Origin of the sequence: Chromobacterium indicum, assembly GCF_039708975.1 — a bacterium.
Taxonomy (GTDB): domain Bacteria; phylum Pseudomonadota; class Gammaproteobacteria; order Burkholderiales; family Chromobacteriaceae; genus Chromobacterium; species Chromobacterium piscinae.
Genome location: NZ_JAYFSJ010000006.1, coordinates 113,644 through 161,497, shown reverse-complemented (window position 1 = coordinate 161,497; position 47,854 = coordinate 113,644). Strand labels below are relative to the sequence as shown.

General features: G+C 64.6%; 38 protein-coding genes and 3 tRNA genes (2 of these 41 running past the window's edge). 26 read left to right on the top strand and 15 right to left on the bottom strand.

Annotation, left to right across the window (positions count from 1 at the left end; translation table 11 throughout):
• Together VA599_RS10145 and VA599_RS10140 are read left to right on the top strand one after the other, a co-directional pair.
• A tRNA-Ser gene (locus VA599_RS10145) sits at nt 1-79 on the top strand; it begins 112 nt to the left of the window's first position.
• Nucleotides 80-131: 52 nt separating this feature from the next.
• Nucleotides 132-222, top strand: a tRNA-Ser gene (locus VA599_RS10140).
• Nucleotides 223-364: 142 nt separating this feature from the next.
• On the opposite strand, the gene VA599_RS10135 is transcribed toward VA599_RS10140, so the two are convergent.
• Together VA599_RS10135 and VA599_RS10130 are read right to left on the bottom strand one after the other, a co-directional pair.
• The gene (locus tag VA599_RS10135) at nt 365-817 is read right to left on the bottom strand and encodes a MarR family winged helix-turn-helix transcriptional regulator (RefSeq protein WP_346788462.1); all 453 of its coding nucleotides are present in this window, start codon (nt 815-817) and stop codon (nt 365-367) included.
• A 23-nt stretch (nt 818-840) separates the two neighbouring features.
• Nucleotides 841-1,269: a hypothetical protein gene (locus VA599_RS10130; RefSeq protein ID WP_152526962.1), complete on the bottom strand. Its 429-nt coding sequence runs from the start codon at nt 1,267-1,269 to the stop codon at nt 841-843.
• 122 nt (nt 1,270-1,391) lie between these two features.
• On the opposite strand from VA599_RS10130, the gene VA599_RS10125 reads away from it, so the two are divergent.
• The 4 genes from VA599_RS10125 (at nt 1,392) to VA599_RS10110 (ending at nt 11,718) form a co-directional block, all read left to right on the top strand.
• The gene (locus VA599_RS10125) at nt 1,392-2,903 is read left to right on the top strand and encodes a tyrosinase family protein (RefSeq protein ID WP_021478172.1); all 1,512 of its coding nucleotides are present in this window, start codon (nt 1,392-1,394) and stop codon (nt 2,901-2,903) included.
• A gap of 68 nt (nt 2,904-2,971) precedes the next feature.
• Nucleotides 2,972-3,448 carry a hypothetical protein gene (locus VA599_RS10120; protein ID WP_346788461.1) on the top strand — a complete coding sequence of 159 codons (477 nt, stop codon included), beginning with the start codon at nt 2,972-2,974 and terminating at the stop codon, nt 3,446-3,448.
• A gap of 484 nt (nt 3,449-3,932) precedes the next feature.
• The gene (locus VA599_RS10115) at nt 3,933-6,383 is read left to right on the top strand and encodes a GGDEF/EAL-containing response regulator (protein ID WP_346788460.1); all 2,451 of its coding nucleotides are present in this window, start codon (nt 3,933-3,935) and stop codon (nt 6,381-6,383) included.
• Nucleotides 6,384-6,510: 127 nt separating this feature from the next.
• A complete protein-coding gene (locus VA599_RS10110) occupies nt 6,511-11,718 on the top strand; it encodes a PAS domain S-box protein (protein WP_346788459.1) in 5,208 nt (1,735 codons plus the stop codon).
• Here the strand turns inward: VA599_RS10110 and VA599_RS10105 are convergent.
• Nucleotides 11,662-14,022, bottom strand: coding sequence for an FdhF/YdeP family oxidoreductase (locus VA599_RS10105; protein ID WP_346788458.1), 2,361 nt, complete (start codon nt 14,020-14,022; stop codon nt 11,662-11,664). The genes VA599_RS10110 and VA599_RS10105 overlap by 57 nt on opposite strands.
• A 143-nt stretch (nt 14,023-14,165) precedes the next feature.
• Complete coding sequence (locus VA599_RS10100) at nt 14,166-14,447, bottom strand: helix-turn-helix domain-containing protein (RefSeq protein WP_021478177.1); 282 nt, start codon at nt 14,445-14,447, stop codon at nt 14,166-14,168.
• A 114-nt stretch (nt 14,448-14,561) separates the two neighbouring features.
• Here VA599_RS10100 and fdhD point away from each other — a divergent pair, with 114 nt between their 5' ends.
• The gene (gene fdhD / locus VA599_RS10095; protein ID WP_346788457.1) at nt 14,562-15,374 is read left to right on the top strand and encodes a formate dehydrogenase accessory sulfurtransferase FdhD; all 813 of its coding nucleotides are present in this window, start codon (nt 14,562-14,564) and stop codon (nt 15,372-15,374) included.
• 6 nt (nt 15,375-15,380) lie between these two features.
• Here fdhD and mobA read toward each other — a convergent pair whose 3' ends face one another.
• The 6 genes from mobA to VA599_RS10065 all read right to left on the bottom strand — a co-directional run bounded on the left by mobA (nt 15,381) and on the right by VA599_RS10065 (nt 23,919).
• Nucleotides 15,381-15,977, bottom strand: a complete 597-nt coding sequence (gene mobA, locus VA599_RS10090; protein ID WP_346788456.1) for a molybdenum cofactor guanylyltransferase MobA — start codon at nt 15,975-15,977, stop codon at nt 15,381-15,383.
• 72 nt (nt 15,978-16,049) lie between these two features.
• On the bottom strand, nt 16,050-19,106 hold the full coding sequence (locus VA599_RS10085; RefSeq protein ID WP_021478180.1) for an efflux RND transporter permease subunit: 3,057 nt from the start codon (nt 19,104-19,106) through the stop codon (nt 16,050-16,052).
• Between the two features lie 9 nt (nt 19,107-19,115).
• Nucleotides 19,116-20,222 (bottom strand): efflux RND transporter periplasmic adaptor subunit, encoded by a 1,107-nt coding sequence (locus tag VA599_RS10080; RefSeq protein ID WP_021478181.1) that lies wholly within the window; start codon nt 20,220-20,222, stop codon nt 19,116-19,118.
• 81 nt (nt 20,223-20,303) lie between these two features.
• Nucleotides 20,304-21,821 (bottom strand): efflux transporter outer membrane subunit, encoded by a 1,518-nt coding sequence (locus tag VA599_RS10075; RefSeq protein ID WP_346788455.1) that lies wholly within the window; start codon nt 21,819-21,821, stop codon nt 20,304-20,306.
• Nucleotides 21,822-22,035: 214 nt separating this feature from the next.
• A complete protein-coding gene (locus tag VA599_RS10070) occupies nt 22,036-22,809 on the bottom strand; it encodes a glycine betaine ABC transporter substrate-binding protein (RefSeq protein ID WP_346788454.1) in 774 nt (257 codons plus the stop codon).
• A gap of 96 nt (nt 22,810-22,905) precedes the next feature.
• Nucleotides 22,906-23,919: a zinc-binding alcohol dehydrogenase family protein gene (locus tag VA599_RS10065; protein WP_346788453.1), complete on the bottom strand. Its 1,014-nt coding sequence runs from the start codon at nt 23,917-23,919 to the stop codon at nt 22,906-22,908.
• Nucleotides 23,920-24,041: 122 nt separating this feature from the next.
• Here VA599_RS10065 and VA599_RS10060 point away from each other — a divergent pair, with 122 nt between their 5' ends.
• The 7 genes from VA599_RS10060 to panD all read left to right on the top strand — a co-directional run bounded on the left by VA599_RS10060 (nt 24,042) and on the right by panD (nt 29,728).
• Nucleotides 24,042-24,971, top strand: a complete 930-nt coding sequence (locus VA599_RS10060) for a LysR family transcriptional regulator (protein ID WP_346788452.1) — start codon at nt 24,042-24,044, stop codon at nt 24,969-24,971.
• A gap of 117 nt (nt 24,972-25,088) precedes the next feature.
• Nucleotides 25,089-26,441, top strand: coding sequence for a polynucleotide adenylyltransferase PcnB (gene pcnB, locus VA599_RS10055; RefSeq protein WP_031296717.1), 1,353 nt, complete (start codon nt 25,089-25,091; stop codon nt 26,439-26,441).
• Nucleotides 26,438-26,950 (top strand): 2-amino-4-hydroxy-6-hydroxymethyldihydropteridine diphosphokinase, encoded by a 513-nt coding sequence (folK, locus tag VA599_RS10050; protein WP_346788451.1) that lies wholly within the window; start codon nt 26,438-26,440, stop codon nt 26,948-26,950. The genes pcnB and folK overlap by 4 nt, the downstream gene beginning before the upstream one ends.
• The gene (locus VA599_RS10045; RefSeq protein ID WP_021478188.1) at nt 26,947-27,582 is read left to right on the top strand and encodes a deoxynucleoside kinase; all 636 of its coding nucleotides are present in this window, start codon (nt 26,947-26,949) and stop codon (nt 27,580-27,582) included. Before folK ends, VA599_RS10045 begins: the two co-directional genes overlap by 4 nt.
• 60 nt (nt 27,583-27,642) lie before the next feature.
• Nucleotides 27,643-28,431 carry a 3-methyl-2-oxobutanoate hydroxymethyltransferase gene (panB, locus tag VA599_RS10040; protein ID WP_021478189.1) on the top strand — a complete coding sequence of 263 codons (789 nt, stop codon included), beginning with the start codon at nt 27,643-27,645 and terminating at the stop codon, nt 28,429-28,431.
• Between the two features lie 19 nt (nt 28,432-28,450).
• A complete protein-coding gene (panC, locus tag VA599_RS10035; RefSeq protein ID WP_021478190.1) occupies nt 28,451-29,284 on the top strand; it encodes a pantoate--beta-alanine ligase in 834 nt (277 codons plus the stop codon).
• Nucleotides 29,285-29,347: 63 nt separating this feature from the next.
• Nucleotides 29,348-29,728: an aspartate 1-decarboxylase gene (gene panD, locus VA599_RS10030; protein ID WP_021478191.1), complete on the top strand. Its 381-nt coding sequence runs from the start codon at nt 29,348-29,350 to the stop codon at nt 29,726-29,728.
• A gap of 66 nt (nt 29,729-29,794) precedes the next feature.
• On the opposite strand, the gene VA599_RS10025 is transcribed toward panD, so the two are convergent.
• Nucleotides 29,795-30,592: a substrate-binding periplasmic protein gene (locus tag VA599_RS10025; RefSeq protein WP_021478192.1), complete on the bottom strand. Its 798-nt coding sequence runs from the start codon at nt 30,590-30,592 to the stop codon at nt 29,795-29,797.
• Nucleotides 30,593-30,758: 166 nt separating this feature from the next.
• On the opposite strand from VA599_RS10025, the gene VA599_RS10020 reads away from it, so the two are divergent.
• A complete protein-coding gene (locus tag VA599_RS10020) occupies nt 30,759-31,166 on the top strand; it encodes a GFA family protein (protein WP_021478193.1) in 408 nt (135 codons plus the stop codon).
• Here the strand turns inward: VA599_RS10020 and rraA are convergent.
• Both rraA and aceA read right to left on the bottom strand, forming a co-directional pair.
• Nucleotides 31,163-31,642 carry a ribonuclease E activity regulator RraA gene (gene rraA, locus VA599_RS10015; protein ID WP_021478194.1) on the bottom strand — a complete coding sequence of 160 codons (480 nt, stop codon included), beginning with the start codon at nt 31,640-31,642 and terminating at the stop codon, nt 31,163-31,165. The genes VA599_RS10020 and rraA overlap by 4 nt on opposite strands.
• A 94-nt stretch (nt 31,643-31,736) precedes the next feature.
• Nucleotides 31,737-33,035 carry an isocitrate lyase gene (gene aceA / locus VA599_RS10010; protein WP_021478195.1) on the bottom strand — a complete coding sequence of 433 codons (1,299 nt, stop codon included), beginning with the start codon at nt 33,033-33,035 and terminating at the stop codon, nt 31,737-31,739.
• Nucleotides 33,036-33,476: 441 nt separating this feature from the next.
• Between aceA and grpE the strand changes: the two genes are divergently transcribed.
• From grpE to dnaJ, 4 genes are all read left to right on the top strand, one after another.
• On the top strand, nt 33,477-34,022 hold the full coding sequence (gene grpE / locus VA599_RS10005; RefSeq protein WP_021478196.1) for a nucleotide exchange factor GrpE: 546 nt from the start codon (nt 33,477-33,479) through the stop codon (nt 34,020-34,022).
• 114 nt (nt 34,023-34,136) lie between these two features.
• Nucleotides 34,137-36,065 carry a molecular chaperone DnaK gene (dnaK, locus tag VA599_RS10000; protein ID WP_021478197.1) on the top strand — a complete coding sequence of 643 codons (1,929 nt, stop codon included), beginning with the start codon at nt 34,137-34,139 and terminating at the stop codon, nt 36,063-36,065.
• Between the two features lie 118 nt (nt 36,066-36,183).
• Nucleotides 36,184-37,293 carry a fatty acid desaturase family protein gene (locus VA599_RS09995; RefSeq protein ID WP_104946659.1) on the top strand — a complete coding sequence of 370 codons (1,110 nt, stop codon included), beginning with the start codon at nt 36,184-36,186 and terminating at the stop codon, nt 37,291-37,293.
• 13 nt (nt 37,294-37,306) lie between these two features.
• Nucleotides 37,307-38,431: a molecular chaperone DnaJ gene (gene dnaJ / locus VA599_RS09990; RefSeq protein WP_346788450.1), complete on the top strand. Its 1,125-nt coding sequence runs from the start codon at nt 37,307-37,309 to the stop codon at nt 38,429-38,431.
• A 119-nt stretch (nt 38,432-38,550) separates the two neighbouring features.
• Here the strand turns inward: dnaJ and VA599_RS09985 are convergent, their stop codons facing one another.
• Nucleotides 38,551-39,669 (bottom strand): porin, encoded by a 1,119-nt coding sequence (locus VA599_RS09985; RefSeq protein WP_346788449.1) that lies wholly within the window; start codon nt 39,667-39,669, stop codon nt 38,551-38,553.
• Nucleotides 39,670-40,476: 807 nt separating this feature from the next.
• On the opposite strand from VA599_RS09985, the gene hemB reads away from it, so the two are divergent.
• From hemB to tdh, 5 genes are all read left to right on the top strand, one after another.
• Nucleotides 40,477-41,481, top strand: coding sequence for a porphobilinogen synthase (hemB, locus tag VA599_RS09980; RefSeq protein ID WP_346788448.1), 1,005 nt, complete (start codon nt 40,477-40,479; stop codon nt 41,479-41,481).
• A 72-nt stretch (nt 41,482-41,553) separates the two neighbouring features.
• Nucleotides 41,554-41,754, top strand: a complete 201-nt coding sequence (locus VA599_RS09975; RefSeq protein WP_021478202.1) for a hypothetical protein — start codon at nt 41,554-41,556, stop codon at nt 41,752-41,754.
• A 25-nt stretch (nt 41,755-41,779) separates the two neighbouring features.
• Nucleotides 41,780-41,872, top strand: a tRNA-Tyr gene (locus VA599_RS09970).
• A 15-nt stretch (nt 41,873-41,887) separates the two neighbouring features.
• The gene (locus VA599_RS09965) at nt 41,888-43,087 is read left to right on the top strand and encodes a glycine C-acetyltransferase (protein ID WP_104946663.1); all 1,200 of its coding nucleotides are present in this window, start codon (nt 41,888-41,890) and stop codon (nt 43,085-43,087) included.
• A 56-nt stretch (nt 43,088-43,143) separates the two neighbouring features.
• Nucleotides 43,144-44,169, top strand: coding sequence for an L-threonine 3-dehydrogenase (gene tdh, locus VA599_RS09960; RefSeq protein WP_021478204.1), 1,026 nt, complete (start codon nt 43,144-43,146; stop codon nt 44,167-44,169).
• 63 nt (nt 44,170-44,232) lie between these two features.
• Here tdh and VA599_RS09955 read toward each other — a convergent pair whose 3' ends face one another.
• Nucleotides 44,233-45,747: a methyl-accepting chemotaxis protein gene (locus VA599_RS09955; RefSeq protein WP_346788447.1), complete on the bottom strand. Its 1,515-nt coding sequence runs from the start codon at nt 45,745-45,747 to the stop codon at nt 44,233-44,235.
• Nucleotides 45,748-45,918: 171 nt separating this feature from the next.
• Here VA599_RS09955 and hemG point away from each other — a divergent pair, with 171 nt between their 5' ends.
• Nucleotides 45,919-47,229: a protoporphyrinogen oxidase gene (hemG, locus tag VA599_RS09950; RefSeq protein WP_346788446.1), complete on the top strand. Its 1,311-nt coding sequence runs from the start codon at nt 45,919-45,921 to the stop codon at nt 47,227-47,229.
• 56 nt (nt 47,230-47,285) lie between these two features.
• Nucleotides 47,286-47,854, top strand: the 5' portion of a protein-coding gene (glyQ, locus tag VA599_RS09945; RefSeq protein ID WP_046157480.1) for a glycine--tRNA ligase subunit alpha. The gene runs 322 nt beyond the window's last position; the window shows 569 of its 891 coding nt (coding positions 1-569); its start codon is at nt 47,286-47,288; the stop codon falls past the right edge of the window.

Sequence of the window (47,854 nt, the reverse complement as noted above, 5' to 3'; positions counted from 1 at the left end):
GAGTGGTTTAAGTCGCACGCCTGGAAAGCGTGTTTAGGTTAATAGCCTAACGGGGGTTCGAATCCCCCCCTCTCCGCCAGAATTCATTACGGAATCGCCTGGCGGTTTCGACAATTTAGCAAGACACCTCCGGAGAGGTGGATGAGTGGTTTAAGTCGCACGCCTGGAAAGCGTGTTTAGGTTAATAGCCTAACGGGGGTTCGAATCCCCCCCTCTCCGCCAAATTGAAAAGCCCCGACTCGTCGGGGCTTTTCGCTTTTCCGCCGAAAGAAAACCGGCTGGCTTTCTTCATGTGGCGGTGGCGTCCAAGGCCGGCATGATGAAAACGGCGATCATGCCGCGGCGCGGCTTTCGGCTGCTGCGCTCACTTGGCCAGCAACTCGCTCAAATTGCCATGCACCTTTTGCAGCAGGGCCTGCAATTGCTTGGCTTCGCCGGCATCCAGGCCTTGCTGGGCCAGACGCTGCAGCTCGTCTCCCAAAGCCATCGCCGATTTGAGCGCGTCGTAGGCCGGCGGCAGCAGCTCGATGCGGTTGACGCGGCGGTCGTTGAGGCAGGGCACCCGCTTCAGCCAGCCGGCGGCCTGCATCCGGTCGCACAAGGTGGCCACGCCCATCGGCGTCAGATCCAGCCGGTCCGCCAGCTCCACCTGCGACAGGCCGCCGTCGCCCTCATGCGCAGCCAGCGCGCCGAGCAGCCGGCATTGCGCCAGCGACAGTCCCAGTTGCTGCCGCGCGCGCAGATCGAAAAGGCGGCCGTATAAGCGGCCGGTATCGCTGACGAGAAAGCCGAAGCGTTCGGTGAGTCGCAGTTTCATAACGCCATAAATAATAAACCAGATTATTGCTTATACATGAATCCGCCTGCCGATGCCAAGCCTTGACGCCGGATTATCGCCAGCTGAAAACTCAAATTCGCCATCCCGCCATCGGAAAATGAATCGGCGTTATCCGCGCGTTCAAACTGCGATTGAAACCACGCATCAAATGAATCGCGGCGTCTCAGCCAATTGGTGCGCGGAATCTGTCCACACGCCTTATTCCAGCCATTTTCCGCTCGAAACGGCGGAAGCAGGCAGTCTCCTTTGTTTGCGCTATCCAGCATATTGCGGCGCGGAATGACTCGCAAGCGGAGGCGGTTTGCCTGTTTTATGTCGGGCTTTCGGGCAAGGCTTGGTTTTGTTTTAAGTGTTGCTCCGGATTGCGAGCCGAGCAGCGGACATCTAATCAGGATAATGCCAGCAAGGAATAAAACGGCCCGGTTATCCATCGCGGCTCATATTTTTCCTGGCGTCCCTTGCAATCTCATCCAATTTCCCGCCGGGGCCAAGCGGCATCGAGCCGAACGCGCGAGAACGGATCCGTGACCATGATCCGCATCTGGGAGGAAACATGTCCGATTTGAATCGTCGCCAATTGCTGAAGGGCGGAGCCATCGTCTTCGGCAGCCTCGCCTTGTCCGAACCCTCGCTGGCGCGCTTGCTGCGCCTGAGCCGGGGCACCCGCTACAACGTCGCCAGCCCGCAGGGCAAGGCGATGCTGCAGATCTACGCGGGCGCGGTCAAGAAAATGATGGACCCCGCGTTGTATCCGGAGGGCAATCCGCTGAACTGGATATTTCAGTGGTATACCCATTTCGTGCGGGGGGACCGGACCAAGCTGCAGGAGCTGAACCGGGTGTATCCGTCGCCGTCGGCGAACCGGACGCTGGCGGAAAAGATGTGGAATACCTGTCAGGCCCATAGTTCGGGGCAGCGCGAGGATTTCTTCCTGCCTTGGCACCGGATGTTCATCACTTATTTCGAAGACATCATCCGCCAGGTGTCTGGCAGGCATGATTTCACGCTGCCATATTGGGACTACACCGATCCCAATCAGCAAGTGCTGCCGATTGAATTCCGCCGGCCCGGCGATCCGGTCTGGGGCTCGTTGTATCGCGCGACCCGCTGGCCTGGCACCAATGCGGGCAAGAATGTCACCGATGGGCGCAGCGCGCTGACTTTGGACTGCATGAAGTCCAATCTGTATTCCGGCTCGGCCGGCGACGCGGGCTTCTGCGCGAACACGGACATGAATCCGCATGGCGCGCTGCATGTCGATGTCGGCAACAGCCAGGGCATGGCTCAGGTGCCGTGGGCGGCGAACGATCCTATTTTCTGGATTCACCATTGCAATATCGACCGGATCTGGGCCAGCTGGAATCTTGCCGGCGGCAAGAATCCGTCCGACTCGCCTTTCCTCAACCAGCAGTTCGTTTTTGCGTCGCCGACTGGCGCTGCAGTGGTCGCGACGGTCAAAAATTACCTGTCGCTTCCCAAAGACGCTTATTCCAGCTATGTCTCGCGGCCGCCGGGCAGCCTGCCGTTCCCGATCAAGCTGGCATTGCCCAAGGCCGCGCTGGCCATGCGCCTGGAAAGCTTCGCGAGCGAAGCCGCGAATTTGGTGAGGCTGGGAAATGGGCCGGTCACCGTCAGCCTGGGCGACGCGAAGTCGACGTCCGCGTCGGCGCCGCGGGTCGAGATGCTGTCGAGCCGGCTGGGCGCGCTCGGCAAGCAGTCCAGCCTGTTTCTGCGCTTTGAAGGCCTGTCAGCCCACGGGGCCGTCAACGGCGTTTACAGCGTTTATGTCCACACCGGCGACGCGCCGGCGGCGGATGCGCGGGGGCCGGGCTTCGTGGGCCAGATCAATTTCTTCAGCGCGGCCGGAACCCATCAGCATGATGGCGAGAGTACCGGCAATATCCCGGACAAGAAGGCGTTCAGCTTCCTGTTGAGGGCGGAGACGCGCGCCTGGCTGCAGAAGAACGGCGGAGGCGAACCTCAGGTCACGCTGGTGCCCACGATTCCCGACGGCAATGACGAGGCGATGCCGACGATAGACAAGATAGCGCTGGTGGCGTCGTGACGAGGCGCGGCGCGGCCTGGATTTTGGGCAGGCCGCGCCGCCGCCGTGCGATGGGGAGGGCACCGCATATGGGGTCTGGAAAGCATTTCGCTTGCGCCGCGCTGGCGTTGGCCTTGTCCGGCCCGTCGCAGGCCGACGCGGCGGGCATGCGGCTGTTGGGGAGGTACGATGGCAACGGCCGCGGGGTGGAGATCGGAGCCGATGCCGTCCACATTGCGATCCCGCTGGATGCGCGGGCTTGCCATGGGCCGGGGAGGCGCGTCACCTTGTATCTCAGGGGGTTGAGGGCGGATGAGGGGCCGCATCCCGGCTATCGCGTGTTGTTGGTCCGGCGCGGCGCTCGAGCGTCTGGCGAGCCGGTCGGCGAGTTCAATTTTTACGGCATCGGGCCCGGCGTGCGGCGGGATGCCAGTTTCGATCTGGCACCGGAGCTCCTGGCAAGCCGCCGGGAGCCATGCATCGTTCGTCTGTTGCTGCAAGCGGCGGGACCGGTGGCGAATGCTGGACGGGCCGCCATGGACAGCATGGAGATATGGCGCGAGTGAGCTGGCCGGCCAGCGCTGCGCGCTGGTCTCGACTCTGTCTGAGCGAGTTTATTCAAAGTTCTGTTGCGAGCTGCGCGGCCCTAAACAGGAGGCCTGATGCAAGGCCGAAGGCGCAGGCTCCGGCCATCCCGCGCTCTGCTCCAGCCGCGCGGCAGATGGCTTGTTGGCCGGGCTGCCTTTCAGAGCCGTTTTCCGCGCCCGGCATCCGGCGGAGAGCCGTGGCTATCGCAAAAAGGCTTTGAACCGGTTCCAAGCGCGCTCTTCCGTAATAGTACGTATCAGGATGGCGGCTCGGCGCGAGCCAAGGCTTTGCGTGTGCTTTCCGGAGGAAATGCTAGACGTGGATTGGACTTTCTCCTAACCCTAGCCTCATAGCATAACTACAATGAATTTCATAAGGCGGGAAATCTGACTAGCAAGCTGGTATGCGGGATGCGGGGGCGCCAACGTCCGCATGCAGCTGCCGCTGTCACAAGGAAACGAGATGTTCAACGACTTGCGACGCGAGCAGGCGAGCATCCTGATCGTCGACGATGTGGCAAGCAATATTCACGTGATCAGGGAGGCGGTACAGGGCCTGGGCGAGGTGCGCTTTGCCACCAGCGGCAAGGCGGCTTTGGAAATCGCCCAAAAGAATGTACCGGATGTGATCCTGCTCGACATCGAAATGCCGGGCATGGACGGCTACGAGGTGTGCCGGGCAATCAAAGAGTCATCCCGGCTGCGGGATATTCCGGTGATTTTCGTCACCTCCCACGACCAGCGCGAGCATGAGCTGCAGGCGCTGAGCCTGGGCGGCGTCGATTTCCTGCACAAGCCGCTGAACGTGCCGGTGGCGCGCGCGCGCATCCAGACCCACCTGGCGCTGCAGATGCGGACCCGGCAGCTGGCGCGGGTCAAGAAAGACCTGGCCGATGTGCTGCAGCATCTGCCGGCTTTCGTCGCGCACTGGAACAACAATCTGTGCTGCCAGTTCTGCAACGATATCGCGGGGCACTGGTTTGGCGTCGCCGCCGCCACCATGCGCGGCATGCATGTGCGCAAGGTGCTGGGCGAGGCCAATTACGCCGCCATCGAGGAGCATTTGAAGGACGTAATGCGCGGCAACTGCCCATCGTTCGACCTGAGCTTCGTCCGGCGCGAGGGCGGCCTGTTGTTCGGCCAGGTGTCGCTGGTGTTCCGCCCGGATGAGGAAGGGCTGCCCGGCTTCCTGATGCTGATCACCGACGTCACCGAGCGCAAGCGGGCGGAGCTGGCGCTGCGCGACGAGAAAGAGCGCATCCGCATCACGCTGAACTCCATCGGCGACGCGGTCATCGCCACCGACGCCAACGGCAACATCACTTTCCTCAACCCCATCGCCGAGGACATGACGGGCTGGCAGGCCAAGGAGGCGCTGGGCGAGCCGGTGGAGAAGATCATGCCGCTCAGGGAGAGCTCCCAGGGGCATGCGATGTTCAATCCGGTCCGGCTGGTGCTGTCCGAGCAGCGCTCGGTCGGCATGGCGATGAACTGCGCGCTGATGCGCCGGGACGGCCAACTGCTGGAGCTGGAGGATTCCGCCTCTCCCATTCTGGACCACGCGGGCAAGCTGACCGGGGCCATCATCGTATTCCACGATGTCAGCGAGGCCCGGGCGATGGCGGTGAAGATGACTCACCTGGCCCACCATGACGCGCTGACCAATCTGCCCAACCGGATGTTGCTGCAGGATCGCACTCAGCAGGCGCTGCAGCGAGCGGCCCATATCGGAGACAGATTAGGCCTGTATATTCTGGATCTGGATCATTTTAAGGTGATCAACGATTCGATGGGGCATACGGTCGGCGATCTGCTGCTGCAACAGGTCGCGCTCCGGCTGCAGGCCGTGCTGCGTCCCTGCGACACGGTCAGCCGCCAGGGAGGCGACGAGTTCATTGTCCTGATGCCGGGCTTGGGGGGCATCGAGCAGGCGGGCGCGATGGCGGACAAGATGCTGAAAGCCATCGCCGAGCCTTATCTGCTGGACGGCAGCCGCTACGATCTTTCCGGCAGCATAGGCGTCGGTCTGTACCCGGATGACAGCAAGGACCAAGAGGAGCTGTATCGCCACGCCGACGCCGCGATGTACCGCGCGAAGCAGGAGGGGCGCAACCGCTACCGTTTTTTCTCCGCCGAGATAGAAGAGGCGCTGCTGACGCGGCAGGCGCTGGAGCGGCATATCCGGATGGGCGCCGAGCAAGGCGGCTTCCTGGTCTACTACCAGCCCAAGGTGGACGCGCGCGACGGCAGCGTGGTCGGCCTGGAGGCGTTGCTGCGTTGGCGCAACGACAAGAACGAGATCGTATCCCCGGCCCATTTCATTCCGCTGGCGGAGGAGACGGGCCTGATCGTGCCGCTGGGGCTGTTCGTGCTGCGGCAAGCCTGTCTGGACGGCAAGCGCTGGCTGGATGCGGGGCGACGCTTGCGGATAGCGGTCAACGTGTCGGCGGTGCAAGTCACCGAGTCTGACTTCTGCGATACGGTGAGGCGGGCGCTGAAGGAAACCGGCATGCCGGCCGAGCTGTTGGAGCTGGAAATCACCGAAGGCGTGCTGGCGCAGGACGTCGAGCGGACGATGAGCGTGCTGGCCGAGCTGAAAAGCCTGGGCGTCTCCATCGCCATCGACGATTTCGGCACCGGCTATTCCAGCCTGTCTTATCTGAAGCTGTTTCCGCTGGATGTGCTGAAGATAGACCAGAGCTTCATCCGCGACATGCTTGTCGATCGCCATAGCGCGGCCATCGTCGCCGCCATCATCAGCATGGCGCAGGGCATGAGGCTGCGCCTGGTGGCGGAGGGCGTGGAGCGGGAGGAGCAAGCCAGCGAGCTTCTCAAGCTAGGCTGCCACATCATGCAGGGTTTTCTCTACGGCAGGCCGGAGCCGGTCGCCGAAATCGACAGGTGTTTCGCCTGACGGCCGGCATCATCCATGCTTTTCGGCGCGCGGATGGCGCCTGGCCTGAACAATCATGATTTGACGACGAACTTGGGGGCATGCCTTGAACGGACATTGCGACTCGTCTGTCTGGATGAAAAAACCATTGTTGTCGACTCCGGCCGCCGCATTGCTGGTGTTGTTGCTGGGCGCCGCGTTGAGCTTGCTGCTGGGGTGGAAGGTCGCGCTCGACAACCGCGGGCGGGTGGAGTCCGAACTGCGGCGCGAGGCCCGGCAACTGGGCGCGGAAGTGGCGGCCCGCATTCAGCGCTACCAGTATGGATTGAGCGGCGCGCGCGGCGCCATCGCCAGCAATGGCGAGCATGGCATCAGCCGCGAGCGCTTCCGCACTTATGCCCAGAGTCTGGGCTCCTCCATCGAATACCCCGGTCTGCTGGGTTTCGGTTATATCCGCCGGGTGCCGCAGCGGCAGGTGGCCAATTTCGAGCAGCGGGAGCGCGAGGACGGCGTACCGGATTTCACCGTTCATCAATTGCGGCCGCATGAGGGCGAGCGCGCGGTTATCGTTTATTTCGAGCCGGATCGAGGAGATCGCTCCGCCATCGGTCTGGACATCGCTTCCGAGCCCGGCAGGCGTGAGGCGGCCGAATCTTCTATGCGGGGCGGGCAGGCCCGGCTGAGCGGGCCCATTGCCTTGATGCCTCATCCGGAGGATAAAGCGCAGGCTTTCCTGCTGTTGTTGCCGGTGTATGGCGGCGGAGTGATGCCCGCCACCGAGGAGGGGAGGCTGCGGGCGGGTTTCGGCTGGGTGTTCTCGCCGATACGCGCCCGCGACGCGATGGCGGGGGTAATGGACGATCTGCCTGGCGTCGGCGTGGAGCTGGCCGATGTGACCGGCGGCGGGGCGACGGTTTTTTTCCGCGGCGGTTCAGAAGAAACCCGGGTGATCGCGGCCGCGTCGGCGCGCCAACAGCTGTTTGGCCGCGACTGGCAACTGACGCTGAGAGCGGGGCCGGCCTTCGTCGACAGTCTGCGGCTGCCCAGCGCCACCCAGGCCGCGCTGGATGGGTTGGGCGCGAGCGTTTTGGCCAGTCTGCTGGCGTTGGTGCTGGGGCGCAATCGACAGCGCCGCCTCCAACTGCTGGCGACGCAAAATCGGCTGGCTGCCATCGTCGAGGGCTCGGTGGACGCCATCATCAGCAAGACGCTGCTGGGGGTGGTCACCAGTTGGAACCACAGCGCCGAGCGCCTGTTCGGTTACCGGGCCGACGAGGCGATAGGCCGGCCGCTGGCCGAGCTGATCGTGCCGGAGGAGCGGAAAGGAGAGGAAACAGACATCCTGAGGCGGATTGCGAACGGCGAGCGGATCGAGCACTTCGAAACGGTGCGCCAGCGCAAGGACGGCGTTTTGCTGAATGTGTCGGTATCGGTGTCGCCGGTGCAGAACGAAGCCGGGCAAATCGTCGGCGCGTCCAAAGTGCTGAGGGATCTCAGCGAGCAGAAGCGGATCAAGACCGAGCTGCAGACCCTGAGCGACAATCTGGAGCGGCAGGTGGCCGACCGCACGGCGGAGCTGGACAAGGCCTGGCGCACCTTGCAGACGGTGCTGGACGCGGTGCCGTTCATCATCGGCTACTGGGACCGCAACCAGATCAACCGCGTGGCCAACCAGGCCTACCAAACCTGGTTCGGCATCGATCACGGCGACTTGCCCGGGCGGTCGATGAAGTCTTTGCTGGGCGATGAGCTGTATCAGGCCAACCTTGTCCATGTGGAGGCCGCGCTGCGGGGCGAGTCGCAGGTTTTCGAGCGGCGGATTCCCGGGCCGGACGGCATTGTGCGCCACTCGCTGATCCACTATCTGCCCGATTTCGTGGATGGCGAGGTAAGGGGCTTCTACGCCACGGTGCAGGACATTTCCGAACAGGTGGAGAGCCGCAGCCGAATGACTTCGGCGCTGCGCGAGCGCGACCAGCTGCTGAACACCATCAACCAGCAGCTGCTGTATTCGGCGACCGACACCAATGGACGCATCCTGGAGGCCAACGACCTGTTTTGCATGGCCCACGGCTATGGCCGCGAGGAGTTGCTGGGGCAGGATCACAGCAAGCTGAACGCCAGCGTGCATCCGGTGCTGTTCTGGCAGTCGCTGTGGCACACCATAGGCTCGGGCCGGGCATGGCGAGGCGAGATCTGCAACCGGACCCGGGACGGCAGGCTGCGCTGGTTCGACACGGTGATCGTGCCCCATGCCGGGGATAGCGGCCGCATCGAGCGCTACATCGCGCTGCGCATCGACATCACCGCGCGGCGGCTGGCCGACGCCGAGCTCGCCCGAGTGCACCGGCTGCTGACCAATGTGTTGCGAGCGGCCTCTGAAGTGGCCATCATCGCCGCCGACGTGCACGGCATGGTTTCGCTGTTCAACAGCGGCGCGCAGCGCATGCTTGGCTATTCGGAAGACGAGATGGTGGGGCAGGCGATGCTGACCCGTTTCCATCTGGAGGAAGAGCTGAGCGGACACGGCGAGGAGCTGAGCGCGCGATATGAGCGCCGGGTGGAAGGGCTCCGCGCCCTGGTGCATGAGCCTGAGGCCGTGGGCGCGGAAACGCGGGAATGGACCTATGTCCGCAAGGATGGCACTCACCTGCAGGTATCGCTGATGGTGACGGCGATGCGCGACAGCGACGAACTGGTGGTGGGCTACCTGGCCATCGCCACCGACATCACCGCCCAGCAGCGGCAGCAACGGGAACTGGTGGCCGCCCGCGATCAGATGCAGCTGGCATCGGAGACGGCGCAACTGGGCATCTGGAGCTGGTCTCCCTCGGACAACCAACTCAGCTGGAACGCACGGATGTTCGAAATCTACAGCCAGCCCCCGGAACTGGCCCAGCAGGGGCTGGAATATCGGCATTGGCGCGAGCGGGTGCATCCGGAGGATGTGGACGAGGTGGAGGCGGGATTGCGAGCGTTGCTGGCGGGCGGCGAGACGATGGAGCGGGTGTTCCGGGTGGTGCATCCGGATGGAGAGGTCCGCCACGTGCAAGTGGGCGCCCGTCTGGAGCGCCACGGCGACGGCGTGAGGATCACCGGCATCAATCGCGATATCAGCGAGAGCCGCGCTTACGAGCAGAAGCTGCTGGAGGCCAAAAGCCTGGCCGAGCAGGCCAGCGTGGCCAAGAGCCAGTTCCTCGCCAATATGAGCCACGAGATCCGCACGCCGATGAACGCGGTGCTGGGCTTGCTGCAATTGATGCAGCATACCAGGCTGGACGAGCGCCAGCTCGACTACGTGGGCAAGATCCAGGCGGCGGCCAGGTCATTGCTGGGCCTGCTCAATGACATCCTGGACTTCTCCAAGATGGACGCCGGCAAGCTGCAGTTGGATCTGCACCCGTTCGAGCTGGAGGGATTGATGCGCGAGCTGGCGGTGGTGTTGTCGGGCAATACTAGCGACAAGGACGTCGAGGTGTTGTTTCGCATGGAGCCGACGCTGCCTTCCGTGCTGGTGGGGGACCGGCTGCGGTTGCAGCAGATCCTGATCAATCTGGCCGGCAACGCGCTGAAGTTCACCAATCAGGGGCAAGTGGTGATCACGGTGCGCGAGTCGTCGCGCGGCGTAGACGAGGTCAGCCTGTACATCGAGGTCAGCGATACCGGCATCGGCATCGCGCCGGAGCAACTGGCGCGCATCTTCGAGGGCTTCACCCAGGCCGAGGCGTCCACCACCCGGCGTTTTGGCGGCACAGGCCTGGGGCTGGTGATCAGCAGGCGGCTGGTGGAGCTGATGGGCGGCCAATTGCAGGTGGAAAGCCAGTTTGGCTGCGGCAGCCGCTTCTGGTTCGAGCTGACCTTGGGCGTTGTCGCGGACGAACCGTTGGCCCAGATTCCGGCCGAGCCGCTGGGGCCGCTGGCGGTCCTGGTGGTGGACGACAACCCGCTGGCCGGCGAAATTCTGATGGACACTATCGCCACGGTCGGCTGGAAGGCCGAATACGCCGACGGCGGCGAGGAGGCGCTGGAAAAAGTGCATCGGGCGGATATGGAGGAGCGGCTTTACGACGTGGTGCTGATGGACTGGCGCATGCCAGGCCTGGACGGCATAGGCGTCGCCGAAATGATGCGGCAGCAGCTGTCGCGCGACAAGCCGCCGGTGATCATCATGGTGACGGCTTTCGGGCGCGAGGTGCTGGCCGAGGCGGCGGAAAGCCCCGACCCGCCGTTCAGCGACTTCCTGACCAAGCCGATCACGCCGCAACAGCTGGTGGACGCGGTGATCCGTTCGGTAACCGGAGCGAAGAGGGCGATCGAGCAACCGGTTTCGACCCGACGGCTGGGCGGCATGCGCATCCTGTTGGTGGAGGACAACGAGCTCAATCGTCAGGTGGCGTCCTTGTTGCTGCAGGAGGAGGGCGCGCGGATCAGCCTGGCGGAGGGGGGGCTGTCGGGGGTGGCCCAGGCGGTGGGGGCGGATCCGCTGTTCGATATCGTGATCATGGATGTGCAGATGCCGGACATCGACGGGCTGGAGGCCACGCGGCGAATCCGCGCCGATCCGCGTTGCCGGAGCCTGCCCATTCTGGCGATGACCGCCAACGCCTCCCAGGCCGATCGCGCAGCCTGCCTGGAGGCAGGGATGAACGATCATGTCGGCAAGCCGATAGACATCGACGAATTGGTGTCCAAACTGCTGGAGCTGGGCGGCCGGGAGGCCGGAGCGGATGGCGGGCCGCCGCCTGCGCGGGAAGCCGAGGCGCGAGATGAGGCAGAAGCCGGCGCGTTGGTCGAGTCGCTGCCTTCGCGCCTGCGCCGTTTCGGCAACAAGCTGAGGGTCTATCGGGCCGCATTGTCCACCTTCCGCCCCGAGTGCGACGCGCTGCTGACCGGCATTGCCGAAAACGGACGCCTGGGCGCGCAGCCGGAGCTGGCCTCGGGGCTGCACACACTGAAAGGCTTGTCGGTCACCTTGGGCGCGCAGGCGCTGAGCCAGCAGGCCGCCGAGCTGGAGAAGCGCGCGCGCGCGGGAGAGGCGATAGGCGGGGAGGATCTGGAGCGCTTGCGCGGGCTGCTGGATGACAGCGTGGCGCAGCTGTTCGACAGTCTGCCGGCCGAAGAGGCCCGCAAAGCGTCGAGGCCGTTGCCGACGGCGGACTGGCGGGAGCAATTGCGGGACATTCTGGCCTTGCTGGAGGACAACAATCTGGCGGCGATAGATATGGTGGATAAGCTGCTGGACCGGCCGCAGGGCGGCCAGGAGGACGCGGTCCACGAAGTGGCGGCCTATGTGCAGAGCCTACAGTTCGAGCAGGCGATCGTCATTGTCAGGGAGCTGCTGGCGGAGGCGGGCTGATCCGGCCGCCGCGCGTCTCAGCAGCACCGGCACTGATTTGGAGGTTGGCGTGTTGGACACATCGGCCACGCTGTCCAGCGGGATCAGCGGATTGGTTTCCGGGAAGTAGGCGCCCAGACAGCCGGACGGGATGTCGTACTCCACCAGCCGGAAGCCGTCGGCGCGGCGTTCGATGCCGTCGTGCCAGACGGTGAAGATGTCCACCCGCTCGCCGTCGGCGAAGCCCAGCCTGACCATGTCCTCCCGGTTGATCAGCAATATCCGGCGCTGGCCGTAGACGCCGCGGTAGCGGTCGTCCAGCGCGTAGATGGTGGTGTTGTATTGATCGTGCGAGCGGGCGGTCATCAACACCATTAATCGGTCGCCGTGCAGCGCGCGGGCGCGGGCGATGGGCGTGTCCTTCTCCAGCGCGTTGACAATGAACTGCGCTTTTCCGCTGGGCGTCAGCCAGCGCCGCTCGCGCGAGGCCGGCGTCAAATGGAAGCCGCCGGGTTTGGCGACGCGGGCGTTGAAGTCGTGGAAGGCGTCGAACACCTTGGCGATCTCGTCGCGTATCGAGGCGTAGTCGCCGACATGGCCCAGCCAGTCCACCTTGCCGGCGCCCAGCGTCGCGTCGGCGATGCCGGCGACGATGTCGGTTTCAGAGCGCAGCTGCGTCGAGGCCGGCGGGTTGATGCCGTAGGACAGGTGCACCATGCACATCGAGTCTTCCACCGTCACGCCCTGTGGGCCGGTTTTCTGACGGTCGATCTCAGTGCGGCCCAGCGTCGGCAGGATCAGCGCGTCGCGGCCGTGGACCAGGTGGCTGCGGTTCAGTTTGGTGGAGATCTGCACCGTCAGATCGCAGTTGCGCAGCGCCTCGAAGGTGCGCGGCGTATCCGGCGTGGCCATGGCGAAATTGCCGCCCAGGCCGAAGAACACCTTGACCCGGCCGTCCAGCATCGCCTTGATGGTGTCCACCGCGTCCAGGCCGTGCTCGCGCGGCGGCTCGAAGCCGTAGACATCGCGCAGGCGGTCGAGGAAGGCCTGGGCCGGCTTGTCCTCGATGCCCATGGTGCGGTCGCCCTGCACGTTGGAGTGGCCGCGCACCGGGCACAGGCCGGCGCCGAGGCGGCCGATGTTGCCGCGCATCATCATCAGATTGGACAGCATCTGGATCGCCGCGACAGAGTCGCGGTGCTGGGTCAGGCCCATGCCCCAGGTGGCGATCACCGCCTTGCCCTGCGCGTATGTCTGGGCCAGCGCGTCGATGTCCTGGAACGGCACGCCGGCGGCGGCGGCCAGGTCCGGCCAGCTTTCGGCGCGCAGGTCGGCGGCGAAGGCGTCGAAGCCGGCGCAATGCTCGGCCAGGAAGGCCGCGTCCAGCACCCGCCCGCCGCCGGCGGCGACGGCAGCGTCGTCCAGCTCCAGCACCCGTTTGGCCACGCCCTTGATCAGCGCGAAATCGCCGCCCAGCGTCGGGCGGATGAACAGCGAGCTGATGCGGGCGCCGCCGTTGACCAAGTCCAGCGGATGCTGCGGGCTGGCGAAGCGGTCCAGCCCTTTTTCTTTCAGCGGGTTGATCGACACGATGGTCGCGCCGCGTTTGGCGGCGGCGCGCAGCTCGTTCAGCATCCGTGGGTGGTTGGTGGCCGGGTTCTGGCCGAACACCATGATGGTGTCGGCGTGCTCGAAGTCGTCCAGCACCACCGTGGCCTTGCCCACGCCCACAGTCTGCGGCAGCGCGCGGCTGGACGATTCGTGGCAAAGGTTGGAGCAGTCGGGGAAATTATTGGTGCCATACATGCGCACGAACAGCTGGAACAGGAAAGCGGTTTCGTTGCTAGTGCGGCCGGAGACGTAGAACGAAGCCTGGTCCGGATGAGGCAGGGCTTTCAGATGGCCGGCGACCCGCGCGTAGGCGTCATCCCAGCTTATCGGCAGGTAGCGGTCGCTGGCGGCGTCGTAGGCCAGCGGTTCGGTCAGGCGGCCGTGCTGTTCCAGCTCGTAATCGCTCTGTTCCAAGAGTTCGGCGACGGTGTGCCGCGCGAAGAAATCGGCGCCGATGCGCTTGGAGGTCGCCTCGGCGGCCACCGCCTTGACGCCGTTTTCGCAGAATTCGAAGGTGGAGGTATGCTCGCGGTCCGGCCAGGCGCAGCCCGGGCAGTCGAAGCCGTCGGGCTGGTTCTGGTGGAACAGCGTCTTGTAACGGCTGCCCGGCACTTTTTCCTTGATCAGCGTAACCGTGGTGCTCTTGAGGGAGTCCAGCCCGCCGGCTGCTTGCGCGTACGGCTGGATGCGTTCGCTGGTCTTGGAATGGCTCATGTCGGGGCGGCTCCTGCTGGAAAGGTGTGGTTCCGGTTTTGCTTTGGATCAAGAGATGCAAGGATAAAGGATGGCGACCGCTTGCGGTAGATTCCTTGCGGATGGCGTTTGCTGGCGCGCGGGGCGGCTCCGGCAGGATAATGTCAATTCTGGTCCGATGCGTCGAACCATTCCCGACAGCAGGCCAGGCCTTCTTCGCTGAGCCAGGCGCGGCCGCGGCCGTTGTCCTGGATTTCCATGCGGGCCAGTTCCAGTTCGGCCAATTGATGCAGGCAGCGCAGCAGCGTGCTCATTCCCAGGCCGGATTGCTTGGCGAGCCGGGCCAGGGACCAGGGCTGGCCGCCGCTTGACGCGGCTCGCCATAGCTGCGCGAGCAGGGCGGCGATATTGGGGTCTAGCTGGGCTATGGGCGGCAGGTCTGTCATGGCGGTCGAGCGGTGTCGGGCGCGCCAGTGTAACCGATGGCGGCGCGGCGAATGGATGGAATGATGGATTTTGACGGCGGCCTTCTTTCCGAAGGACGCGAAACGAGGCGACGGATGCGCAAGCAAGACAATGGCGGGATGGAAGAGGGGATGACATCGCTGGCGGTGGTGCGCCACAGCGATGGAGAGATCCGGCCAGATCAGGACCTGGTGGCGGAGGAAATGCCGGTGGCGCTGGTGTTCAACGGCATTTCGCACGCGGTGATGATGGCCACGCCGCTGGATCTTGAGCGGCTGGCGGTGGGCTTCGCGCTGAGCGAGGGCATTGTCGGGCGGCGGGCGGAGATTTTCGATGTCGAAGCCGATTTCGTCGCCGGCGGCGCCGAGGTCAGGCTGGAGATCGCCCAGCCGGCTTTCCTGGCCTTGAAGGGCCGGCGCCGCTCGCTGGAAGGCCGCAGCGGCTGCGGCGTGTGCGGCATCGAGAGCCTGGCCTTGCTGGATCTGGCGCCCGGTCCGATGGCTACGCCGGTCCGTCCCGTGATCGCGGAGGCTGCAGCGATCGCGCGCGCGGCGGCGGAGCTGCCCGCCCATCAGCGCCTGATGCGGGCGACGGGCTGCGCGCACGCGGCGGCCTGGTGCGGACGCGACGGCGAGGTGAGGGCAGTGTTCGAGGACGTGGGGCGGCACAACGCGCTGGACAAGCTGATAGGCTGGCTGGCGCTGGAGGGGATGGATCCGGGCGACGGCTTCGCGTTCATGTCCAGCCGCGCCAGTTACGAGCTGGCGCGCAAATGCGCCAGGGCCGGGATTCCGCTGCTGGCCACCATTTCCGCGCCCACCTCGCTGGCGGTGGACATCGCGCGCAGAGCCGGCGTCGCGCTGGCCAGCTTCTGTAGGCAGAACGGCTTCGTCGAGTACACGGCCTGACGCGGCTCAGCCTTGCGAGGCGGCCGCCAAGTCGTCCGGGGTATTCAGATTGCGGAAGGCTTGCGGCGCGTCGTCGAAGTCCACCATCGCCGCGCCCGCGCGCGCCTGCCATTCCCTGACCTTGCGTCCGCCGCCGCGCAGATAGTCGCGCAGCGAGGGCAGCAAGTCCGCGGAGACCACCATGCATACAGGGTGCGGATGGCCGCCGCAGCGGGCCACGCTGAGCGGGGCTTCGCCGCGCAGCAAGGGCGCCAGCAGCCGCGCTGCCAGGTTGTCCGGCAGGAAGGGCAGGTCGCAGGGGGCGGTCACCAGCCAGCCGCCGCCGCAGGCGGAGAGGCCTGCCTCCAGTCCCGCCAGCGGTCCGCCGCCGGCGAATTCCGCCGCGTCCGCCACCACCCGCCCCAGCTCGGCGTAGCGCTCAAGATTGCGGTTGGCGCTGATCAGCAAGGCGTCGGCCTGCGGCCGCAGCCGCGCCGCCACCCGCTCGGCCAGCGGCACGCCGTCGAGCTCCACCCAGCCCTTGTCCACGCCGCCCATGCGGCGGCCCTCGCCGCCGGCAAGCAAGAGAGCGGTGACGAATTCGGCGGAGCGATGGCTTGGCATGCGATTTTCCCGTGACTGGAATGAAAACAGGCGGCCGAGGCCGCCTGTCGGATCATAGCGCAGGAGCGAGGGTCAGTGCTGGGCGGCTTCTTCCAGCGCTGGCTGAGCCTTCTCTTCGCGGCGCGAGGCGATGAACATATACATCGCCGGCACCACGAACAGCGTGAACAGCGTGCCGATGGACAGGCCGGTGAAGATCACCAGGCCCATCGCGTAGCGGCCGGCCGCGCCGGCGCCGGAAGCGATCACCAGCGGGATCACGCCGAACACCATCGCCGCGGTGGTCATCAGGATGGGGCGCAGCCGGATGGACGCCGCCTCCTCGATCGCCTCGCGCTTGGACAGGCCGGTCTTGCGCAGCTCGTTGGCCACTTCGACGATCAGGATGCCGTGCTTGCTGATCAGGCCCATCAGCGTCACCAGGCCCACTTCGGTGTAGATGTTGAGCGAAGAGAAGCCCAGGAAGATGAAGATCATCGCCCCGAACAGCGCCAGCGGCACCGACACCAGGATCACCACCGGGTCGCGGAAGCTTTCGAACAGCGCCGACAGCGCCAGGAACACGATGATCACCGCGAACAGCATGGTCACCAGGAAGCCGCCGGATTCCTGCATGAACTGACGCGACTGGCCGGAGTAGTCGACCGAATAGCCGGTCGGCGCCACTTGCTGCACCGTGTCGCGCAGGTATTGCAGCACTTCGCCCTGAGACACGCCCGGCACGCCGGAAATGGTCACAGAGTTGAGCTGCTGGAAGCGGGTGATGGACTGAGGCACCACGTCGTACTTCAGCGTGGCCACGGTGCCGACCGGGATCACGCCGTTGTTGGGCGTCTTGATGTAGTAATCCAGCAGCTGCGAAGGATTGAGCCGGTCGACCTGCTGCACCTGCGGGATCACCTTGTAGGAACGGCCCTCGATCGAGAAGTAGTTGACGTAGCCTCCGCCCAGCGCCGCGCTCAGCGCGTTGCCGACATCCTGCTGGCTCAGGCCCAGCGCGGTGATCTTGTCGCGGTCCATCACCACCGTGGCCTGCGGCTTGTCGATCTTCAGGTCGGAGTCCAGGAAGTAGAACTTGCCGGAGGCGCGCGCCTTGTCCATCACTTGCTGCGCCACCTGGTTCAGGTTCTCGAAAGGCTCGGTGGTGTTGATCACGAACTGCACCGGCAGGCCGGAGGCGCCCGGCAGAGGCGGGAACTGGAATGCCGCCACCCGCGCGCCGGCGATCTTGTTCCAGCGGGATTGCAGGTCCATCTGGATCTCGTGCGCGCTGCGCGAGCGCTGATCCCACGACTTGAACAGCACGCCGCCTATGCCGGCGTTGACGGTGGGCACGCCGGTGATCTGGAACATCTGCTCGTATTCCGGCATGCCCTTGGCCACCTGGAACACTTGATTGGCGTAGGTTTGCATCTGCTCGGAGGTGGCCGTCGGCGCGCCCACCACCTGGGACAGCACGATGCCCTGGTCCTCTTCCGGCGCCAGCTCCGACTTGGACATCTTGAACATCACCGCCAGCAGCGCGATCAGGATGGCGCCCATCACGATCAGCACCGGCCAGGTTTCCAGCAGGCTGTGCAGGAGGCGGCGATAGCCGTGGCGCACGCGCTCGAAGGTGCGGTCGATGGCGTGGACGAAGGGGCTGTTGTCCATGTCGGCGTTGAAGAAACGCGAGCACATCATCGGCGACAGCGTCAGCGCCACCACGCCGGACACGGTCACCGCCGCCGCCAGCGTGAAGGCGAACTCGGTGAACAGCGCGCCGGTCAGGCCGCCCTGGAAGCCGATCGGCACGTACACCGCCACCAGCACCACCGTCATCGCCAGGATAGGGCCGCCCAGCTCGCGGGCGGCGATGATGGAGGCCTCGAACGGCGTCTTGCCCTCGCGCATGTGGCGGTCCACGTTCTCCACCACGATGATGGCGTCGTCCACCACCAGGCCGATGGCCAGCACCAGCGCCAGCAGCGTCAGCAGGTTGATCGAGTAGCCCAGCATCAGCATGATGAAGAAGGTGCCGATCAGCGACAGCGGCATCGCGATCACCGGCACCACCACGGCGCGGAAGCTCCCCAGGAACAGGAAGATCACTACGGTCACGATCACCAGCGCTTCCAGCAGCGTTTTCACCACCTCATGGATGGAGGTGTTGATGAAGTCGGTGGAGTCGTAGACGATCTGGCCGGTCAGGCCGGTGGGCAATTGCTGCTGGACGGCGGGGAAGGCCTTGCGCACCCGCGCCGCCACGTCGAGGATGTTGGCCTCGGGCGCCACCTTGATGCCGATGAATACCGAGCGCACGCCGCTGAAGGCGACGTTGAAGTCGTAGTTCTCCGAGCCCAGCGTCACCGTGGCCACATCCTCCAGGCGCACGATGGCGTCGCCGTTGCGCTTGATCGCCAGCTGCTTGAATTCGGCGACCGAGTGCAAGTCGGTGTCGGCGGTCAGCGGGATGGTCACCATCTGGCCCTTGCTGGAGCCCGGCGCGCTCAGCGCGTTGTTGCTGGCCAGCGCGACGCTGACGTCGGCCGCGGTAACGCCGTAGGCAGCCATCTTGGCCGAATCCAGCCAGGCGCGCAGCGCGAACTGGCGCGCGCCCAGGATTTCGGCGGTCTGCACCCCGGGCACCGAGTCCAGCTTGGGCTTGACCACGCGCACCAGGTAGTCGGTGACGTTGTTGGTCGGCAGCGTTTCGCTGTAGAAGCCCATGTACATCGCGTCGGTGGTCTGGCCGGTCTGCACCGTCAGCACCGGCTGCTGCGCCTGGGCCGGCAGCTGGTTCTTCACCGAGTTGACCTGGGTGTTGATCTGGGTCAGCGCGCGGTTGGCGTCGTAGTTCAGCCTCAGCGTGGCGGTGATGGTGGAGACGCCGTTGCTGCTGGAGGATGACAGGTAGTCGATGCCCTGGGCCTGGGCAATCGCCGACTCCAGCGGCTGGGTGATGAAGCCGGCCACGGTCTTGGCGTCGGCGCCGTAGTAGGTGGTGGAAATCGTCACCACCGCGTTCTGCGTCTGCGGGTACTGGTTGATCGGCAGGCCGAACAGCGAGCGCAGGCCGAGCACGACGATCAGCAGGCTGATCGTCGTGGCCAGCACCGGCCGCTTGATGAAGATGTCGGTGAAGTTCATGGCGCGGCCTTAGTGTTCTTGCGGCGTCGGGTTCGGATTATCCGACGGGCGCACCGAGTTGTTGACCGTGATCGGCGTGCCGGTCTTCAGCTTCAGCTGGCCGCTGGTCACCACTTCCTGGCCGTCCTTCAGGCCGCCGGTGATCGCCACCTGATCGCCGCGCGTGTCGCCGGTGGTGACGAAGACCTGCTGCGCCTCGGGGCCGTTCTTGCCCTTCTGGACGATGAATACGGTCGAGCCGTACGGGTTGTAGGTGATCGCGGTCTGCGGCAGCGTCAGTCGGCTTTGCTTGCTGCCCACGTCCACGGTGGCGTTGCCGAACATGCCGGGCAGCAGCTGGCGTTTCGGATTGGCGATGGTGGCCTGGATCTGGACGTTGCGGGTGGCCGGGTCGATCTTGGGGCTGATCGCATTGATCTTGCCGTGGAACTGCTGGGCGCCGAAGGCGTCGCTCTTCACCTTGACCGGCTGGCCCGGGCGGATCTGGGCGATCTGGCGTTGCGGCAGGTAGAAATCGATGTAGACCGGATCGATGGTTTGCAGCGTGACGATCTTGTCGCCAGGGTTCAGGTACTGGCCGGGATTGACCGGGGTGATGCCGACGCGGCCGGCGAACGGCGCGCGTATCGTCTTCTTGGCTACCAGCGCCTCCTGCTGCGCCACCTGGGCCTTCTTGCTCTTCAGGTCGGCCTCGTCGGCGTCCACCTGGGCCTGGCTGACGCCCTGCACGGCCAGCTGCGCGCGGTCGCGCTTCAGCGTGGTGGCCGCCAGCTCGGCCGCGGCCTGCAGCGCGCGCAGCTGGGCGACGTCGGAATCGGCGTTTAGCTGCACCAGCACCTCGCCGGCTTTCACGTCTTCGCCGGACTTGAAGTGCAGGCTGCGCACCTGGCCGGCCACTTCGCTGCTGACGTCCACGCCGTGCACGGCGGACAGCGTGCCCACCGAGCCCAGCTGAGGCTGCCATTCCTGCATTTTGGCCACCGCGGTGGACACTGTCTGCGGCCCCGGCTTGGGCGAGCTGGCGATCAGCTTCTGGATGTGGAGGAAAAAGCCCACGCCCAGCGCCACCACCAGCGCCAGCACGCAGCCCAGCATGATCAACATTCGCTTGGTCATGATTCGTCTTCTCTTTGATTTAATGGCGATTCGTATTGGCCGGCCCGCCGCTCGCGGCGGGCGATGCGTGTGTTCTGTCGGTCAGTCGGCGGCCGCCGGCTGCTTCCACCAGCCGCCGCCCAGCGCCACGAACAGCGCCGCGGTGTCGCTATAGCGGGCGGCCTGGGCCTGGATCAGGCCGATTTTTGCCTGCTGGTAGCTGCGTTCGGCGTCCAGCAGGGCCAGGTAGCTGATGCCGCCCAGCTTGTATTGCCGGGTATGCACCTCCAGCGACTCGCGCGCCTGGGACTCGGCGTCGGCCTGGGCCTTCAGCGCCATGGCGTCGGCCTCCACCGCGCGCAGGCTGTCGGCGACATTCTGGAAGCCCTTCAGCACGGTCGCCCGGTACTGCGCCTCCGCCTGCCGATAGGCTGCCTCGGCCGCGCGGCGCTTGGCGCTGAGCGCGCCGCCGTTGAACAGCGGCTGCAGCAGCCCGCCAGTGACGTTCCACAAGGTGTTGCCGACGTCCATGTTCGGCAACACCGTGTGCTGGGTGCCGTAGCTGCCGTTGAGGGTGATCTGCGGGTACTGGTTCGCCGTGGCGACGCCGACATTGGCGCTGGCCTGGTGCAGCAGCGCCTCGCTGGCGCGGATGTCCGGGCGTTGGCGGGCGAGGTCGGACGGCAGCGACACCGGCAGTTCGTCCGGCAGCTTCAGCGATTCCAGCCGGAACTCCGGCAGGCCGCCTTCGCCGGGGAAGCGGCCCACCAGCGCCGCCAGCAGGTTGCGGGTTTGCGCCAGCGTCTTTTCCAGCGGCGGCAGCTGGGCGCGGGTCTGCGCCACCAGCGTGCCCTGGCTCAGCGACGCGGAGCGGGCCTGGGCGCCGAGCGCCACCTGCTTGTCGACGATGGCCAGTTGGGCTACTTGCGCCTTCAGCAATTCTTGCGTCGCCGCCAGCTGGCCGCGCAGCGAAGCTTCCTGAACCGCGGCGGTGACCACGTTGGCGACCAGCGTCTGGTAAGCGGCCTCGGTCTGGAAGCGCTGGTAGTCGGCCGCCGCCATCAGGCCTTCCAGTTGGCGGCGGGAGCCGCCGAACAGGTCAAGCGTGTACGACACGTTGACGGTGGCGCTGTAGACGTTGAATTCGCTGGGATTGGTGCCGGTCAGAATCGCGCGCTGCCGGCCGCCGCCCAGTTGGGCGTTGACATTGGGGAACAGCAGGCTGCCCGAGGCGGCGTTGTAGTTCTCGCGGGTCTGGACCAGCGCCGCTTGAGCGGCTTCCAGCGTGGGGTTGTGCTCCAGCGCGGCGCGGATCAGCTGGTCCAGCTCTGGAGAGCGGAACAGCGTCCACCATTGCGCGGGCAGTTCGCCGCCGTTGACCAGCCGCTGGCCGGCGCCGGCGGGGCCGGTTTGTTCGGCGCTGGCGGTGGCTGCCGGCAGCGCCGACTCCGAATAGCCGCGCTTGGCGGCATCCGGAAGGATGGGGGATTTGAAGTCAGGGCCGACCGCGCAGCCGGCCTGGGACAGAACCAGGGCAAGCAGCGCGAGGCGGCGCCAGGACGGCCTGCCGGCGGCGGGTTGCCGCCGACGGGCGGATGGAGGATTGGATCTGGAATACACAGCGTGCTCCTGAATGTGCAGGAATGCCGCGCGGCCATCATCCGGATCTGCGGCCTTCCCCGATTTCTTCCCTTGCGAGGGCTCTCTTGGGCGGAGCAAGGGAATGAATTCCGTATGCTCTCTGGATTTCGTTCATATGTCTACTGGGTTGATGGTGTGGTTTTGTGAATGTCGTCTTGTTGAACATGGTTGTCGCTCCCATCCGGGCGGATGCTCAGATGGACGGCAGCCACTGCCGCGCCGCAGCATCCGGCGTCATTCCCTCCCGGCTGATCAGGTGGTCCAGCCAGGCGACGGCGCGGTTGCCCAGCCGCAGCGCGCGCAAGCCGTTTACGGCGGCCGGCGGCAAGCGGGCCAGCGCGTCCTTGCGGATGAGCAGCGTCGCCTGGTCCGGGCCGCGCAACAGGTTTTCCGGATCCGCCAGTTCGCGGATGCGGTGGCGCCAGTGCAGGAATTGCGGCTGCCACAGCGGCACTACCGTCCAGTCGCGCCGCGCGACGGCTTGCTCGAACGCGGAGACGCAGTCCTCCAGGCTGCCGTTTTCAAAATGGTAGCCATCCTCGTCCAGCCGGTAGCGGGAGACGATTTCGCGGGAGAAGCGGCTGATGCCGGCGCCGGGATTGATGCCTTGTATCTTCTTGATCATCCGCGCCGAAACTTCCGGCTTTTTCAGATCGGCGATTTCGGCCACCGCTTCCGCCGGCACATAGTCGGGCACGCCCCACAGCGCGTAGGGGGAATACAGCACGGCCAGCTTTTCTACTTCGTCCTCTATCGGCGCGAGATAGGCGCCGTGGCTGCCGGGCAGCCAGGCGCTGCACAGCATGTCGCCCTGGCCGGCAGCCAGCAGCTCGAACGCGCGCTCGTGCGGCGCGCGGCGTTCTTCGACCGCCACGCCGTGCCGTTCCAGAACGGCGGCCACCGCCGCGGCGCTGGCGGCATGGAAGGACAGGTCTATCGTGATCAGGGTGAGGCGGGGCGCATTCATGTTATAGGGCCGGAAAGGCCGCGCATCGGCGGCCGGGTTGGGAAAGGTGCGCCAGTCTCGGCCTGCTCGCGGCGGGCCGCTCTCGGCGTGACGGCGTCAGAAACCGCTGAGCACGATCTTGCCTTTGGCGGTATTGCTTTCCAGCAACGCGTGGGCGCGCTTGAGATTGGCGGCGTTGATCGCGCCGAAGCGCTCGGCCACCGTGCTCTTGACGATGCCGGCGTCCACCAGTCGAGCCAGCTCGGTCAGCAGCTTGTGCTGTTCGATCTGGTCGTCGGTGGCGAACATCGAGCGGGTGTACATGAACTCCCAGTGCAGCGAGAGGCTCTTGCGCTTCAGCTGGGCAATGTCCAGCGCGGCCGGGTCGTCGATCAGCGCGAGCTTGCCTTGCGGCGCCAGCGATTCGACGATCTCGCCGAAGTGCTGGTCGGTCTGGTTCAGGCTGGCGACATATTCGACCTGATCGACGCCGATGCGCTTGAGCTCCCGGCTCAGCGGCTGGCGGTGGTCGATCACGTGATGCGCGCCCAGTTCTTTGACCCAGGCCTGGGTTTCCGGCCGCGAGGCGCTGCCGATGACGGTGAGGCCGGTCAGCTGGCGCGCCAGCTGAACCAGGATGGAGCCGACGCCACCGGCCGCGCCGACTACCAGCAGCTTCTTGCCGGATGGCTGCTGGTTGGCCAGCACCTGCAGGCGGTCGAACAGCAGCTCCCAGGCGGTGATGGCGGTCAGCGGCAGCGCGGCGGCGGTTTCGAAGTCCAGGCTGTTCGGCATGTGGCCGACGATGCGTTCGTCCACCGCGTGCAGCTCGCTGTTGGCGCCGGGCCGTTGCAGCGCGCCGGCGTACCAGACGCGGTCTCCCGGCTGGAACAGGCTGGCCTTGGCCCCGACGGCCTTCACCACGCCGGCGGCGTCCCAGCCCAGCACGCGGGCCTGGCTGGCTTCCGGCGCCATATTGGCGCGCACTTTGACATCCACCGGGTTGACGGAGATGGCCTTCACTTCCACTAGCAGGTCATGCTCGCCGATGGCCGGCTCAGGCAACTGCACGTCCTGCAGCGCTTCTGGATGGGAGATGGGCAGGCTTTGGTAGTAGGCGACGGCTTTCATTTCGGTTTCCTTGTTTGCTATCCGGGCGGCGCGGGGTCCGCCTTCGTGATGCCTTGCATGGTATTGCGGTTTGATTTCAAGAAAATCCGGCTAATATATGAATCAGTTTCAAAAAAAATTTGATGAAAATGGTTCGAGTAGACGATTTGCAGGTGTTCATCCGCGCCGCGGACAATGGCAGCCTGTCGGCCGCCGCGCGGCAGCTGGACCTCAGCCCGGCGGTGGCCAGCGCCGCCTTGAAGCGGCTGGAGCAGGCGCTGGGCGCGCAGCTGCTGGCGCGCTCCACCCGCAGCCTGAGGCTGACCCTGGCCGGGGAGCGCTATCTGGAGCACGCCCGCGGCGCGCTGGACGCGCTGCAGGCGGGCAGGCTGGCGCTGGAGCATGACCGGCGCGAACTGTCCGGCAGCCTGTCGCTGTCGATGCCGTCGGACCTGGGGCGCAATCTGCTCAGGCCCTGGCTGGACGATTTTTTGCGATCGCACCCCGGCTTGAGCCTGCAGTTGCGGATCAGCGACCGCGTGGCCGATCTCTACCGCCAGCCGGTGGACGTGGCGCTGCGCTATGGCGTGCCCGAGGATTCCAGCCTGGTGGCGTTGCCGCTGATGCCGGACAACCGCCGCGTGCTGTGCGCGTCGCCGGATTATCTGGCCCGCCATGGCGCGCCGGAGACGCCGCAGGATTTGCGCGGCCACCAGTGCCTGAGGATGGTGTTGGGAACGGCGGTGCACGAGCGTTGGAGCTTCGAGCGGGATGGCCAGCGGCAGACGGTGGCGGTGGGGGGGCGCTGGCTCAGCGATGATGGGGAGGTCGTGCGGCGCTGGGCGGTGGATGGCTGCGGCATCGCCTACAAATCCAGGCTGGACGTGCTGGCCGATCTGCGCGCTGGGCGGCTGGCGCGTTTGCTGCCCGGCTATGAAACCGAGGCGACGCCGCTGTGCCTGGTGACCCCGCACCGCTTGATGCTGTCGCCGGCGGTGGCGGCGCTGCGCGCGCATCTGCAACATTGCCTAGAACGGTATCTGGTGGAACCCGGCGCGGGCCGCGCCGATTGAAACAAGTTTCCTGGGGAGGGAAGGGCCGATGTGTATTTTCCGCGGGGATTCGGGCTATAATCGCGACCTTGAATCTCTAACCTTGCGAATCCAGCATTCCAAGCCACTATCTTCCAAATGATCCGCAAGCTCATCCGTAAAGTTCTGGAATTGCCCATGGGCAAGCGCCGCGGCAAGCCGCGCGTCTATCCGTTGCCGCAACACGGCGTCCGCCGCGACCAGCTCAGCCACGCCGCGCTGCGCGTGACTTCCCGTCTGCAGGAAGCCGGCTTCTCCGCCTTCGTGGTGGGCGGCGCCGTGCGCGACCTGATGCTGGACGTGTCGCCCAAAGATTTCGACGTGGCCACCAACGCCACGCCGGAGCAGGTGCACCACTTGTTCCGCCGCTCCCGCATCATCGGCCGCCGTTTCCGCATCGTCCACGTGATGATGGGCCCGGAAACCATCGAGGTGACCACCTTCCGCGGCGGCAGCGTCGACGACACCAATGAAACCGGCCGCATCATGGCCGACAACAGTTTCGGCAGCCAGGAAGAGGACGCGCACCGCCGCGACTTCACCGTCAACGCGCTGTTCTACGATCCGTCCAACGAAACCGTCATCGACTACCACAACGGCGTCAGGGATTTGCACGCCAAGAAGCTGGTGATGATAGGCCAGCCGGCGCGCCGCTATCAGGAAGACCCGGTGCGCATGCTGCGCGCGGTGCGCCTGGCGGCCAAGCTTGGCTTCGAGATCGACGACGACACCAAGAAGCCGATCCGTTCCCACGCCCATCTGTTGAAGAAGGAGCCGCCGGCCCGCTTGTTCGACGAGCTGCTGAAGCTGCTGATGTCCGGCCATGCCTACGCCTGCCTGAAAAAGCTGCGCGAAGAAGGCCTGGCCCGCGGCGTGTTCCCGCTGTTGGACGCGGTGATCGACGACAAGGGCGGCGAAGACGCCTTTCTGAAGCTGAGCCTGGACAGCACCGACGCCCGCCTGCGCGCCGACAAGCCGATTTCCGTGGGCTTCCTGCTGGCCACCTTGCTGTGGCGCCAGGTGGCCCAGGGCTGGCAGCGTCGCTGCGAGGCCGGCGAGAAGAGTCTGCCGGCGTTGCTGGATGCCATTTCCGATGTCGAGAATGAGCAGGACAACGATTTCGCCATTCCGCGCCGCTTCAGCGTGACCATGCGCGAAATCTGGACGCTGCAGGCGCGCTTCGACAGCCGCACCGGCGGCCGTCCCTACCGTTTCCTCGAGCAGCCCCGCTTCCGCGCCGCCTATGACTTCCTAGCGCTGCGCAGCGAGGCCGGCGAAGTGCCGAGCGCCCTGGTCGAGTGGTGGGAGCGCTTCCAGCGCGCCGACGGCGACGAGTGCGAACGCCTGATCGCCGAGGCCAAGGAAGGCGGGGCGGAAGAACCCGCCAAGAAGCGCCGCCGCAGGCGCAGCGGCCGCCGCAAGCCCGAGGGCGCGGGGGAGAGCGCCGAGTGACGCTGGCCTACGTGGCTCTGGGCAGCAATCTGGAGCAGCCGGAACAGCAGGTCAGGGCCGCTCTCGCGGCCCTTGGCCATTTGGCCGGGACCGAGATGGTCCGCCACTCCTCGCTGTACCGCACCGCGCCGGTCGGTTACGCCGACCAGCCCGATTTCATCAACGCGGTGGCCTTGCTGGACACCGCGCTTCCGCCCCATCGGCTGCTGGACGAATTGCTGGCGCTGGAGCAACGCTTCGGCCGCGAACGCAGCTTCCGCAACGCGCCAAGGGTGCTGGATCTTGACTTGTTGTATTACGATGGCGTCTTTCTCGAGGATGAGCGGCTGATCCTGCCTCATCCCCGGATGCATGAGCGCGCCTTCGTGATGGCGCCGCTGGCCGAGATCGCCGGCGGATCGACGCTGCCGGGCGTAGGCGACGTGGCCGCGCTGGCCGCGGCGCTGGCCGGCGACGGCGTGGAGCGCCTGGGCGACGAGGCCAACCCGAACAAACAGGAACAAGCATGAGTCAATTGCGATACGTGGTGGTGGAGGGGCCTATCGGCTCGGGCAAATCTTCGCTGGCCCGCCGGCTGTCAGAGTACTGGGGCGTGCAACTGAAGGCCGAGGACCCGGCCGCCAATCCCTTCCTGCCGCGCTTCTATCGCAATATGCCGGCCCACGCGCTGTCCACCCAGCTGAGCTTCCTGCTGCAGCGGGCGGACATCGCGCGCGAGATGATCAGCGGCGAGCTGCAGGCCGCGCCGCTGGTGTCGGACTTCCTGTTCGAGAAGGACGCGCTGTTCGCCCGCCTCAATCTGGACGAGCACGAACTGGCGGTCTACCAGCGCCTGGCGAGGCTGGCGCTGCCGGAGCATCCGGTGCCGGACCTGGTGATCTATCTGCAGGCGTCCGAGGACATCCTGCTGCAGCGAGTGGCGGCGCGCGCGGTGGACTACGAGGTGAACTTCCCAGAGGGCTACCTCAAGCGCGTCCATGCCGGCTACAGCGAGTTTTTCCATCAGTACGAGTCGGCGCCGTTGCTGATCGTCAACACCGACCACCTGAATCTGGTGGACGGCGGCGAGGACTTCGAGTTATTGATCCGCTGCATCGCCGAAATGCGCGGCCAGCGCAGTTATTTCAACAAGAGCGTCTAACCGGGGACCGGTTGCATCGTCCCCCTGGACGCCGCAGATGGAACACGAGGAAGTCGAGAAATGAAAATAACCGTCAATACCCTGCACAAGCTGGCCGCGGAAGGCCAGAAGATCAGCATGCTGACCTGCTACGACGCCAGCTTCGCCAGCCTGCTGGATGAAGCCGGCGTGGAGATTTTGTTGGTCGGCGACTCGCTGGGGCCGGTGATGCAAGGCGTGGACTCCACGCTGCCGGTCAGCGAGGAGGACATGCTCTACCATATCCGTTGCGTGGCCCGCGGCAGCAAGAACGCGCTGATCCTCGGCGACATGACTTTCGGCGCTTACCAGGAAAGCCCGCAGCAAGCGTTCGCCCACGCCGCGCGCCTGCTGCAGGCCGGCGCCCACATGGTGAAGCTGGAAGGCGGCGCCTATATGGCCGAGACCACCCGCTTCCTGGTGGAGCGCGGCATCCCGGTCTGCTCCCACATCGGCCTGACGCCGCAGTACGTTAACATGTTCGGCGGCTACCGCGTGCAGGGCAGGGGCGAGGATGCGCAGCGCATCCTGAACGACGCCAAGGCGCTGGCCGAAGCCGGCGCCAGCCTGGTGTTGATGGAATGCGTGCCGGCGCCGCTGGCCAAAGAGATCACTGAAGCCGTGAAGGTGCCGACTATCGGCATAGGCGCCGGCGCGGATACTTCCGGCCAGGTGCTGGTGCTGCACGACATGCTGGGCGTGTATCCGGGCAAGAAGGCCAAGTTCGTCAAGAATTTCATGGAAGAGGCGGGCAGCATCCAGGGCGCTGTCCAAGCCTACGTCAAGGCGGTGAAGGACCAATCCTTCCCGGCGGCGGAACACACTTACTGAGCCCGGAAGAGAACGAGAGATGGAAATCATCCGTACCGTGGCCGAGATGCGCGCCTGGCGCAAGCAGGCGGGCAAGCTGGCTTTCGTGCCCACGATGGGCAATCTGCATGAGGGGCACCTGAAGCTGGTGGCCGCGGCGCGAGAACGCGCCGAGAAAGTGGTGGTCAGCATCTTCGTCAACCGGCTGCAGTTCGGCCAGGGCGAGGACTTCGACGCTTACCCGCGCACTTTCGACGCAGATTGCGCCAAGCTGGCCGCCGCCGGCGTGGACGCGCTGTTCTTCCCGACCGAGCGCGAGCTGTATCCGCGCGTGCGGCAGGACTTCAACGTCGAGCCGCCGCATATCCAGGACGAGCTGTGCGGCGCTTTCCGCCCCGGGCACTTCCGCGGCGTGGCCACCGTGGTCACCAAGCTGTTCAACATCGTGCAGCCGGACCTGGCCTGCTTCGGCAAGAAGGACTACCAGCAGCTGCACGTGATCCAGGCGATGATCGCCGACCTGAACTCGCCGATCGAAATCGTGCCGGTGGACACCGGCCGCGCCGGCGACGGCCTGGCGTTGTCGTCGCGCAACGGCTACTTGTCGGCCGAGGAGCGCGCCGAGGCGCCGCGGCTGTACCGCAACCTGTCCATGATCCGCGACGGCCTGTTGTCCGGCAGTCAGGACTACGCTGCGCTGGAAAATGCCGCGCGCGACGATCTGGCCGCCGCCGGCTGGACCGTGGATTACGTGGAAGTGCGCCAGGCCGACACGCTGGAAGTCGCCCACGCCGGCGAGAAGCGGCTGGTGGCGCTGGCCGCGGCGCGGCTGGGCAAGACCCGTCTGATCGACAATATCGAGGTATTCCGCTGAGAGTAGCCAGCGCGGCCGACGCCGCGCTGGACGCTCCGAAACGGAACGAGAAGGAAAACTGTCATGCAACGCAATATGCTCAAGTCCAAGCTCCACCGCGTGACCACCACGCACGCGGAGCTGCATTATATCGGCTCCTGCGCCATCGACGAGAATCTGCTGGAAGCGGCGGACATTCTCGAGTACGAAGAGGTGCAGATCTGGAACGTCACCAACGGCGAGCGTTTCGCCACCTACGCGATCAAGGCCGAACGCGGCTCCGGCGTGATCTCGGTGAATGGCTCGGCCGCGCGCCGCGCCGCGCCGGGCGATCTGTTGATCATCGCCTCGTTCGCGCAGTATGAAGACGCCGAGTTGAAGGGCCATTCGCCCAAGCTGGTGTTCGTCGACGGCGAAAACCGCCTCACCGAAGTGAAGGGCGCCACGCCGACCCAGCCGGGCTGATCATCCATCCGTTTCGCTTTGTCGCCGCGAGCTTGCCCGAATGGGCGGCCGCGGCGATTTGTTTTCCTAGCGTTTCACGTACTTGGCCAGCAGGCGGGCCAACTGGCCGGAGCGGCGCATCGATTCCAGCTCTTCGTCCACTAGCTGTCTCAATGCCTCGCCGCGCGGGTTCTTGCGGCTGAAAATCATGTGGAAGGGGTTGGGGTGGGTGCCGGGCAGCGGCGCGTGTCCGATGGCCGCGTCGCCGATCACGTCCAGCGTGCCTATGCTGGCCAGGCCGGCCATCACTTCATAGTCTTCCGCGAACACGTCCAGCCGCCCGGCCTTCATCATCTTCACCAATTCGGGATAGCTCGCGGCGAGTATCATTTTATTCTTGTCCACGTCATTCAGGCTGGCGTAGGCATAGCCTTTGACGCCGCCCAGCCGGTAGCGGTTGAGGTCGGCCTGGCTGTCCAGCTTCAGCCCCTGGGGAAAGCGGTCTTTCGCGTAAAACACGTAATAGTGGGTCTGGTAATAGGGCGCTGAAAACAGGAAGCGCTTCTCCCGATCCGGGTTCTTGCTGGCGCTGAGCGCCATCACGTAGTTCTCCCCAGCCTCTATCGAGGCCAGGCAGCGTTTCCACGGCGGCAGGGCAATGGAGAACGGAATGCCGTGCTTGCCGAGAATGGCGCTGATCACTTCGACCGAGAAACCGGTGATTTCAGTCGTCGGCTTGCCGTCGGCTCGGCGGTAATAGGTGTACGGCGGCCATTCGTCGCCGTCGTCGCAGATGCGCACCGGCGAACGGTCGGGTTCTTGAGCCGAAGCGGGCGCATGAGGCAGCGCCAGGCAGAGCAGGACGGCGGAGAGGATGCGGCGCATGGCGGTTTCCTGAGAAGTGCATATTCCATTGTATGCGGCGTTTGCCATCTGTTCGGGATGTCTGACGGGACTGGCGCAATGGTTTTTTTGCACTTGCAGCATGGCTGAGGCATAGTGAAATGGAGAGGCGGCGGATGCCGCGTTCCAATCCTGCGAAGGAGCGTCGATGAGCGTAGGCCTGACTGGTGGCTGTCTGTGCGGCGCGGTGCGCTATCGCTTGCGCGGCACGCCATGCCACATCACTCATTGCCATTGCCGCAGTTGCCGTCGAGCCAGCGGCGCCGCCTTCGTCACCTGGTTCACCATCCGGGTGCACGAGCTGGAGTGGCGCGGCGAGCGGCCGATGCAGTATCACTCGTCGGCGGCGGTGTCGCGCGGCTTCTGCCCGCATTGCGGCTCCACGCTCACTTATTTTCACGAGTCCGATCCGGAAGAGATCGATGTCACCGCCGCGTCGCTGGATACGCCCGAGGTGCTGGTGCCAGAGCACCATACCTGGTGGGAGCAGCGGCTGGAGTGGGGCACCGCCAACGCGCAGAGCGCGTTGCCCGTGCATCAGCGCTGCGGAGGTTAGGCCAGCTGCCTGGCGCTGACGATCACGCCGTCCTCGTCGGCGTACAGCCATTGACCGGGCGCGAGCTCGCAGCCGCCGACGCGCACGGCGATATCCTTTTGGCCGCTTCCCAGTTTCACCGATTTGCGCGGATGCGCGGCCAGCGCCTTGACGCCCAGCGGCAGCCTGCCCAGCGCCGCGCTGTCGCGCACGCAGCCGTCTATCACTAGCCCGGCCCAGCCGTTCTTCACCGCCAGTTCGCCAAGCTGGTCCCCCAGCAGCGCGCAGCGGCGCGAGCCGCCGCCGTCCACCACCAGCACCCGGCCGTTTCCGGCTTCGCCCAGCGTCTCGCGCACCAGGCTGTTGTCCTCGAACAGCTTCAGCGTGGCGATCGGGCCGTGAAAGCGGACGTTGCCGCCGAAGGATTGAAAGATCGGGTCCAGAACCTGGATTTCCGCGTCGAAAGCGTCGCACAGGTCGGTGGTGGCCAAGCTCATGTCGTCTCCCGGATATGAAAATGCCGCCCACCGGTGAGGGTGGGCGGCATCGCCCGCGGGGTACGCGGGCTTTGGGTGCGCCGCTTGTGGCGGCTTAATGGAACTGTTCTTCCTCGGTGGAGCCGGTCAGCGCGGTGACGCTGGATGTGCCGCCCTGGATCACGGTGGTGACATCGTCGAAGTAGCCGGTGCCCACTTCCTGCTGGTGGGACACGAAGCTGTAGCCGCGGTCGCGGGCCGCGAACTCGGGCTCCTGCACTTTTTCGACGTAGGCGGACATGCCGCGCGCCACGTAGTCCTGCGCCAGGTCGTACATGTTGAACCACATGCTGTGGATGCCGGCCAGGGTGATGAACTGGTACTTGTAGCCCATCGCGCCCAACTCGCGCTGGAACTTGGCGATGGTGGCGTCGTCCAGGTTCTTTCTCCAGTTGAACGACGGCGAGCAGTTGTAGGCCAGCAGCTTGCCCGGATGCTTGGCGTGCACGGCCTCGGCGAACTTGCGGGCGAACTCCAGGTCCGGCGTGCCAGTCTCGCACCACACCAGGTCGGCGTAGTCGGCGTAGGCCACCGCGCGGCTGATCGCTTGCTCCAGACCCTTCTTGGTCTTGTAGAAGCCTTCGGCGGTGCGTTCGCCGGTGAGGAAGGGCTCGTCGTTCGGGTCCACGTCGCTGGTCAGAAGGTCGGCCGCTTCGGCGTCGGTGCGGGCGATCACCAGGGTGGGGACGCCGTAGACGTCGGCCGCCAGGCGCGCGGCGATCAGTTTCTGGATCGCCTCCTGAGTCGGCACCAGCACCTTGCCGCCCATGTGGCCGCATTTCTTCACCGAGGCCAGCTGGTCTTCGAAGTGCACGCCGGCGGCGCCGGCGCGGATCATCGATTTCATCAGCTCATAGGCGTTCAGCACGCCGCCGAAACCGGCTTCGGCGTCGGCGACGATGGGCGCGAAGTAGTCGACATAGCCCTTGTCGCCTTGTTCGATGTTCTTGGCGTGCTGGATTTCGTCGGCGCGGGTGAAGGTGTTGTTGATGCGCTCCACGACCTTGGGCACCGAGTCGACCGGATACAGCGACTGGTCCGGGTACATCGCCGAGTATTCGTTGTTGTCCGCCGCCACCTGCCAGCCCGAAAGGTAGATGGCCTTGACGCCGGCTTTCACCTGTTGCATGGCCTGGCCGCCGGTCAGCGCGCCCAGACAGTTGACGTACGGTTCGTTGTTGACCAGCTTCCACAGCTTTTCCGCGCCGTGGCGCGCCAGGCTGTGCTCCACCTGCAGCGAGCCGCGCAGGCGCTCGACGTCGGCGGCGCTGTAGCCACGCTTGATTCCCTTCCAGCGCGGGTTTTCGTCCCAGTCTTTCTGGATGGCTGCAATGCGTTGTTCGCGAGTCGTCATGTTGAAACCCTTCTCGAAACGTTTCTGTGCTCGCCGGCGAACCGGCGTCCTCGATGGCTGTACGGCGTATCCGGTGTGCCGGATTTTTGTCGAAACCGGGTCTGTTCGACCTGATTTTTCTTGGCCGAGCGGGGCTGCGTTTTTGCGCCGCCGCAACGGTTTTCTCCTTGGTGTGCGGCCATTATAAGCACAAAAAAATCGCATTGTGTGCAGTGCAGCACAGAAAAAATCCAACATTTTCATAAGCTAACAATGTGCTGCTTCAAACGAATATTTGAATGCGGCAAATGCATTGTTTGCGAAAAATCAGCCGTAGAAATACGCGCATTGACTATTTTTTTCTTGATATAGAGATATGCGGACCAGGGCTTGAAATCGCTGCGAAAGTCCCTACCTTGGATCTGGACATCAATTTAGCCGGTGCAATTCCGAGGAAACGTCATGCAAGAGAACCAAAACCAGGCGGCAGAAGCCGTGGAAAACGAAATGACCGATACCGCCAGCGCGGCGCACACCGAGCTGGAGCAGACCCCCGAGCAGCATATTGCCGGGCTGGAAGCCGAAATCGCCGAACTGAACGACACCCTGTTGCGCGCCCGCGCCGAGCTGGACAACCAGCGCCGCCGCGCCCAGGAAGAAGTGGCCGCCGCGCATAAATATGCGATCGGCAAGTTTGCCGGCGAGCTGGTGACGGTCAAGGATTATCTGGAAATGGCGCTGCTGGATCAGAGCGGCCAGATCGACACCCTGAAGATGGGCGTGGACATGACGTTGAAGCAGCTGATCTCCGCTTTCGACAAGGCGCAGATCAAGGACATCGCGCCCAAGGCCGGCGACAAGCTGGACCCGCACCAGCACCAGGCGATGAGCGCGGAAGAGTCCGACGCCGAGCCGAACACCGTGGTGCGCGTGATGCAGAAGGGTTATTTGCTGGCCGACCGCGTGCTGCGTCCGGCCATGGTGGTGGTGGCCAAGGCCAAAGCATAAAAAAGGCGGACGCCGCCCTCTTGAAAAGCGCGGCATAGCCAATATTTATTGAGACAACAGGCTCTGGCTATCAGACAAGCCAAAGCCGGAACGAATAGAGAAAAGGAATACATCATGGGTAAAATCATCGGTATCGACCTGGGCACCACCAACTCCTGCGTGGCAGTGGTAGAAGGCGGCAACCCGAAAGTCATCGAAAACGCCGAAGGCAACCGCACCACCCCGTCCATCATCGCTTACGTCGAAGACGGCGAGATTCTGGTGGGCGCGCCGGCCAAGCGCCAGGCGGTGACCAATCCGAAGAACACCATTTACGCCGCCAAGCGCCTGATCGGCCGCCGCTTCGAAGACAAGGAAGTGCAGAAGGACATCGACCTGATGCCTTTCGAAATCCTGAAGGCGAAGAACGGCGACGCCTGGGTGAAGGCGCGCGACCAGGAACTGGCCCCGCCGCAAATCTCCGCCGAAGTGCTGCGCAAGATGAAGAAGGCCGCCGAAGACTACCTGGGCGAAGAAGTGACCGAAGCGGTGATCACCGTGCCGGCCTACTTCAACGACAGCCAGCGCCAGGCCACCAAGGACGCCGGCCGCATCGCCGGCCTGGAAGTGAAGCGCATCATCAACGAGCCGACCGCGGCCGCGCTGGCCTTCGGCCTGGCCAAGCAGGAAGGCGACCGCAAGATCGCGGTGTACGACCTGGGCGGCGGCACTTTCGACGTGTCCATTATTGAAATCGCCGACGTGGATGGCGAGCACCAGTTCGAAGTGCTGTCGACCAACGGCGACACCTTCCTGGGCGGCGAAGACTTCGACCAGCGCCTGATCGACTACATCGTCACCGAGTTCAAGAAAGAGCAAGGCGTCGACCTGAAGCAGGACGTGATGGCGCTGCAACGTCTGAAGGAAGCCGCTGAAAAGGCCAAGATCGAGCTGTCCAGCGCCACCCAGACCGAAGTGAACCTGCCGTACATCACCATGGACGCCACCGGTCCGAAGCACTTGGCGATGAAGATCACCCGCGCCAAGTTCGAAAGCCTGGTGGACGACCTGATCGCCCGCTCGATCGAACCGTGCCGCGTGGCGCTGAAGGACGCCGGCGTGTCGCTGTCCGACATCACCGACGTGATCCTGGTCGGCGGCCAGAGCCGCATGCCCAAGGTGCAGGACGCGGTGAAGGAATTCTTCGGCAAGGAACCGCGCAAGGACGTGAATCCGGACGAAGCCGTGGCCGTCGGCGCCGCGATCCAGGGCTCCGTGCTGTCGGGCGACCGCAAGGACGTGCTGCTGCTGGACGTGACCCCGCTGTCGCTGGGCATCGAAACCCTGGGCGGCGTGATGACCAAGCTGATCCAGAAGAACACCACGATCCCGACCAAGGCGTCGCAAACCTTCTCCACCGCCGACGACAACCAGACCGCGGTGACCATCCACGTGCTGCAGGGCGAGCGCGAGAAGGCAGCCGCCAACAAGTCGCTGGGCCAGTTCAATTTGGGCGACATTCCGCCGGCGCCGCGCGGCATTCCGCAGATCGAGGTTGAGTTCAACATCGACGCCAACGGCATTCTGCACGTGTCCGCCAAGGACAAGGCTTCCGGCAAGCAGGCCAACATCACCATCCAGGCTTCCTCCGGCCTGTCCGAAGCCGAGATCGAGCGCATGGTGCAGGACGCCGAAGCCAACGCCGAGGAAGACAAGAAGCTGCATGAGCTGGTGACCGCGCGCAACCACGCCGAAGGCCTGATCCACAGCATCAAGAAATCGCTGTCCGAGCATGGCGACAAGATCGGCGCCGACGAAAAGGCCAAGATCGAAGACGCCATCAAGGCGGCCGAGGAAGTGGTGAAGGGCGACGACAAGGACGCCATCGAAGCCAAGGCGGAAGAGCTGGCCAAGGCCAGCCAGAAGCTGGGCGAGATCATGTACGCCCAGGCCGCCCAGGCGGAAGGCGGCGCCGAAGGCGCGCAAGCCGCCGCCGGCGACAAGAAGGACGAAGGCAATGTGGTGGACGCCGAGTTCGAAGAAGTGAAGAAAGACAAGGCCTGATAGCCGTCTTGTCATGATGGCGCCAGATGACCGGGCCAAGCCCTCCGGGAAGCCCCGGGGCTTGCTCCGGTCATCGGCGTTTGCGTGACGCCTTCAGGTTTGGTCTTTTGGAGAGTGCATGTCGTCCCGTATCACCTTTTCGGCCCGCGGGCCGTTTTTCGAAACGCTGAAGTCCCGGGTTGACGCTTATTTTCAGCAAACCGGCCAGCGCCACACCGGCAATCGGCTGCTGCATTTCAAGACTGTGTTTTCCTACGCGCTGGCTGGTTTCAGCTACGCGATGCTGGTGTGGGGCGCGGAGCATCTGTGGACGGCGCTGCTGGCTGGTTTCGGCCTGACGCAGGGCCTGGTGCTGATCGCCTTCAACGTGATGCACGACGGCGCCCACGGCAGCTATTCGCGCAAGCGCTGGGTGAACTGGCTGATGGGCTCCAGCATGGAAGTGCTGGGCGGCAGCCAGAGCATGTGGCAGCAGAAGCATAATGTGCTGCACCACACTTACACCAATGTCGACGGCAAGGACGACGACATCGCGCTGGGCAGCCTGATGCGTTTGTCGCCCGCCACGCCGTGGCGTCCCTGGCACCGGCTGCAGCATTGGTACGCGGTGGTCCTGTATAGCCTGTTGACGCTGTTCTGGTTGCTGTTCAGCGACTGGCACAAGATGATACGCGGCAAGATCGGCGACACGCCGCTGCCGAAGCGGGCTTGGTGGGAATGGCCTTATTTTGTGGCCACCAAGCTGCTGTATATCGGCTATGCGCTGGTTCTGCCTGCTTTGTACCATCCGTTTTCGCATGTGCTGCTGGCCTTCCTGGGCGTGCACCTGCTGTTTGGCCTGACCTTGTCGGTGGTGTTCCAGTTGGCCCATACGGTGGAAGGCGCGGCGTTTCCGCTGCCGGGCGACGACGGCAAGATGGCGGACGAGTGGGCGGTGCACCAGTTGAAAACCACGGCCAATTTCGCTTGCGGTAACCGCCTGGTGACTTTTTACATGGGCGGACTGAATTTCCAGGTCGAGCATCATTTGTTCCGCAAGACCAGCCATGTCCACTATCCGGCGCTGAGCAGGATAGTCGCCGAAGTCTGTCGCGAGCATGGCATGCCCTATCAGTCGTTCCGGTCGGTATGGTCGGCGATGAGGGCGCATTTCCGCTTTTTGAAACAGATGGGGCGACAACCGGCCGCGCTGCGCGTGGGCCCTGTTGCCGCGGCAACCAGAATTTGAGAGTGACAGCAAGATGTCCAAACGAGATTACTACGATGTGCTCGGCGTCAACCGCGACGCTTCCGACGACGACATCAAGAAAGCCTACCGCAAGCTGGCGATGAAATACCATCCGGACCGCAATCCGGACAGCAAGGAAGCGGAGGACAAGTTCAAGGAGGTGAAGGAAGCCTACGAAATCCTGTCCGACAGCCAGAAGCGCGGCGCTTACGACCAGTTCGGCCATGCCGGGGTCGACCCGCAGGCCGGCGCGGGCGGCGGGCAGGGCTTCGGCGGCTTCGGCGATTTCGCCGACATCTTCAGCGACATCTTCGGCGGCGGCCGGGGCGGCAACGGCGGCGGGCGCTCCAATGTCTACCGCGGCGCCGATCTGCGCTACAACATGGATATCTCGCTGGAAGAGGCGGCGCGCGGTTGCGAGAAGCAGATCCGCATCCCGTCGCATGAGTCCTGCGCCACCTGCAGCGGCACCGGCGCCAAGCCGGGCACCCAGCCCAAGACCTGCGCCACCTGCGGCGGCCATGGCCAGGTGCGGATGAGCCAGGGCTTCTTCTCGATCCAGCAGACCTGCCCGACTTGCCACGGCAGCGGCAAGCAGATCACCGATCCGTGCACCAGCTGCCACGGCGCAGGGCAGAAGAAGACCACCAAGACGCTGAACGTGAAGATCCCGGCCGGCGTCGACGAGGGCGACCGCATCCGCCTGGGCGGCGAGGGCGAGCCGGGGCAGAACGGCGGCCCGTCGGGCGACTTGTACGTGGTCACCCACATCAAGCAGCATGCGGTGTTCCAGCGCGACGGCATGGACCTGCATTGCGAGATGCCGATTTCCTTCTCCACCGCGGCATTGGGCGGCGAGGTGGAAATTCCGACGCTGGACGGCATGGCCAAGGTGAAGATTTCGCCGGAAACCCAGAGCGGGCGCGTCTACCGCTTGCGCGGCAAGGGCGTGAAGGCGGTGCGCGGCGCCGAATTCGGCGACCTGCATTGCCATGTGGTGGTGGAAACCCCGGTCAAGCTGACCGAGCGCCAGAAAGAGTTGCTGCGCGAGTTCGAAGCGATCAGCCAGGGCGATGTGGCCACCCACAATCCGCGCTCGAAGTCCTTCATGGACAAGCTGCGCGATTTCTTCGAATAAGCCGCTTTTTGCCAGTCATGCAAAACGCCAGCCTCAGGCTGGCGTTTTTATTTGGGCATCGCAAAGCAAAACGGCCGCCCATCGGGCGGCCGTTCGCACATTCCTGAAACCGGGAAGACTTAGAAGTTGTGTTTGATCATGGCCCAAGTCAGCGAGGAGGTGTCCTTGCTGTGCTGATTGATGGTTTGGGCGTCCTTGTTTTCCTTTACCTGGCCGTAGCCGACTTCCACCATAGTTCTCTTGCTCAAGGTGTAGTCCAGAGCAGCGGCCCACTGGCTGGCACCCAGGCTGTAGCGCACGCCGTCGATCTTGGTGTCGCCTCGCTTGGAATAGACGATGGACGGCTTGAAGTTGCCGATAGTGTAGGCTGCATTAATGGCCCAGCCGGTGTTTTCCACCTTGTTGATGCCGCTGCCGATAGCTGGGCTCAATTGATTGATGCCAGGGAGAACGTAAACGGTTTGGCCGTTAGCATTCTTGGTTTGCGCCAGAGCGTTGCCATAGGTGGTCAGCCACTGATAGGTGGCAGCCAGGTACAGGTCGTTGGCGCTGTAGCCGCCTTCCAGGCGGTTGGTGGAACTGTTGCTTCCGCCTTTGGTATTCAGCACGCCGGCGTAGGCCCAGGCGCCGAAGAAACCGGAGTTCTGATAGGCCAAGCGCGCGCCGTATTGTTCGCCCTGTTTCATTTGGCCTGCTGCGGAGCTTTCGCCCGCGCCGTATTGCAGCGTGAGGTTGAGGCCGTTCCAGGTGGGGGAATCGTAACGGATGCTGTTCTTATAGCGGCTGTCGCCGTAGGAGAACAGGTCGGTTGCCTCGTACAACGGGAAGTTGGTGCCCATGCCGTCGCGGCGCGGACCGTACAGGTTGTCGGTGGCTTCGCTGTCGCCCAGCACGTCAGTCAAGTAGCCCACGCGCAGTTTGCCGTAATTGCTGTCAATGCCAACGTAGCTTTCACGGTTGGCAAAGGTGCCGGACGCAGAACCACCGCCGGAGACGCCATCCATGGCGAAGCCAGTTTCCACCTGCCAGATGGTTTTCAGGCCATTGCCCAGGTCTTCATTGCCGCGGAAGCCGATGCGGCTGCCGAAATCGTCAACGCCGAAAGTGGAGCTGTAGTTGTTTGTGCTGTTCTTGGTGACGGAAACGCCGGCACGCAGCGAGCCGTAGATGTTGACATCGGCTTGAGCGAATGCCGGGATGGCCGCTGCGATGGCGGCGGCGAGTGCGATTTTCTTCATTTTCTCTAAAACCCTTTGTTTCGATTTTTTGCCCAGAGGCGCCTTCCGACGGTGTTGTTTTTATTCCGTCGTGATAGGTTCGGCAGTGTGTGGGAGGGATGAGTTTTCCGTCAAGACATACTTGTTAACATATCAACAAGACTGACTGTGATGCTGTATGAATTTTTATGGCATTTGTTTTAGTTTATTTTGCTATTTTCTTTTTATTCAATGGCTTGTTCTCACTGGTTGCGCGGGGTTCTTTATTTTTTGCGAGGTTGAATTTGTATGGAATATAAAAATTTCAGCCAATAATGATAATGTTTGTTGCTTTTTTGCATTTTGCTGCAATTGCACAATTAATGATGATTGAGTTTTTGTCATGCGGCGCCATGGCTGGGGAATGTCGGTGGATTCGCTGGCCGCCAGCCGCCGCCTGGCATGAGCGCCAGCAGACGGCCGGATGTGAGCCGCAGGCCGTTTGTTGGGCGGATGTCTCCGTTGGCCGCGTTGCTTGTCGCGGTTTCGCTTGTCGTGTGATGAGGCGATTGAGTCGGGCTAGGCTGCCGGATTCGGATTGGGTTCGCGGAATGGCAAAATGTGAGGCCAGGCATTGAAAAAGCTGATGGATGCTTAAATGAATTTGAAAAATGAATGTTTTTGCTTTTCTACTATGCAATGAGCCGCGGATGTCCCATGCCGCCGCGGCCGGAGCACGGCGGCGCGGCGAATGCTGCGCGGATGCATCGGGGCGATGCGTAAAGCCCGCTGCCGCATCGTGGGGATTGGGCGTACAATTGCCGATGTCTTTTTTAGGGGGCTGTCGTCATGATTTTTGCTAATCGCTATTTCCCGGTGAGCCGCATGCGCAGGATGCGCAAGGATGAGTTCAGCCGCCGGTTGATGCGCGAGAACGTGCTGACCACCAACGATCTGATCTACCCGGTCTTCGTGATGGAGGGCAGCAATCAGGTGGTGGACGTGCCGTCGATGCCGGGCGCGCCGCGCCTGACGCTGGACAAGCTGCTGCCGGTGGCCGAAGAGGCGCTGGAACTGGGCATCCCGATGCTGTCGCTGTTTCCGGTGATCACCGGCAACAAGGACAATGATGGCAGCGAGGCCTACAACCCGGACGGGCTGATCCCTCGCGTGGTGCGCGAGCTGAAAAAGCGCTTCCCGGAGCTGGGGGTGATGACCGACGGCGCGCTGGATCCCTATACCATCCACGGGCAGGACGGCGTGATCGACGCCAACGGCTACGTGTTGAACGACGAGACCACCGAAATCCTGATCAAGCAGGGCCTGTGCCATGCCGAGGCCGGCGTCGATGTGTTCGGCCCGTCCGACATGATGGACGGCCGCATCGGCGCCATCCGCGAGGCGTTTGAAGAAGAAGGCTTCATCCATACCAAGATACTGGCCTATTCCGCCAAGTATTCGTCCGGCTTCTACGGCCCGTTCCGCGACGCGCTGGGCTCGTCCGCCAACTTGGGCAAGGCCGACAAGAACAGCTACCAGATGGATCCGGCCAATATCGAAGAGGCGATCCAGGAAGTGGCGCAGGATCTGGAGGAGGGCGCGGACATGGTGATGATCAAGCCGGGCATGCCTTACCTGGACGTGATCCGCCGCGTCAAGGACACTTTCCATGTGCCCACCTTCGCCTATCAGGTTTCCGGCGAGTACGCGATGCTGAAGGCGGCGTTCCAGAACGGCTGGCTCAACGAAGAGAAGTGCATGATGGAAAGCCTGCTGGCGTTCAAGCGCGCCGGCGCCGACGGCATTCTCACTTACTTCGCGATGGATGCGGCCCGCCTGCTGCGCCAGCGCTGATATCATGAATAGATGAGCCGCACCCCTTGCCAAGACCGCGGCGAGGGGTGTTTGTCTATATAAGGGCAATATATGGATGCGCTGCATTCCACTTGGTTCTGGCTGGCGGTGATCGCCGCGCCGGCCATTCTCGTGATTGGCACGCTGGCTCGGCTCGCCCGGCGCGAGCCGCCGGTCAAGCTGCCGCCCGGTGTAAAGCCGCTGGGCTGGGACGAGGAGGACGATGTTTCGCAAAAGTTGCATGACGGTGACAGAGAGCCGCCAAAACACTGATAACTGTCACTGCTAGCGCGCATGCGGCTGGGCTAGAATGGCGACAGTTTTCGGCGCGCAGCCGCCATAAGCGGCGCGCGGTGCCTGCGGACGCGGGTTCGATTCCCGCGTCCGGCCAATCCAAAGGACTGCCATGAACCACACTTATCTTGCCCACCTGCAGGCGACGCTGGCCCAGATCAAGGCCGACGGCTTCGAGAAGCCGGAGCGCGTGATCGCCACGCCGCAAAGCTCCGACATCGCGCTGGCCGGCGGCGAGCATGTGCTGAACTTCTGCGCCAACAACTACCTGGGCCTGGCCGACGACAAGCGCCTGGTGCTGGCCGCCAAATCCGGCATGGACCAGTACGGCTACGGTTGCGCGTCGGTGCGTTTCATCTGCGGCACCCAATCCATCCACAAGCAGCTGGAAAAATCGATCTCCGATTTTCTGGGCACCGACGACACCATCCTGTACTCCAGCTGTTTCGACGCCAACGGCGGCGTGTTCGAAACCCTGCTGACCGAAGAGGACGCGGTGATCTCGGACGAACTGAACCACGCCTCCATCATCGACGGCGTGCGCCTGTCCAAGGCCAAGCGCTTCCGCTACAAGAACAACGACATGGCCGATCTGGAGGCGCAACTGGTGGCGGCAGAAGCCGCCGGCGCCCGCTTCAAGCTGATCGTCACCGACGGCGTGTTCTCGATGGACGGCATCATCGCCGACCTGAAGGGCATCTGCGATCTGGCCGAGCGCCATGACGCGCTGGTGATGGTGGACGATTCGCACGCGGTCGGCTTCATCGGCGAAACCGGCGCCGGCACGCCGGAATACTGCGGGGTGTCCGACCGCGTCGACATCTACACCGGCACGCTGGGCAAGGCGCTGGGCGGCGCGTCCGGCGGCTACGTCGCCGCGCACAAGCCCATCGTCGACTTGCTGCGCCAGCGCTCGCGCCCTTATCTGTTCTCCAACACGCTGGCCCCGGCCATTGCCGCCGCCAGCGTGGAAGTGCTGAACATCCTGAAGAGCGGCGAAGGGGCCGAGCTGCGCGCCAAGGTGCGCCGCAACGCCGAGCTGTTCCGCAAGGAAATGTCCGCCGCCGGCTTCACCCTGGTGCCGGGCGAGCACCCGATCATTCCGGTGATGCTGGGCGATGCCCGCCTGGCCGGCGAAGTGTCCGCCAAGCTGCTGGCCGAAGGCGTGTACGTGATCGGCTTCTCCTACCCGGTGGTGCCCAAGGGCAAGGCACGCATCCGCACTCAGATGTCCGCCGCGCACAGCGAGGAGCAGGTGCTGAAGGCCGTGGCCGCGTTCACCAAGGTCGGCCGCGAGCTGGGCGTAATCTGATTTGACCGCATGACAGGCGGCGCGGGCAAAACGCCCGCGCGCCCAAGGATAGAGACATGAAGGCGCTTGCCAAGCTGAAGGCCGCTCCCGGCCTGGAAATGACCGACGTTCCGCTGCCGGAAGTCGGCCACAACGATCTGTTGATCAAGATCGTCAAGACCGCGATCTGCGGCACCGACATCCACATCTGGAACTGGGACGAATGGTCGCAAAAGACCATCCCGGTGCCGATGCACGTCGGCCACGAGTATGTCGGCGTCGTCGCCGGCATGGGGTCGGAAGTGCAGGGCTTCAAGATCGGCCAACGCGTGTCCGGCGAGGGCCACATCACTTGCGGTTACTGCCGCAACTGCCGCGCCGGCCGCCGCCACCTGTGCCGCAATACCACCGGCGTCGGCGTCAACCGCGAAGGCGCGTTCGCCGAATACCTGGTGATTCCGGCCTTCAACGCCTTCCCGATTCCGGACGACGTCTCCGACGATCTGGCTTCCATCTTCGACCCATTCGGCAATGCCGTGCACACCGCGCTGAGCTTCAACCTGGTGGGCGAGGACGTGCTGATCACCGGCGCCGGCCCGATCGGCATCATGGCGGTGGCCATCGCCAAGCATGTCGGCGCGCGCCACGTGGTGATCACCGACGTCAACGACTACCGGCTGGACCTAGCGAAGAAGATGGGCGCCACCCGCGCCGTCAACGTCGCCCGCGAAGACCTGAAGGCGGTGATGCAGGAGCTGCACATGACCGAAGGCTTCGACGTGGGCCTGGAAATGTCCGGCAATCCTCAGGCTTTCCGCCAGATGCTGGAAACGATGAACCACGGCGGCAAGGTGGCGTTGCTGGGCATTCCGCCGTCCAACACCGCCATCGATTGGAACCAGGTGATCTTCAAGGGCCTGGAAATCAAGGGCATCTATGGCCGCGAGATGTTCGAGACCTGGTACAAGATGGTGGCCCTGATCCAGTCCGGTCTGGACATCAGTCCCATCATCACCCACCACTTCAAGGTGGACGAATTCGAGCAGGGCTTCGCCGCCATGCTGTCCGGCCAAAGCGGCAAGGTGATCCTGGACTGGCGCTGAGCGTCGTTCCGGTTCGACCGCATGCGAAGCGGCTCCGCGAGGAGCCGCTTTTTTCATGCCCGTTCAGGCGGTTTTGAAATAGGCGATCATCCGCCGCAGGTGTTCCGCCTGCGTGTTCAGCTGGTCGGAGGCGGCGGACAGCTGTTCGGAGGTGGAGGCGTTCATCTGGGTGGCCAGCGACAGGTGGTTGACCGCGGCGTTGATCTGCTGCAGGCCTTCGCTCTGCTCATGCGAGGCCTGCGCGATCTCCTGCACCAGGCTGGCGGTTTTGCGGATGGCGGGCAGCATTTCGTCCAGCGCCGCGCCCGCCTGTTCCGCCATGTCCACGCTGCAGCCGGCCAGCGAGCCGATTTCCCGCGCCGCCGCCTGGCTGTGTTCGGCCAATTTGCGCACCTGGGCGGCCACCACGGTGAAGCCTTTGCCTTGGCTGCCGGCATGGGCGGCCTCGACGGCGGCGTTCAGCGCCAGCAGATTGGTCTGGTAGGCGATGTCGTCTATCACGTCTATCCGGTTGGAAATGTCGCGTATCGCCGCCACGGTGCGGGTCACGGCCTCGCCGCCGCCACCGGCGCTTTGCGCCGCCTGGCGGGCCATGGCGTCGGTGAGGCGGGCGCTTTCGGAGTTCTGAGTCACCGTGGCCGCGATCTCTTCCACCGAGGCGCTGGTTTCTTCCAGGCTGGCGGCCTGCTGCGACGCGTTCTGGCTCAGCGCTTGCGCCGAAGCCGCGACCTCGGATGAGGTGGCGTTCAATTGCTCGGCGTCGAGCCGCAACTGCTCGATCACCCCGGTCAGCCGGCTCACCATGTGCTGCATCGCCGCCAGCACGCTGCGATCGTCGCCGTCGCGAAGCGCCGGCCTTGCGGTCAGGTCGCCGCCGGCAACCCTGCGGGCGATCTCGGCCACCGCCGCCGGCTCGCCGCCCACCTGGCGGAACAGGCCCCGGCCGATGTGGCCGATGGAGCCGGCCAGGAGCAGCAGGCTGAGGGCGGCGACGGCGATGAACAGGTTCAGGGTCTGGCGGTAGCCGCGGTCGGCTTCCGCGATCCGATCGGCCAGCATCTTCTCGAATCCGTCCTGAACCTGGGCGCTCTGCCGCAGCAGCTGATCGGTCATCGCGCGGTCCATGCCGCGCACCAGCTTGTCGACGGCTTGCCCGGAGAGCGGGTCTTCCTGGCGGAAGGCGGCCAGCGCCGCGCGATAGCGGACGGTCAGCCGGAGATGTTCGTCTCGCACCGCGTCTATCGCCGCGCTGGACTCGCCGTCGTCGCGCAGCGCGGCGGAGGCCTGGGCCAGCGTTTGCTCGACGATGGCGCGTTCGGCTTCGAAGGCGGCGAGGTAGCGCTGGTAGTCGGCGGGATTGTTGCCGCGCAGCAGCACGTCCTTCCAGTCCTGCACCTGCACCTTGAAGTGCAGATTGGCCAGCTGCATCGCGTGGTTGATCCGGCTGCCGCGGCTGACCTGCTCCAGCTCCCGCCGGGTGTTTTCCGCCATGTCGCGCAGCTGGCCCAGGCAGGATAGGGACAGCAGAAGCAGGACAGTCAGGTTGATCAGGGCCAGGAGCCAGAGCCTGGTTTTCATGCTGAGAGCTTGTCGCATCGACATTTCTTCGCATCGGGCTGGTTGCTATCGGTATAGCCCGCCGCGACGGAGTCTTCGCGTTCCCGCGCGATGCCGGCCGCTGTTGACCGCAGTCAATGAGGGCGGGGCGGGGGCAGGGATAATCGTGCTTGAACGGGTTTTTTGGAGACGATGATGATCGCGATAATCGGCGCGGGCGTTTCAGGGCTGTCCTGCGCCTGGTGGCTGCAACGGCAGGGAGTGGCGGTACGGGTATTCGAGGCGGCGGAGCGCGTCGGCGGCAAGGTGAGCACCTTGGCGGCAGACGCCTTGTGCGAACAGGGGCCCAATATGCTGTTATTGGACGAGGAGCTTCAGCAGTGGCTGGCCGAGTTGGGCCTGTCACCGCTGTGGCCGGAGCGGGGCAGCGGCTTGCGGCATGTGCTGCGGAGCGGGCGATACCGGCCGCTGCCGTCCGGGCCTTGGCAGTTGCTGGCGGGAAGCTTTTTGAGCTGGCCGGCCAAGTGGGCCTTGCTGCGCGGCCTGCTGCGGCCGGGCAGTCCCAAGGAGGCCGAGGCCAGCCTGGCCGAGTTCTGCCGCCGCCGCTTCGGCCAGGAAGTGCTGGACAAGTTGCTGGACCCGCTGGCCGGCGGCGTGTTCGCCGGCGATCCGGAAGAGCTGGCGCTGGAGGAGACGCTCCCCAGGCTGGCGCGGGCGGCGGCGCAGCCGCTGCCTTTGTGGCGGGGACTGTGGCGGCAAAGGACCGCGCGCGCCCGGATGTGCACGCTGCAAGGCGGGCTGCAGCAATTGCCGCAGCGGCTGGCGCGGGATCTGGACGTGAGGCTGGGCGCGCCGGTGACCGCGCTGCGCCGCGACGGCGAGGGCTGGCGGTTACGCACCCGCGAGGGGTGGACGCGGGCCGAGCGAGTGGTGCTGGCCCTGCCGGCCGACGCCGCGGCCGAGCTGCTGCATCCGCTGGCGCCGGAGATGGCCGATATCTGCCGGCGCATCCCGTACGCGCCGCTGGCGGTGGTGTCCACCTTGCTGGACGGCGAGGCGATGGACCGGCCGCTGCCCGGCTATGGCGCGCTGCATCCGAGCGGGGAGGGAGCGCTGACGCTGGGCCACCTGACGGTCAGCAATATCTATCCTCACGTTTGTCCGGCAGGCACCCGGCTGGTGACCAGTTTCATCGGCGGTCGCCGGCATCCGGAATCGCTGGAGAGCAGCGACGCCGCATTGTTAAATGGACTCAACGCCGAGCTGGAGAGGCTGTTCGGCATGCGCGGCAAGCCGCTGGCGCAATACCTGGCCCGTTGGCCGCAGGCGCTGCCGCAGGGCACGGGCTTGCAGCGCAGGCTGCGCGGCGCGGCGGCGCCGTGGAGCGGCAGGGGGCTGCATCTGTGCGCCAACTGGCTGGACGGCGCCTCCCTGCCGGATTGCCTGGGAAAAGGGCGAAGGCTGGCGAAGCAATTGGCGGCGAGGGCGTCCGGCTTTGCGTGAGCGGCCGCAGGGGGTAGAATCGACCCCTGTTTCTTCAATTTTCCAACACCACCTTTATGCTTACCTTCCAGGAAATCATCCTCACGCTCCAGCACTACTGGAACCGCCAGGGCTGCGCGCTGCTGCAACCGTACGACACCGAAGTGGGCGCGGGCACCTCCCATACCGCCACCTTCCTGCGCGCGCTGGGGCCTGAACCCTGGAACGCTGCCTATGTCCAGCCCAGCCGCCGCCCGAAGGACGGCCGCTACGGCGAGAACCCGAACCGCCTGTTCCAGCACCACCAGTTCCAGGTGGTGCTGAAGCCGTCGCCGTCCAACATCCAGGAGTTGTACCTGGGCTCGCTGCGGGAACTGGGCCTGGATCCGACGGTGCAGGACATCCGCTTCGTCGAGGACAACTGGGAAAACCCGACGCTGGGCGCCTGGGGTCTGGGCTGGGAAGTGTGGCTGAACGGCATGGAAGTGACCCAGTTCACCTATTTCCAGCAAGTGGGCGGCCTGGATTGCAAACCGGTGCTGGGCGAGATCACCTATGGCCTGGAACGCCTGGCGATGTATCTGCAGGGCGTGGAGAACGTTTACGACCTGATCTGGACCCATCTGCCGGACGGCCAGCCGGTCAC

Coding starts and splice junctions, on each gene's coding strand:
- VA599_RS10135 (WP_346788462.1), bottom strand. CDS start 817: ATGAAACTGCGACTCACCGAACGCTTCGGCTTTCTCGTCAGCGATACC.
- VA599_RS10130 (WP_152526962.1), bottom strand. CDS start 1,269: ATGGATAACCGGGCCGTTTTATTCCTTGCTGGCATTATCCTGATTAGA.
- VA599_RS10125 (WP_021478172.1), top strand. CDS start 1,392: ATGTCCGATTTGAATCGTCGCCAATTGCTGAAGGGCGGAGCCATCGTC.
- VA599_RS10120 (WP_346788461.1), top strand. CDS start 2,972: ATGGGGTCTGGAAAGCATTTCGCTTGCGCCGCGCTGGCGTTGGCCTTG.
- VA599_RS10115 (WP_346788460.1), top strand. CDS start 3,933: ATGTTCAACGACTTGCGACGCGAGCAGGCGAGCATCCTGATCGTCGAC.
- VA599_RS10105 (WP_346788458.1), bottom strand. CDS start 14,022: ATGAGCCATTCCAAGACCAGCGAACGCATCCAGCCGTACGCGCAAGCA.
- VA599_RS10100 (WP_021478177.1), bottom strand. CDS start 14,447: ATGACAGACCTGCCGCCCATAGCCCAGCTAGACCCCAATATCGCCGCC.
- fdhD (WP_346788457.1), top strand. CDS start 14,562: ATGCGCAAGCAAGACAATGGCGGGATGGAAGAGGGGATGACATCGCTG.
- mobA (WP_346788456.1), bottom strand. CDS start 15,977: ATGCCAAGCCATCGCTCCGCCGAATTCGTCACCGCTCTCTTGCTTGCC.
- VA599_RS10085 (WP_021478180.1), bottom strand. CDS start 19,106: ATGAACTTCACCGACATCTTCATCAAGCGGCCGGTGCTGGCCACGACG.
- VA599_RS10080 (WP_021478181.1), bottom strand. CDS start 20,222: ATGACCAAGCGAATGTTGATCATGCTGGGCTGCGTGCTGGCGCTGGTG.
- VA599_RS10070 (WP_346788454.1), bottom strand. CDS start 22,809: ATGAATGCGCCCCGCCTCACCCTGATCACGATAGACCTGTCCTTCCAT.
- VA599_RS10065 (WP_346788453.1), bottom strand. CDS start 23,919: ATGAAAGCCGTCGCCTACTACCAAAGCCTGCCCATCTCCCATCCAGAA.
- VA599_RS10060 (WP_346788452.1), top strand. CDS start 24,042: ATGAAAATGGTTCGAGTAGACGATTTGCAGGTGTTCATCCGCGCCGCG.
- pcnB (WP_031296717.1), top strand. CDS start 25,089: ATGATCCGCAAGCTCATCCGTAAAGTTCTGGAATTGCCCATGGGCAAG.
- VA599_RS10045 (WP_021478188.1), top strand. CDS start 26,947: ATGAGTCAATTGCGATACGTGGTGGTGGAGGGGCCTATCGGCTCGGGC.
- panB (WP_021478189.1), top strand. CDS start 27,643: ATGAAAATAACCGTCAATACCCTGCACAAGCTGGCCGCGGAAGGCCAG.
- panC (WP_021478190.1), top strand. CDS start 28,451: ATGGAAATCATCCGTACCGTGGCCGAGATGCGCGCCTGGCGCAAGCAG.
- panD (WP_021478191.1), top strand. CDS start 29,348: ATGCAACGCAATATGCTCAAGTCCAAGCTCCACCGCGTGACCACCACG.
- VA599_RS10025 (WP_021478192.1), bottom strand. CDS start 30,592: ATGCGCCGCATCCTCTCCGCCGTCCTGCTCTGCCTGGCGCTGCCTCAT.
- VA599_RS10020 (WP_021478193.1), top strand. CDS start 30,759: ATGAGCGTAGGCCTGACTGGTGGCTGTCTGTGCGGCGCGGTGCGCTAT.
- rraA (WP_021478194.1), bottom strand. CDS start 31,642: ATGAGCTTGGCCACCACCGACCTGTGCGACGCTTTCGACGCGGAAATC.
- aceA (WP_021478195.1), bottom strand. CDS start 33,035: ATGACGACTCGCGAACAACGCATTGCAGCCATCCAGAAAGACTGGGAC.
- grpE (WP_021478196.1), top strand. CDS start 33,477: ATGCAAGAGAACCAAAACCAGGCGGCAGAAGCCGTGGAAAACGAAATG.
- dnaK (WP_021478197.1), top strand. CDS start 34,137: ATGGGTAAAATCATCGGTATCGACCTGGGCACCACCAACTCCTGCGTG.
- VA599_RS09995 (WP_104946659.1), top strand. CDS start 36,184: ATGTCGTCCCGTATCACCTTTTCGGCCCGCGGGCCGTTTTTCGAAACG.
- dnaJ (WP_346788450.1), top strand. CDS start 37,307: ATGTCCAAACGAGATTACTACGATGTGCTCGGCGTCAACCGCGACGCT.
- VA599_RS09985 (WP_346788449.1), bottom strand. CDS start 39,669: ATGAAGAAAATCGCACTCGCCGCCGCCATCGCAGCGGCCATCCCGGCA.
- hemB (WP_346788448.1), top strand. CDS start 40,477: ATGATTTTTGCTAATCGCTATTTCCCGGTGAGCCGCATGCGCAGGATG.
- VA599_RS09975 (WP_021478202.1), top strand. CDS start 41,554: ATGGATGCGCTGCATTCCACTTGGTTCTGGCTGGCGGTGATCGCCGCG.
- VA599_RS09965 (WP_104946663.1), top strand. CDS start 41,888: ATGAACCACACTTATCTTGCCCACCTGCAGGCGACGCTGGCCCAGATC.
- tdh (WP_021478204.1), top strand. CDS start 43,144: ATGAAGGCGCTTGCCAAGCTGAAGGCCGCTCCCGGCCTGGAAATGACC.
- VA599_RS09955 (WP_346788447.1), bottom strand. CDS start 45,747: ATGAAAACCAGGCTCTGGCTCCTGGCCCTGATCAACCTGACTGTCCTG.
- hemG (WP_346788446.1), top strand. CDS start 45,919: ATGATGATCGCGATAATCGGCGCGGGCGTTTCAGGGCTGTCCTGCGCC.